Below are 57,671 nucleotides of genomic sequence, written 5' to 3'. Positions count from 1 at the left end.
AGATACGCCGCGGAGTCCAGTCGCGACTGGTCCGGAACCCGGCACAGTGACTCGATGGTCTTGTAGTTGCGTGACTGGATCGCGCTGGCGCCTTCGGTGTACATCCGGAATCGCTGGAACGAGGCGACCTGTGTGGTCGCCAGCAGCGAGAACAGCCGGGCTGCTTCGTCCAGTGCGGTCCTCGCCGACTGCAGGCAGCCGACCGCCGAAGCGGGATCGCCTGCCGAGATGGCGGCGACCGCGGAACGCAGGCAGACCGAGAGCAATGCGAACGTGGTCTCGAACGACTGCAATACCCGGATGAACATGTACTCGTCGTGCGAGACATAGACAGGAAGGTTGCTCAGTGTCAGCATCTGCTGCTCGGCCGCCGACCGGTCCGCTTCGACGAACGCGCACAACTGCCGTGCCGCCTCTTCCGGATCGTCGGCCGTGATGTGCTTGGCCGCCCCGAGCCGGTCGAGCAATGGCTGCACGGCGCGGATTCCCAGCCGGTAGCGCTTGGACACGGTTTTCGCGTCCGGCCGCTGCTCGGGAAACCTGTGGGTGTTGCCGTCGGCGACGTCCAGTTCGAACCGCAGTGTGTCCGCGATCAGCTGGACGACGAGCCGGTCACGTTGCCGGGCCGCGGTTTCGGTGTCGATATCGCGGCTGGCCCCGGGCAGCGGGAGAACCCCGAGGGAAAGATAGGTCTGGTAGTCGTAGCGTTCGTCCCATTTGTCGAGCGCGGTGTCCAGGAAGCTTTCCAGCACACGCACGGTGGTGCGTACACGGTCCAACGCCTCCATCAGATCGGCGGACACGAAGTGCTTGCCGACCCGGTGGAACTCCTCGACGATCGCCTCGTACGGGAATCCTGCGACCGTCAGCCCGGTGAGCCATTCATCCAGTTCCTGCATGGTCAAATCCCCCGGAGGTGTTCTGGTTCTCGCGGTATCTCTTGATCTCTTCGCAGACGGCGTGCACGTCGTCGCGGTTGTTGTAGTAGTGAAAGGAGATCCGGCCCACGTCGCCGCGCGGGCTGATCACGATCCGCCGGGCGGCCAGCCACCGCGCCAGCTCTGCCGGATCCCGGTCGAGGAGTGCGACGTGCGCGCCCCGGCCGGCCGGATCACGCGCGGCCCGCACCTGTTCGCCTTGTTCGGCAAGCAGTTCCAGCGTACGGCTGACCAGATCGGTCACGTGTGCGCGTACTTCATGTGGGTCGAGTTCACTGATCAGGCCCAGCCCCGCGTTCGCCGCGTACAGCGCGGGAACCGGTGGGGTGCCGGTCTCGAACCGGCGTGCGTGGGCTGGGAAGTCGAGCTTGCGTGGATCGAACAAGAACGGGTCTGCCCGGCCGAACCACCCGGTCAACTGCGGCGGAAGGTCATCCGCCTGTCCTGAACGGACATACAGGAACGCCACTCCCGGCAAGCCCAGCAAGTACTTGTTCGTGCCTGCCACCAGGAAGTCGCAGCCGATCTCGTCGACGTCGACCGGTTCCACACCGACGGCCTGGTAGGCGTCGACGAAGACCCGGGCGCCGACGGCGTGCGCGGCCGAGACCACGTCGGCCACCGGCATCCTGGTGCTGTCCAGATACGTTGTCATCGGGACTGAAACAAGCGCGGTGCGTTCGTCAATCACATCGGCATAGTCGCTGCCCTCGACATGTACGACCTGCGCTCCGCGCGGCCACTGCGCCAGCCAGACGTGCGAGATCGAAGGAAACTCGGTCAGTGTCGTGACGAACCGGCGGCGTTCCGAAAGATCCACTGTGGACGCTACTTGGTACGCGCCCACAGAGGCATTGGGAACCAATGCTATCTGATCGTAGCGGGCGCCGATCAGATCGGCGAACCGCTGCCGCACCAGGCCGGTCTGGATCTCGAAGTCGTGCCACGGCGCGCCTTGCTCTGCCATCGCGTCGAGCATGCCGGCCAGGGCGTCGTCCAGCGCCTCCGACCGCGCGCCAAGGCTGCACGTGGCCAGATGCGTGGTGTGCCCGAGCATCGGGAACCGGGCACGGAACTCCGCGGCGTTCACGAGTGAGCCATCGGTCCGGTCTCGGTGAGCTCGGTCCGTACCTGCCACAGCTCGGGGAAGAACTTGTGGGTGATGAGTTTGGCGAGCGTGTCGACCGGTGTGCCCTTGGTGCCGACGACCTGGTGGCCGATGATCCTGGTCGCCACCTTGTAGTGCACCGTGCGCCACACGCAGACCCGCTCGTCCCACTCCACCATCGCCTCTGCCAGCCGGTAGAGCGCGGTGTCCGGATCGCCGCGGTAGAGCTCCCCGAGTTCCACATCGTGCTTGAGCAGCAACGCGCCGAACTCGTCACCCAGATTCCGCGACACCCGGCGGACGGTCTGCCAGCCGGGTGATTCGAAGCCCGACCCGTGCCCCAGGACCGTGCGGATCAGCTGGAAGTCCCACGGTGAAAGATGACGCAGCATCTCCAGTTGCTCGGTGACGAGTCTCATGCCGAGCGAGGCACGCGCGAGCAACCGGCTGGCCGTGTCCAGTTCGTCCCGGCCGATCCGCGTGACCGCCTCCTGCACCTCCGAACCCGCCAGCTTGAGCCACAGTTCGGTGGACTGGTGGACGATCTGGAACAACAACTCGTCCCGGTGCACGACCTGTTCCGGTGTGCGCTGCAACGAGAGCAGCACGCCGGTACGCATGTAACGGGCGTAATCGTCGTCCCCGTCCCCCTCCAGGACAGGCGTCGAATAGTCCGTGGACACAGATCCTCCCCGTTGCTCGCCGTGTTCTGAGTCACTGTCCTGGGTCGAATGCGGCGAATCGCAGCTCACTGGTGAACGCCTGGCCGCCTGCCCTGGCCCACAACTCCTGCGGGCCAGGGACCATCTCGGAGAAGCCCACTGCCTGCGCGGGTGCCGCGAACCGTGACAACTGCCGGACGAGCAGCGGGCTGTCCAGGTCGACGTAGATCGGCTTGCCCTCCTGGGCGACCCGCACGAAGACGTGCCTCGGCAGGCCGAGCCGGTCGCGCAGCCGCTGGACCGCGAGAAACCCGTCCGCCGTGTCCTTGCCGCGCACCTCGTCCGCGTCCACCGACCAGGCCCTCCTGGACAGCAGTACGTCGCCGAAGCCGATCTCCGGCAGGTGTTCGCCGGGTTCGGCGCCGAACAGGCTTCCGGTCAGCCGCTTGGGAAAGCCGAACACGGTCATCGGGTTGTAACGGAACCGCTGCCAGGAAAAGGGAATCGCGATCAGCCGGACCGGACGGCCGGTGGTCCGTTCGATCAGCGCCGGCCCCTGCTCCCCAGCTTGCACCACGAGATCGGCCAAGTGCCGCCGCAGCGACACGGCAACCGGGGACCGGTCGCCCGACTCGATCTCCGGGCAGTCCAGCGCCCGCCTGGCAAAGGTCTTGTTGGCGTGCCGCACGGTGGCGTTCATGATGATCTCGTCGCCGCGCAGCAGACTGCGGTAACCCTCGAGCACCTGGTCGGTGAAACCCGGGTACCGCTCGGCTACGAACGGGGCGAACATGCCGTGGGACAACAGTTCCTCGTCGGAATGAACCTCGGTGACCACCAGCCGGGACGGCGAGACGAGCCCTTCGGCGCCAGGCGTGCCGGCCAACATCAGGTCGATGTCGCACACAGCAGGCATGTCGATCCCGTGCTCGGCGAGGAACGACATGAACCGCGTGCGGCCTCCGTCCGGCTGGGCAACCGCCTCCGCAGCGGCATCACGAAGCCTGCGATGCCAGCCGGCCACTTGGTCTTCGAACTCGGCGAAGGCAGGAGCGAGCCGTTGCCGGTCTTCGGCGAACGCCTTCGTGTAGTCGTTCACCGAGGCGGTGCCCGCCGGGAATCGCGATCCGAACCAGTCCGCGACAAGGGCGCGCTCGAGCTGAAGCCGTATGCGCGGCACGAAAAGGTACGTGCTGGTGATCAACGGAAGCGCCTGCCGGATCCGTTCGGTCACTTCCCGGCCGAGCACGAGCCCGTCGAACCGGCCGGTGGTCTCCTCATAGACCAGCGCACGATCCTCATAGAAGCCACCGGCATTGCGTGTCGATTGCTCGCCGACGGTCTCGGCGAACACCGAGTGCAATCGTCCGACCGCTTCCCGGCGCTGGGCAGATCCTTCTTCGGCCAGGGCCGTCATCGTGCTGGCGAAGACGTCCAGGAGTTGCTTGTACAGTCCCGATGGAACCTGCTCGGCGAGTTCCGCCAGTAGCGGCATCGGGTCTTCCACGCCGTAAGGGATTTCCGGCTCCCGGATGATGAGCCCACGGGCGGCGAGCCGATCCGCGCTCGGTCCGGCGTCCACGTCGAGCGCCGCGCTGATCTCGGCCAGAGTGTTTTCGCCGTTGCACAGTGCCAGGACATCGATGTCGGTCTCGGACAGGTCGGTGTACCGGACCTGGCGGCCGATCAGGTAGTCGATATGGCCGCGGCGGCTGTAGTCCAGCGGCAGGAAGTCGACTTCGCTTCCCTGGATGTGCACGCCCGGTGCCTGGCGTGGGGCGGTGTTCGCGGGCAGCCGCCGAAGTATCGTCTCCGCAGCCCACCGCGACATGAAGGCGTGATGGCGCAACGGGACCTCGGTCGTCTGAATGCCTTCGGCTTCGGTGTCGAAGCGGCCGATGGTGAACGGGCCCGCGTGCCCGGTCGAGTCGTTCTTGGCGCAGGCGCGCTGCAGGTACAGGGTGAGCGGGTCGAGTTTGACCCGATCCTTGGCCCGCCAGTCCGCGGGATCCAGGGAGATCTTGTCCAGCCACTGCCCGATCGCCCGGTACGAGCCCGGGTTCTGGCTGAACAGCATGTCGCGCAAGGACTCGTCCTTCACGAACCGTTCGCACACCCGAAGCCGTGCCTGGGTGATCCCCGCGTCGTAGCATTTGTCGAACTGGGCGCGCAGTGCGCGCAGTTCCTCCCAGCCGGCCGCGATCTCGGCGAAGAGTTCGCGTACCGCCGCGGATTCCACTCGATCCGGCGTGATCGTGCCGCGTCCGGTACGCGCCGCACGCAGCAAGGTTCGGTCTCCGCTCTCCCGGACCGCAGTCAGGACCAAGGGCGTGCTCGTCTGACGGATCCGGGCGTCCTGCTCGCGCTGTTTCGCCATGATCATGCCTGCGGCCTCGGCAGTCGCCGGGTCGGCCAGCTCAGTCAGCCAGGACATCGGGAACCCGGCCATCCTCAATGCGAACGGCTGCCCGTGCATCAGATCGCCTCCTGGTAGGTGGTGGCCGTCGCCTGCGCCAGGGCCCGCTCGAACTTGTCCGGATCACCGGCGAAAACGCCTGCCCGGCGGGGATAGCCGACGACCACATCGGTGAATCCCAGCTCCGCGCACTGGCCCGTGACGTCGGCGAACCGCCCGGCCGAGCTGTACGGATCGGCGACGACCCGGCTGACGTTCACGAGTTTGCGCAGATCCCCGAAGTCCCGCCCACGATCGTGACACGCCGCCTCGAGCTTGCTGAGCTGATCGCGCAACACTCGCAACGCCGTGGCCTCCGGCTGATCCCCTGGTGCGCCGGGATGTCCTATCGTGACCCAGGTTTCCGCGTACGCCGCCGCCAACCGCATGCCACGTTTGCCGAACGCCGCGATGGCGAACGGAATCCTTGGTCGCTGCACACATCCCGGCACCATCCGCACGTCCACCGCGTGGTAAAACCGGCCGTGCGCGGTCGTCTCCGGCTGGCGCAACAAGACGTCCAGCAGCGCCACGAACTCCTCGAACCGGTCGGCGCGGGCCGCCGGTGTGAGTTGCTGCCCGCCAAGCGCAGTGCTGTCCGCACCGGTCGCACCCGCTCCCAGGCCGAGAACGAACCGTCCGCCACTGAGGTGATCCAGTGTCATCGCCTGTTTGGCCGTGGTCACGGGATGCCGGAAGTTCGGTGTCGCGACAAGCGTTCCCAGTCGCAGCCGGTCGGTGCTCGCCGCGGCTGCAGCGAGCGTGGTGCTCGCGTCGAACCAGGGCTCGTCGCGCAGTGACCGCCAGGACAGGTGATCGTACGTCCACGCGTGATCGGCGCCGATTTCCTCGACATGGCGCCATATTCGCCTGGTCTCGGCCCCGGAGTGCTCCGGCAGCACGACGGCTCCCACCCTCATGCTTCGGCCAGCAGGCAGGTCAGCCGGGCCTGGGACAGCGCGCTGATGATGCCCGGCCGCTGGTCGGCCACGAAGCGGCCGAAGCATCCCACGGCGGTGCCGTCGATCACGAACGGGCTGATCACCGGGTTGGCCACGATCCGGTTGACCTCGCCCGACTCCTCCATCACGTCCACCGGCATCGGCTGGGCCGGCACCACTTCCTGGACGATGTGGTACCCGCCGCGTGCGGCCTCCTCCACGAGCGCTGCCCACTCCTGAGGCGTGCTCCGTCCGCCGAAGACCACTTCCGCGCCGGAACAACCGGTGGCGCCTTTGAGCACGAAGTTCTCCCGCTGGTCCAGCAGCAGTTCGGTCAGCTCGTAGTGGCCGTCCCGCCAGCGCACCTTCCGGTCGCCGACGATCCGGCTCCACGGCAGGTACCGTGCGGCCAGGTCGTGGTCCTGCGCGGTCATCCACGGTTGTCCTTCGGAGAGCAGCGCGAGGTGCTTTTTGGTGTGCAGCAGCCACGCCGACGCCGACGGGATCAGCCGGAAGCCCCGGGTCTGTGCGATCTGCGCCGGGCTGATGTCGTAGCCGAGGTCGTTGGCGTCACGCACCGTGAACTGCGCGACGCCCAACGGATACCGCAGGTCACCTGGTGCGCCGATGCCGTCGAGCAGTTCCTCGAAGTCCAGGTGCACGGCTTCGATGCCGTGCTGACGCAGCAGGTCCGCCTGGTGCAGGAAATGCCTGGGAGGCGTCCGCGGTCCCCATTCCCTCGGTGTGCCGACCAGCGCGATTGACGGCGGGACACCGAGTTCGGCACATGTGCGTTCGATCAATCCGGCGAAGCGGGCGAACGCACCCGCGCTGACGAAGGCCGGCTGCCCGGCGCGTTCGGCGACTCGTTGCCAGGCCCGCTGGTACAGCTGGAAATGCAGCATGCCGCCGAACGCACCGCTGACGTTGAACTCGACGAACTTCGGGCCGTCCACGCCGAGTACGACATCGGCACGGGCCAGATCGGCGCAGTGCCGGAGCTCCCACTCTTCGTCATCCGTCCAGATCGGACAGTCCGCCGGGTCGATGCCGAGTGCGGCGATCCGGCTTGCCCGGTCGGTCCCGCTGTGCAGCATGGATCTGCGGATCAGACCGAGCAGGTCACCCGCGGCCTGTAGCAATTCTCGATAGGACGTTCGCGGGATCACGAAGGGCTGCAGCGAGATCGGGTGCGGTGGCAGGGGCAGCTCACGCAGCTCGTCCCGCATGATCTCGGCGACCTCGTCGGGCCGGAGGCCCACCGTCACCGGCTCGATCCGCTCACCGAACCACGATCCGGTCGATGCTGGCATCGGGCAACGCTCCCTTCGGCAGGAATCCGTCCAGATGGACCATCCGGGACTGGTGGACGTTCGCACCGGAGAACGCCAGATCCGTCCGGGGTGGACGCTCGTCGTCGTAGAAGTACACGGCCCCAAGCCGTTGGTCACTGCCGACCTCGAAAACCGGGTTGGCGACGAGGAAGTCCCGTACGGCAGGCGTGTCACGGCTGGCGTGCCACCACACGCGCAACCGTCCGAGATGGTTGGGAGCCAGCACGATCCTGGGTGCCAGCCTGCGCTTCCAGCGGAAGATCCCCTTGCTGATCCACGCCTCCATACCGCCGAGGTCGACGTGCCGGATCCCGTTGTCCGCAGCCCATTGCAAGAGCATGTGGTAGAGAATCTTCAGCGCGCCGTCATCGTAGTGCTGCCGGACGCCGTCCAGCACCCCCACCAGGCGGAGAGTTATGGTTCTGCCGTCAGGAGAGCGGTGACACAACGCTCCGGCCACCCGTTCACCGTCAACGGTCGCGAATGTCAGTACGCCATCACGAAAGAGACACTCCAGCGCACTGTCCCTACTTTCACCGCGAGTACGCTCGCCGTGCCGGATCTGCATGGTCGGCGCGTGCATGCGGTCGTAGAAGTAGTGGAAAGAGGCCTCATCGGTCGCGCGTTCGATACACCATTCGCGTTCCCGTCGCCGTGCGGCGATCCACTTACGCTCCCATTTGGACACCGCGTTCAGCCAGCCGTCGGTCATGTCGACCACGAGGTGCAGCCGGTAGGGCAGGACGAGTGCGTTGCCCGCCGGAAGCCTCGCGGCCTGATCGGAGGTGCAGCCCACAGCGACCAGGTCGGCCGGGGGCACGTGCTGTCCTGAAAGCACCTGCGCCCGGCTGACTTTCTGCTGAGTGCGCGACAGCGTGGGCGCGCCCTTGCTTTCCCGGAACTCCTCCAGCACCTGCTGGATCCGGCCGATGCCATGCCAGACGCCCGCGTAACCGAAGGACGGCCCGCCGGGCCCGGCCGACGAGGTGGCCGTGACATACCGTCTGATCTTGGTGTCCACGACTCCGCGAGCCGTGATCAGCGCCGAATCCGGGCTCTGGTCCCAGTGGTACCGCGCGCGCAACCGCCACCTGTGCATGCTCACACCACCATCTCCTTGCGTGGACCGGTTCGCGTCGCCCATCGGCTGACCGGCACGACAGGGACCGAGGCGAGCAGGAACAGCACTCCGAGCGCGAACCAGCCCATCACTCCCCACTCGACGACAAGGGCGGTCAGCACAGCGGGCGCGAGCATGAGCGCCGCAGCCGGGCCGGTCGCGAACGTGGCCTGGTACTCCCCGTGCGCTTCCTGTGGGGTGAGCGCGACCGACAGCCCCCAACCGCTTGCCGAGAACAGCAGTTCGCCGACCACATGTGCGGCTGCCGCCGCCAGCAGCAGGCAGATCACCAGCAGACCGGAACCGTGGTACGTGGCAGCGAACAGCACGCACGACACGGCGAGCGCGGCGCCGCAGTACACGGCCTGCCTCGCCGCGCCCGGAATCGTGTCACTGCCTTTGCTGACCTTCTTCTGGAACAGCATGATGGCCACGGCGTTGAACGCGGTGACGACACCGACCATCCACAGTGGAGCATCGGTGTGCGCGGTGATCCACAACGGCAGGCCGGTACCGAGCATGCCCCAGTTCAGCGCGAGCACACCGTTGAGCAACGTGATCACCAGGAACGGACGGTCACGCAGCGCGAGCATGCGCCGTTTGTCCTTGCGGTCGGCCAACGACGACACGTGCGGGACGCGCAACGTCACCAACGCCGACGCCATGTTCGCAATGCCGTACAACACGATCAGCGAGACGTACGCAGCCCGGCTGTCGAGGTACAGCACCAGGGCGCCGATCCCCGAGCCCACGGCGATCCCGACGTGCAGCACCACCCGGTTGGTGGCGATGCTCCGCAGTCGGGCCTCGCCGGTGGTCAGCCCGGAGATCACCGCGACCCGGATCGCCGGGGCCAGCCGTTGGGCGGTCACCGCCACACAGGTCACCAGGAAGAACGACCAGAACTCGGCCACCAGCACGTAGGACAACGTGGCCAGCCCCTGGATGACGCCGAGCCAGACAAGCACCTCGCGCGTTCCGACCCGGTCGGCCAGATAGCCCAGCGGGCTGCCGATCACCAGGCCGATCAGCCCGGCGATGGTGACCCCGATGGCGAACTCCCCCGCTGACAAACCCATCGATCGGGTGAACAGGATCGCCCAGCAGGAGAACCACGCGCCCGCGCCGATGCTGAGCACCAGCGTGGCGAGGTGGATCCAGGTGATCGGCCCGTCAGCCAGTCCCGGCCGATTCATCGCGACGAAGCGAGTGCTCGGCCGCTCTCCGCCGCGCGCACCGCTGTCTCGGCGACTTCCGCCAGCTCGTCGACCCCGGTGACCGGTGTCAGGTACGGCGCGGGAATCGGCTCGAAATCCGCTGCCTGGTAACTGCCCGACCCGTGCACGAGAATGTCGTCCTCCTCGACCAGGCCACGATCAATGGCGTTGAGAATCCCGGTCAGGGCCATCACGAGTGACCATTCGCGCAGGTTTCGCGGGTCTTCCGGCAGCACCACACCGGCCGGCCCGAGCATCCCCCGTAGCTGGGGATAGCGGGTCAGGACCTCGTACAGGGACACGACCATGCCGCCGCCACCACGGTTGCGGATGATCGGGTTGATCTCCGCGGACGTCGGTGGCCTGCGGGTGTAGAACGTCGGGTCGAGGTTCTCGTCCGGGCCGAAGGTCACCAGCGGGAACCGCGGGTTCTCGTCCTGGCGGTACAGCCCGGTCGCCGCGTCCAGCCGGTAGGCCGGGATGTTGTCGCGCGACGGGGAGTCGAAGTAGAGGCTCAGCACCATGTCGGCGGTGGCCAGGTGCTGGACCAGGAAGTAGTGCGCGTCCGGCTCGGGACCACCGGCGGCGGCCAGCCGCTGGGCGCCGAGATTGTGCCCGATCAGGCCGAAGGCGCTGGACACGGCGTGCACGTGCAGCCTGCCGCCGGTCCGCGGCAGGAACTCCTGCTCGGCGCACGCCCGTACGACATCCGCCACCTTGTAGTTGTTGATGTCCAGCGTGTACCAGAGATTCACGCCGTGCTCGGCGCGCAGGCGGTACGAGTGACCATCGACAAGTGCGCGGGCCAGCGGTTTCACATCCGCGGGCTCCGCGCCGTCGAAAGTGACGACGGGATTGCACGATCGGAGCATTTCGTCCGAACTCAGCGGCGAGTCCCAGAGCTTGTGCTTCGACAGAGCGGGAACAACAACAATGACTCCCAATTGACCGGGACTCGCCAGTCCGGTCTCGTACGCGCGTAGTACCGCGTCCCGCAGAGCGGTGGCTTTGTTGCCCGACGACGGTGACAGGATTATCGCGCGTTCACCCGTTCGACGGATATGGTCCAGCGCACGGGCCACAATTACCAGCGAAGCACATGTCTTCGTGGTACGTGTCCGCGGATTGCGCATCAGGTCGAGCATGGTCAGTTTTTTGCCGCGATAGCTGCCGAGATCGGCGAATGCGAGCTCGGAGGCGGCAAAGAACCGGGTGAGATCGGCCGCGGGCGGCAGCTGGTAGCCGGGCCCGAATTCCAGCGCCGAGCCACCCGCCGTGCCAAGATCGGCAAGCGCCGCCCGTACCTGCTCGCCGTACCGGTCGAGCGCGTTCTCGATGACGATGGTGCCCGCGGGAGTGGACTGCATGGGGTACCGCCCTCCGATATGTGAGCCGTGTCAGCCGATTCGGACGCCTGCGACCACGTCGCCGCGGATCAGGTCCCCGCCCGGTGGTACCTCCGCCGGATCGGCGCCTGCCTGCAGGAACTGGTTACGCCCGTCCACGAAGACCACCTTGGGAACGAGATCCCGTGCCTCGGTGTCCGGTACCACTGCGTAACTGATGACGATGACGAGATCACCCGGACTGATGAGCCGGGCGGCCGCGCCGTTGATACCGATGACGCCCTCGCCAGGCTCACCGGGGATGACATAGGTGGTCAGACGCGCGCCATTGTTGATGTCGACCACATCGACCTGTTCGCCGGCCAGCAGGTCCGCCGCCTCCATCAGATCGGAACTGATGGTGAGGGAACCGACGTAATGCAGATCCGCCTGGGTGACGGTGGCGCGATGGATCTTCGACTTCAGCATGGTGCGAAACATGACAAAGCTCCCCCGGAAGGTTATGTGACACCCTGCGTATTTGTGGCATGCCAAACCCGGCACTCGCGTACCGGGCGTTGCTGATCGGAAAACGACGTCAAGCTCTATTGCCGTGAACTCTATTACGAATGACGACCCCCAGTAGCCGCCAAATAGTTGACACCACTATCTTCTAGACATGTCAAGTTGTCAACCCTGAACACCCGGATGCCACTGATCAACCAAGGATGTGCGATAGCGCAAGTCCGAACAGGACACCCAATTGTCCACAAGTCCGCACTCCTCGCCAGGACCAGGGGCAATTCGGCGCACGGCGCGCTGCAGGCGTCCCGGACGGTTCCGTCGCCAAGTTCGGTTAATGGCGAAAGGCCCGGGTGATCGCGGGGACGGTGGATTGTCGGTGGGCCCGGGTAACTTGTGCGCCATGGACACTGGGGAACGGATCCAGGAGCTCGCCGACCAGGTCACGGTGCTGCGTGACGCGTACTACCGGGGTTCGCCGTTGGTGGCGGACGCCGAGTACGACGCGATAGAGGACGAACTGCGGCGGCTGATCGAGGCCAGCCCGGAGCTCGCGCCGGACCCGAATCCGCTGGAGCAGGTCGGCGCGCCCGCGGTGCTGCACGCGCCGATCCGGCATTCACGCCCGATGCTGTCCTTGGAGAAGGCGACCCGGCCCGAGCAGGTCGCCGCGTTCTTCGACCGCTTCCCCGGCCAGCCGGTGGTGGTCATGCCGAAGCTGGACGGACTGTCGCTGGCACTGGTCTATGAAGACGGGCGGCTTGCGCGAGCGATCACCCGCGGGGACGGCACGACTGGCGACGACGTGACCGTCCTGGTGCGTGCACTGACCGACGGCATACCCGAGCGGATCACCGCGCCCGGCAGAGTGGAGGTGCGCGGCGAGGCGGTGATGCTGCGTTCCACCTTCACCGCGTACAACACAAAGCATCCGGACCGGCCGCTGATCAACCCGCGTGGCGCTGCCGCCGGCACTCTCCGCGCCAAGGATCCGGCCACGGTCGCGGAACGGCGCCTGCGGTTCTTCGCCTTCGACCTGGACACCTCCGAACCCGGCGGTGTAGCCGATCTGGAAGACGCCCTGCGCACACTCGGGTTCACCGGCGCCGACATGCGCCACTGCGCCGACGCGGACGCGGCCCTTGAGGTGATCGCGGCCATCGAGCAGCAGCGCAACGACCTGGACTACGACTTGGACGGCGCGGTCCTGCGCCTGGCCAACCGCGATGCCTACGCCGCCGCCGGAACCAGGTCGAGCTCGCCTCGCGGCGCGCTGGCGTACAAGTTCGCCGCCGAGGAGAAGACGACAGTCCTGGCCGACGTGGTCTGGGACGTGGGCAAGACCGGCAAGATCGCCCCTGTCGCGTGGCTGGAGCCGGTGTTCGTCGGCGGGACGACCGTCACCCGCGCGACACTGGCCAATCAGGAGGTCATCCGGGCGCGCGGCATCAAGATCGGTGACACCGTGCTGGTTCGCCGCGCGGGCGACGTGATCCCGTTCGTCGCGGGCGTGCTCGATGTTTCGAAACGCACTGGCGCCGAGCGTGACATCGTGCCGCCCAGCGCGTGCCCATCGTGTGCTCACCCGCTGACCGAGCAGGGCAACAGCCGCGAACTGTTCTGCACCAACGTCGCCTGCCCCGCCCAGACTGTGCGCCGCCTGATCCACTGGGCTTCCCGCGCGGCGGCGGACATCGAAGCCGTCGGTCCAGTGTGGATCGAGCGGCTCGCCGAGGCGGGCGTGCTGGAGCACCCGTCGGACTTCTACCGGCTCACCACCGAGAAGCTGCTGGAGTTCGACCGCATCGGCGAGGTCTCGGCGACCCGCATGATCGAGTCCATCGACGCCGGCCGCCAGGTGGGGCTGCGCCGGGCGCTGATCGGGCTCGCCATCCCGATGGCCTCCGAAGGCACGGCCACACGGCTGTGCCGCGCGGGATTCGGCTCCCTGGAAGAAGTCGCCGACGCAGGCGAGGAGCGGCTCGTGGCCGTGGAGGACATCGGCCCCAAGGTCGCCGCCTCCCTGACCGCACACCTCGCCCGGTTGCGCCCCGAGCTCGAACGGCTGCGCGAGGTTGGTGTCTCGCTGGATGTGCGCGACGAGGATCTCCCGCCCGTCGTCGCCTCCGACGCGCCGCTGGCCGGCAAGACAGTGGTGATCACCGGCGCGATCAGCGACCCCCGCTCCGGCGAGAAGGTCCCCCGCCCCACCTTCCAACGCCTCTGTGAGAAAGCCGGTGCCACCGCCGCGTCCTCAGTGTCCGCGAGCACAGACATGCTCATCACCGGCGCCGACGTCGGCGCGAGCAAACTCACCAAGGCCGAGAAACTCGGCGTGGCGGTCGTGGACCAGAGCGAGATCTGGCAACAGCTGATCGCCGCGGGCGTGACGTGACTACCGGGCGCCGTCGAGCACGGGCTTGACGTCGACGATGGGCGTCCCGTCCACCGCTTCAAGGTCTTGTACGAGCACGCGGAGCCCGTCGATCGCGGCGACATGGACCCGATGCAGCCCGATCGGGTTCGGCCGGTCCGCCGACCGGGTGCTGAATACTCCCGTCAGCGGGTTTCGCGGATCGTCACGCGGGTGCACGCTCAGCACGTCGCGCTGCGCTTGATGCAGCCAGGTCAGCACGAAGATGTCGGTGCCGGCCGCGAGGTCGTGGATCCCCGCCGCCATGTCCGGCTCGAACACCAGCCACGCGTCCGGCGCCCCTTCACTCCCCTGCCTCGGTGCGGCGGCAGGGTCGAGCAGAGCGGATTCGACATGTCCGATCGGAACGATTTGGTAGCCGGGTCTCATCACCACGTCACCTTAAAGGGACGACGCGTAGTTGGAGCATGGCCGCGAAGCGGGCCTCCGGGTCGGCGAGGTCGATGCCGCTGATCTCGGTGAGGCGGCGCAGGCGATATCGGAAGGTGTTGGGGTGGACGTAAACGGCGGCTGAGGCCGCGATGACGTCGCCGAAGGCGTCCAGCCAGGCTCGGAGGGTCTCGACCAGGTTGGTGTTGTGCTGGTCGTCATAGGCGACGAGGCGGGCCACCGGTCCGGTGATCTGTCCGCCGCGGGCGGCGACGAGGTCTCGTAGTTCCAGGACGAGAGCCTCGACGTAGACGTCAGCCAGGCGCGCTACGCGGCGACCGCCTGCGTTTCCGGCGCGCAGGACTTGGACGGCTCGGTCCGCGCTGGCGCGGGCGTCGGCCAGGCCGGCGATGTCGGAGGCGACGGGGCCGATACCGATCACGGCAGGGATACGGTCGCCAACACGGTCCAGGAAATCCGTCGCCACTCTGATGCCGAGCTGTTCGCCGTCGCGGGCAACAGGCACAAGTCCATACGCGACATCACCGATCAGTGCGACAGCACAGCGAGGGTGCACGGCGCTGAGGTGCATTGCCAGGCCGTCGGTCAGCCGCTGCCGTTCAGCGACAACTGTGGCGTCAGTTGAATATCCTGATTGGACTGTCGCCAGAGCCAATACGACAACGGGCAGTTCGGCCAAGCCAAGGCGGGACAACGCTTCCCGTGCACCTGCGCCACCTTCGAGAGCGGTGGCCAGCAAGTCTGTGCGCAGCCGCCGTTCGACGTCGGCGCCTGCCCGGACTCGCAGCATGTGCAACGCGACCAGTTTGGCGGCGTCGCCGAAGGCCTCTGTGCGATCCGCGCCGAGTGGTTCACGGACAGCCGCCCAGATCGACCCGAGGAACTCGTCGCCCGCGCGCACGGCCACAGCTACACGCGGCACGAAAAAGTCCTCCTGTTCGGCGGCCGTCGGCGCGATGAACACCGGTTGGTCGCTGCTGTAGAGGTCACGGAACACGCCGCGTTCGGTCATCAGCCGGGTGTACCGTTCCGGCACCTGACGGCCGAGGATCGTCTCCACCCTGGAGGGATCAGCCTCGTCCTGACGGCCGGAGAAGGCAAGCACGCGTGAGCTTCGGTCCTCAATGGTCACTGGCGCGTCGATCAGCGCCGCGACCGCGTTGGCGACCGCGAACAGATCGCCGGACGGCACCCCGCCCAGCGTCTCTGCCCCAGCGGCGCCGACGTCCCCTTCCGCGAGCGATGAGCGCAGCATTGCCGCGAGCTGCGCCCACGAAGCGCCGCGAGCCAGCGCGAGCACGGCGACGCCCGATGACTCTGCCGCCGCAGCCAGCTCGTCGGACATCGCGACAGGCGTCCTGAGCACGAGACCAGCCGCACCGCGCCTTCCGAGCGAACGCAGAAGCTCGGCGCTGGCTGATGGTTCGCTCAGCCCGACGCCCAGCACGAGGGCGTGGCTGGGCAGGACCGATTCCTCGATCGGGTCGTGGATAGCGATCCCGCCGATGTCGCCTGGCCGGTTCGCGTCACCGTGTACCAGCTCCAGCAGCGTGTTGCCCAGGTCGTCGAGGACACGGCCGAGGCTGGCGCGCGGCCGGAGACTGTCGTGCGCGCTCACAGCGGTAGCCAGTCCACCTTGGTCGTCACTTTCTCGAGTTCACCGGGAATGGGCGTGACACCGATGCCTGGCCCTGACGGCACACCGAGGTGACCGTCTTCGAGCACGAACGGCTCAGTGATGTCCGTGCGGTAGTACCGGTCCGAAGCGGACGTGTCGCCCGGCACGGTACATCCGGGCAACGCCGCCAAAGCGACGTTCGCGGCCCGCCCGATTCCGGTCTCGAGCATGCCGCCGGCCCACACCGGCACGCCGTGCGCGACGCACACGTCATGGATACGCCGCGCCTCCAGGTAGCCGCCGACGCGACCAGGCTTGATGTTCACGATCTGGCACGCGCCCAGGCGGATGGCGTCCGCGGCGGCCCGGGCCGAGGTGATCGACTCGTCCAGGCACACCGGGGTGCTGATCACCTTGGCCAGCTCGGCGTGCCCGAGCACGTCCTCCTCGTCGAACGGCTGCTCGATCAGCAGCAGGCCGAACGGGTCGAGCCGGGCCAGGTGCCGCGCGTCGGCCAGCGTGTACGCGGTGTTGGCGTCGACCTGCAGCAGCACGTCGTCGCCGAAGCGTTCCCGCACCGCGCGGACCGGCTCGACATCCCAGCCCGGTTCGATCTTCAGCTTGATCCGCAGGTAGCCGGCGTCGAGGTAGCCTCCGACCGCGTCGAGCAGCTCGCCGATCGATCCCATGATCCCGACCGACACTCCACACGGGACCCGGTCACGCAGGGCACCGAGCTCGCGGGCCATCGACCGGCCCTCGGCCCGCAGTTCGGCGTCCAGCACGGCCATTTCCAGGGCCGCCTTGGCCATCCGATGACCCTTGAACCTCGCCAGCGCCGGCGCCACCGCGGTGCCCAGGACCGGCGTCCCGGCCAGCGCCGGGATGAAGAACCTGGTCAGCACATCCGCCGCCGCGGCCGCGTATTCCGACGAATACAGCGGGTCGGACATCGCCACGCACTCGCCCCACCCCTCGGCATCATCCGTGACGGCACGCAGCAGCAGGATCTCCCGCGTGGTCTCGACGCCGAAGGACGTCCGGAACGGCGCCACCAGCGGCATCTCGATCAGCCGCAGTTCCACTCCCGCCAGCTTCATCAGCTGTCCTTTCTGGACACGAGGTACCAGCCCGACCGGTCGTACCCGGTGACACGGGCGCCTTCGGCGAGCAACGTGCCGAGCACGTCACGCATCGCCACACGCCATAGCTTGGCGGCACTGGGATCGGCCGCACGCAACGACTCGATGTCGCGTGGCGCGGCCACAAGCAAGGTCTGCCCGTCCAGTGCGCCGGCAACAGGCAGACCCGTGTCCGACCGGTCGAGCGCGATCACGGCCTCACTACGCGACTGGACAACCGGCGCCCCGACTTTGCCGAGGTCCCAGTGCACGAGCAGCCGGTCGCTTTCATCGTTGCCGTTGATCCCGTCGTGCATGCCGCCGTAGAAGTTCGGCAGGTACTCCGTTGGCGTGGCGCCGAGCTTCATCAGGTTGAAGTAGGCGTTCCGGCTGACCAACGGGTCGAAGGTCCATGTGATCGACGTCAGCCCATGGCCGGCCGCCCAGGCTCGTTGGTGCAGCTTGAGCGCGAAGCCCACGCTGCGGCCCATCGCGGACGCCGAGACACCGGCGACATGGCTGTGCAACGTCGTTTCCGAGGGTGTCCCGAAGAAGCCGACACATGCCCCGACGAGCCGCCGTCCGTCGTACGCACCGCTGACGTAGTTGCCTGCCTTGGTCAATGCCCGCAACAGTTCCGTGGTGACCGGCGGGTTGGTCGGGTCTGGCCGCCAGATCTCGTTGTACAACTCGTAGACCGCGTTGAGTTCTTCGAGTTCGGTCAGCTCACGGATCACGACGCGGGCCGCGGCGGCTGCGTGGGCAGCGTCATCCTCGATCAGTTTCATACTCCCGGCCCATCAAGCAAGTCGGCCATAAGCGCGACGACCAATGCCGTGCGGCCTGGTATCTCGGCCACGAGCACGTGTTCGTTGTCCGCGTGGGCTCCCCCGCCGACCGCGCCAAGCCCGTCCAGCGTCGGAATCCCCATTCCCGCGGTGAAATTGCCGTCCGAACCGCCACCGACAGCGGCAGATGTCAACGCCGCCAAGCCCAAATCGGCGGCAAGCTTGGCGGCCCGGGCAAAGAGTGCGGCCGACGACTCCGCGGCCAGCGGCGGCCGGTTGGGCCCGCCGAGAATATCCAGCCGGGCGCCGCTCAGCACCGGCACGAGTGACCGCATCGCGACGTCGACCCGCTCCTGCTCGGCAGCTGATCGAACCCGGACATCGACGGCGAATTCTCCCAACGCGGGAACGGTATTGACTGCCGTTCCCGCAGACATGAGCGTCGGTGTAACGGTCGTTCCCACAGCAGCATCAGCAATCCCGTTCACCGCAAGGACTTGCAGTGCCAGCTCGACGGTCGCGTTGATGCCGCGTTCAGGTTCCAGCCCGGCATGCGCGGCCAGGCCGTGCACCCGTACCCGGTAGTTCGAGACACCCTTGCGTTCGGTCTTCAACGCACCGCCGGACGCGGACGCCTCAAGCACCAGTGCCGCAACGCAACCCTCAGCCTCGGCCTCGATCAGCGCGCGTGAGCTCGGTGATCCGATTTCTTCATCCCCGGTCACCAGCAGGGTGACGCCGGAACGATCCGTCAGTCGCGCGATGGCCTGAAACGCCATCACCACACCGGTTTTCATGTCGAAACAGCCAGGCCCGCGCATGACACCGTCAGTCACGTCGAATGGATGCGTGGCCAATGATCCCAGCGGCCAGACGGTGTCATGATGGCCGAGCACGAGCACCCGCGCCGGGCCGTCGCCGAACCGCCAGCGCAGGTGCGTCCGTCCGTCGAGCACGACCCGGTCCGGCTCCGCGCCCAGGTGGCGGGCCCCGACCCGCGCCACGACATCCGCGCTGGCCGCGACCGCAGCCAGGTCTGCCGACGGGGACTCGCACGTCACGAGCTCCTCGATGTCGGCGAGCGTGTCCGAGAGTGACACCTCAGCCCACCTTCGGTGTCGCGCGTACGCCGTAGTGCAGGTAGCGCTCGCCTGTGGCCAGTTCGTAGAACGTCACCGGAAGCCAGGTCTGCATGGTGGGCTCCATGATCAGGAACAGGTTGTCGTCGACCGGGACCATTGTGTACTCCTGCGTCTTCTCCGACATCATCTCCGCGAGCGGCCCTGTCACGGTAGTCCGCAGGTGGAGGCCGTCGTCGGCCTTGTACACGTCCATCAGCACGCTCGCCCGCTCGTATGTGCCCACGTGCCGGTCGAGATCCGCGTCGACCGGCTCGGCCGGGGGCTTGAGCGGCTCGGGCATCGCGACTCCGGCCAGTTCGGCGAAGATCTCCCGGTACAGGTCCTCGTACAGGCCGTGGGCGTTGCCTCCGTTGGTGAGCAACGTGACGGCCAGGCCCTCGGACGGCAGCACACGCAGGTACGCGGACTGGCCGATGGTGTTACCGTCGTGGCCGAACAGCCGCTGCGAGTCCCAGCCGCACCGGAACCAGCCCAGGCCCCACGAATCACCGAGCATGTGCTTGTCCGGCAGGTCCACCTGCCAGGCGGTCATCGCCGCGGCGCTCTCCTCGCTGAGCACCCTGGTCCCGTCCGGCGCCAGCCCGCCGGTCAGGTGCATCCGGGCGAAGCCGAGCACATCCGCGACCGTCGAGGTGATCAGACCCGCAGGCCCGGCCGAACGCTTCAACACCCAGACGGGTGCTTTCACCGGGTCGCCCGCACCCTCGGCGACGTGCCCGACCGCGGTGCGATACAGCAGGGCCTCTTCGGGCAGCGTGACTGTGTGGTCGAGGCCGAGCCTGGTGAACAGCCGCTCCTTCATCGCCGCGTCCCAGGTGGTCCCGGTGAGTTTCTCGATGACGTGCCCGGCCAGCGAGAAGCCCGAGTTGCAGTACGACCAGGTGGCGCCCAGCGGGTGGTTCTGGGCCACCTCGGCCAGCTGGGCGACGTATTTCTCCAGGCAGTCGTCGCCACGGCCGGTGTCGGTGAAGACGTCGCCGTCGATGCCGCTCGTGTGCGTGAGCAGGTGCCGCATGGTCATCTTCTTGGTGGCATCCGGGTCGGCCAGCCGCAGTCCGGGCAGGATCTCGATGATCGGGGCATCCAGATCCAGCAGGCCCTCGTCGATCAGCTGCATCACCACGGTCGTCGTCCAGACCTTCGAGATGGACCCGACCTGGAACAGCGAGTCGGTGGTCGTCCTGACACCGGTCTCGTTGTTCAGCACGCCGTAAGCCGCTTCGGTCAGTTCGTCCTCGCGGCCCGGCCGCAGGCGGAGAATACCCAGCGTCGCGCCGGGAACCCGGTGCCGCTTGGCCAGGACGTCGAGCCTGCGCTGCCAGTGGGCGGCGTCGATCCGTGGCCGTCCCGTCCCAGTGTGCTGCTCCAGCCAGTCCACGATACGACGGTTGTAGTCGATCCGGTGAGACGGCCGTCCATTGAGGATGAACAGGTGCGACGCATCCGGGTAGAGCACGAACTGCGTCGGCACGCCTAGTTCCCGCAACGCCGTGTGCCATTGCTGCGCCTGACCGATCGGGCAGGCGATGTCGGCCGTGCCGTGCAGGATCAACGTAGGCGTACGCACCCTGTCTACTTGCGACAGTGGCGACATGCCGTCGTAACGACGTCCGGTCCATGGCTGGCCACCGAGCTCGAACTCACTGAGGTAGTGCCCGGCCTCGCATGTTCCGACCATGCTCACGAGGTCGCTGACCACACCGCCTGCCACTGCGGCGGCGAACCGGTTGTCCCGGCTGGTGAGGTAACAGGTCATGTACCCGCCATAGCTGTACCCGGCGACCACGAGCCGTTCGGCGTCCGCGATCCCTCCCGCGACGAGTTCGTCGATCGGTTCTAGGAAGTCCTTCGCGTCGGCCTCACCCCAGCCGCCCAGGCCCGCTTTGAAGAACTGTTCGCCGTAACCGTCACTGGCCCGTGGGTTGAGCAGCAGGATCGTCCAGCCGCGGGCGACGAGTTCCTGGTGGTACACATGGACTTCGTCAGCAGAGCCGTTCCATGCGTTGTGCGGTCCACCGTGGACATCCAGCAACAGGGGCTGCGGGCCGGTCGCGGCGGGATCACGCATCAGCCAGCCGTGCACGACTGTGCCGTCGGAGATCGTGAACTCCCGTTCCTCGCGCGGGAACAGCTCGAAATCATGCGCCCCGTGACCGGTGCGGACGTTCTCGGCACCTGTCTTGAGATCGACCGTGACGATCTCACCCAGAGAGTCCGGTGTGGACACCAGAACCGCAGCGGTGTCACCCGCGACCGACAAGCCGCCCACAACGCGGCCAGCGCCCGTGACGACCGCGCTCGGTGTCCTGCCTTCGACCGGCACTGAGTACAGGTGAGTACAGCCGCGATCACGGACGCAGAAATACACCGTGCTGCCGTCGGCCGACAACTGCGGCGCGGCACCTGGATAGCCTGGGCCGCCTGGCATTACGTTGCGGTCCAAGGATTTTGCCAGGTTGACGATCGCGCCGCCGTCGAGCGGAACGCGCCACAGACCGGCGTGACCGACCGGGCCGTCCTCGATGCCGGCGACCAGCAAAGCCGATCCATCCGCGGTCCAGATCGCCGGGCCGGCCATTCCCTCTCGCAGGCCGACAGGTTCGGGAGTGGCGTGGTCTTTGCTCACGTCCAGGACATGCACCGGTGCACGGAAATTCAGGTCCGCGTCCGGCGCGGTCATCGCGCTGAAGGCCAGCGTGGCAGAGTCCGGTGACCAGAACGGATCGCCCGCATGCCAGTCGCCACTCGTCACCTGGCGGCATTGCTTGCTCGCCACATCGAGAACATGCAGGTGCTTGCGGACAGTCCGCAGCAGCCCAGCGCCGTCAGCCTGATAGTCGAGGCGTTCGGTGACGATCGGTGCGTTGGCGTCCGCGATCTCATCGGTGGCGGCTGAAAACGCGATCTTCGTGCCGTCCGGGCTCCAGGCCGCGGCGCCTGCGCCGAGCGCAAGCGTGGTCAACTGCTCGGGTTCGCCGCCGTCGATCGGCAGCAGCCACAGTTGTTCGGAGCGCAGGAAAACCACTTTCGTGCCGTCAGGCGACCATGACGGTGAGGTATCCGCTTTGCCACGGGTCAGTTGCCGCGGCTGCCCGGTGCGGGTGCCGACAAGCCAGATGGCATAGTCGTTCTGGTCGGCCTCGGCATCCGTGGTTCGCAGGACGTAGAGGCATTGGCCGCCGTCCGGGGAGATCGCGGGCTGTCCCGGAACAGCGAAGGTGGTCAGGTCGTCGATACGCTGGCGTCGGGTCACCGGTTTCTCCTCGGTCGAGTGGCGATGGCGGCGAATAGTTCGCGCGTGTAAGGGTGTTGCGGGTCGGCCAAGACGTCATCGGCAGGTCCCTGCTCGACGATCCGGCCGCGGTACATCACGGCGATGATGTCGCTGACGTAGCGAACAACGGCGAGGTTGTGCGAGATGAACAGCATCGAGAGCCGCATCCGCCTTTGCAGGTCCCGCACCAGGTTGAGCACCGTGCCCTGGATGGACACGTCCAGCGCCGAGGTGATCTCATCGGCGATGATCACCTCCGGCTGCCCGGCCAGCGCCCTGGCCAGCCCGACCCGTTGGCGTTGACCGCCGGACAGCTGCGCGGGGTACAACCGCGCACAGTCGCCAGGCAAGTCGACCAGACCGAGCAGGCGGACGCTTTCGGCTTGGCGATCGGACACGGATTTCGGCATGGCCTCGGCGATCGATCCGCCGATCGTCATCCGCGGGTCCAAAGCGGAGTAAGGGTCCTGGAACACCATCTGCACGGCCCGTGACCGGGGCAGCGACTGTCCATCCAGGACGATCCGACCGGCGGAAAGCGGAACAAGTCCGACCGCCGCTCTTGCCAGCGTCGATTTGCCTGATCCGGACTCGCCGACCAGACCGACGACCTTGCCGTCCGGGACCATGAGATCAACACTGTCAACGGCCGTCGTCCCGCGCCTGCGGCTACCGAACCGTACTGTCACGTCTTGGAAGCTGAGTTCACTCACCGCGATCACCCACCTTGACGGGCATGTCCGCGTGCCAGCACGCGACTTGGCGGCCGTGTTCGTCGGCCAGCAGCACCGGATCGGTTTGCGTGCACTTCTCGTCGGCCAGTGGACACCTTGGCGCGTAAGCACAACCCGGAGGAACCTGAGCCGGATCGACTGGACGGCCTGGGATCACTGCCAGCGGAAGGTCTCGATCCGTTGTCATGTCCGGTACCGCAGCAATGAGGGCACGCGTGTACGGGTGGCGAGCGTGGGTGTGCAACTCGGCTGCGGGCAGGTCTTCCACGACGCGTCCGGCGTACATCACCAGGACGCGATCGCAGACCTGCGCCACCACGGTGACGTCGTGACTGATCAGCAGGATGGCGACGTTGTCGGCGGCGCGAACGTCTGCCAGGAGCTCAAGAACCTGCCGCTGCACAGTCACATCCAGCGCGGTCGTCGGTTCGTCGGCGATGATCAGTGCCGGTGTCCCCATCAGGCCCATGCCGATCATCGCGCGCTGCCGCATCCCGCCGGAGAACTCGTGCGGGAACTGCCTGGCCCGCTTGCCCGGGTCGGGCACCCGGACCGCACGCAACCGATCCACCGCACGCTGCCAGGCCTTGCCGCGCTTCATGTTTTGGTGCTGCTCGGCCACTTCGGCGAGCTGTCGGCCGATCCGCATCGCCGGGTTGAACGACGTCATCGGGTCCTGGAACACCATCGCCAGGGACGTACCGAGCAAGTGCCGGTGCTTCCGGCCGCTCAGCAGGTCCTCGCCCTGGAACGTCAACTGCTCGGCCTCGACCTCGCCGGGATGCTCGATCAACTGCGCGACCGCGAGCGCGGTGAGACTCTTGCCCGATCCCGACTCGCCCACAATCCCCACAGTTTCCCCCTGCCCCACCGAGAAACTCACCCCACGAACCGGCGTCACTCCAGGGAAACCGACGCGCAGGCCGTCCACAACGAGTACCGGCTGATCATCGAAGACCGGTGGAGCCGTACGCTCGGCGCGGCGCTGGGTCTTGATCTTGGGCGTGCGTACCCCGAACGTCTTCGCGATCGCCTCGCCGAAGAGGTTGAACGCCAGCCCTGCCACCACAACCGCCGCACCAGGCGCCAACGCGGCGGCCGGATGGATGTAGATGCGTTGCAGCCCTTCACCCAGCAATCGGCCCCAGTCGTAACTCGGGGACTGCACACCCAGACCGAGAAACGACAGACCGGCGAATCCCAGCAAGGCACTCCCGGCCGCGATGGTCGCGTTGACCACCAGGGGTTCGGCGACATTCGGCAGGATGTGCCGCAGGAGCAGCCTGGTCCGGCCGACACCCGCGATCCGGGCCGCGGCGACGTAGTCCAGGCCCGCGATCTTGGCCACCAGGGTCTGGGTCAGCCGCGCGAAGCCAGGCGCGATCGCGAACCCGATCGCCAGCAACGCGCCTGTCGTCCCCACGCCGAAGATCACCGCGAAGAACAGTGCCAGCAGCAAGCCTGGAAACGCCACCGCGATGTTGACCACCGCGCCGACGACCCGGCCCACTCGTCTGCCGAGCACCACCGGCGCGGCACCCAGCAGCAATCCGGTCACCACACCGATCGCGGTCGCCAGCAGCGCCAGCCGTACCGAAAGCCCGGTCGCCACCAGCACGCGGTACAACACGTCCCGGCCCAGGTTGTCGGTCCCCACCCAGTGCTCCGCCGAAGGCCCTTGCATGATCTGGCTCGTGTCGATCGCGTTCGCCTTGTTCGTGAACAGGATCGGCGCGAGCACTGCCATGATCAGGACCGCCAGTAGCAGCGCGGCGGCGCTCGCGCCCACCGGCGTCCGCACGATCCCAGTCCATTTCGATCGCACGGCTCAGCTCTCCCTGATCGTCGAACGGGGATCCAGCAACGCGAGCACGACGTCGACCGCAAGGTTGACCACCAGCACGCCGAGTCCGTAGACCAGCACGACACCCTGCACGACCGGATAGTCCTTGGCCAGAATCGACTGGACGATCGTGCTGCCCAGGCCGGGCCACGCGAACACGTTCTCCGCCAGCACAGTCCCGGCGACCAGCCCGCTGAGCAGCAGGCCACCCAGGGTGATCGTCGCGGTGAGGGCGTTCGGCAGGGCGTGGCGCAGGTAGACCAGCCGTTCAGGCAGCCGTTTGGCTCTGGCGGTCCGGACGAAGTCGGCCTGCAGCACCGTAAGCATCTCCACACGCACGATCCGCGCCAGCACAGCCGCCGGGCCGACCGCGAGCGACAGGACCGGCAGGACATAGGAATCCAGTCCGTCCCGGCCCGCGACCGGAACCAGGCCGAGCTGCACGCCGAACACGTAAACCAGTCCCACCGCCAGGAGAAACTCCGGGATGACGGCCAGCACGGCACTCGTGGAGGTGAACGCGAGCTCCACTGGACGGCGCCGCCCACCACGAGTCAGCACAGCCATGCCCGCACCCAGCGGAATCGCGACGACCACGGCCAGCGCGAACGCGTACACGGCCAGTTCCAGAGTGGCCGGCAACCGGTCGCCGATCACCTGGGACACCGGCAACCCGGAGATCATCGAGGTGCGCATGTCCCCGGTGAGCAGGTCGCCCAGATAGTGCAGATACTGCAGCCACAACGGATCGTTGAGCCCCAACGCCGCGCGCCGGGCGTTCACCAGATCCACCGAGGCCGTCGGCCCGAGCGCCGCCCGCACCGGGTCGCCAGGGATCAGGTGGATCATCAGGAACGCGGCCGTGACCAGCACCCACACCGAGACCAGCAGCCGGCCCGCGCGGCGAACAGCGAACCGCAGCCAAGGACTGTCCTGGGTTTCGACGACCGCTGTCACGCGCCGAGCATCCGGATCGAGGAGGGTGCGACGCTGCCGTCGGTGAGCTCGAACGTCGCGCCCTTGCCGAAGGCAGGACGGTTGGAGTTGGCGAACGGCACGACATCCACGTTCTCGGCCAGTGCCTGTTCGGCTTCCGCCCACTTGCCACAGCCGGCGGTCCCCGCGATCGCGGACGCAGCCGCGACAGCGTCGGTGTACTTCGTGTTGCGCAGGCTGGCGAAGTTGGTGCCGTTCGGCGGGGTCGGCCCGGAGAGGAACCCGACAAGCTCGCTGGGCAGCGAGACATTCAGCGGGATGATGCCGGCATCCCACGACCCCTGACCGCCGACGACGACCTGCCCGAGCTCAGCCTGGGTGGCACCCTTGGCAGTGACCTCCACGCCGGCCGCCGACCAGAACTTCTGGGTCAGTTCTGCGGTCGCCTGCATCGTCGTACCCAGCTCGGTCGTGTAGAAGAGCGTCATCGACAGCTTCTTGCCATCCTTGGCACGAATCCCGTCGGCCCCGGCCCGCCAGCCCGCCGCGTCAAGTGTCGTCTTCGCAGCATCCGGGTTGAACGCGGGCAGCTTGCCGCTGATCGTGTCCTGATCGCACGGGGTCAGGCCGGGGGCGACCAGCCCGGTGGCCGGCTTGCCGGTTCCGCTCGTCAGCACCTGGGTGAGCTGGCCCAGGTCAAGCGCCTGGATGAGTGCCTTGCGAACCTCGATGTCAGCGCCGGGCAGACCGGCCTTCTGGTTGAACCAGAGCTCCCCGAGCACAGCCATCACGTCCCGCTGGAGCAGCTTCTGCGCCTGCAACCGCTGCTGGTCCAGACCGATCACCGTGGTCGCGTTGACCTCCCCGGAGACAAGCAGGTTCACTGCGGTGCTTTCGTTGCTGACGACTCGCAACACCACTTTGTCCGGCAGCCCTTGCTGATCAGTCCGCCAGTCACCAGGCCCCCACGCGTAGTCCTTGCGACGCTCCAATGTGTAATGATCACCCGGCACAGCCTCCGTGACGGTGAACATCCCGGTGCCGGACGCACTCTGTCTGAGCAGACCGCGATCCTTCATTCCCTTGTCACACACAATATGCAGCGCCCCCACTGTGCGATCCAGGAACGAATGCGGAGTCGGTGACGTCACCGTCACAGTCCCCGCCGCGTCATCACCAGTCGCCGTGGCCCCCGGCGGCACATACACACCCATGCGACTCGATGTGTTCTTCGGGTCCCCGACAAAACTGATGTTGGCGGCGACCGTGGCAGCAGTCAGCGGGCTCCCGTCCGAGCACGTGGCTCCTTTGCGCAGCGTGAAAGTCGCGCCGGTGGTGGTCGCCTCCCACTTCTCGGCCAGCCCGGCCATAAGCTTGCCGTCCTTGTCGGTATTGACCAGCGAGTCATAAAGAAACCGGTCAACCTGATGAGTGACCGACAGCGACGTGAAATGCGGATCGAGATTGCCGGGATCAGCCCCCAGCACCATGGTGAACGTCCTGCCGTCGAGAAGACTCTGACTTCCCTGACCGCCGCCACACCCCGCAAGGCTCAGCGCCACCGTACCGGCCACCACGATCCTCAGAACCGATTCCATCAGGCCTCCAACGCCACATCCCCTTGTCCGGCGAGCCTGCCGGGACGGCCCGCGGCTGTCTTCGTACGCGCGAACCAGGTATCGGCGCCGGTCTCGTCTCACCGTCCGAATCGCGTGAGAGTGAATAACGCAATGATGGTCGAGGCAGCCCTGATCAAAATCGGAACCGATGAATAGCCCTCAGCTGAAAGAGATCGATCGCCACGCGGCCAAGGCTCACCCGCCGCCGGCGCACCGGCCAGGACCAGGAGACAACTGATCCCAGCCGGCAACCACGTTGCTCGCTTGTTCATCGCATTCCTTTCACCCAACGATGATTGACGCGGTACCGCATCTCTTGTTCGATCCGAAAATCAGCCCGGATGGGCCTGGTCAAGGAATTTGATCGTCCTATTCAGCGACCTTCTGGCCGGTGACTGGACCGAGCGCGTGTCGATATAGTTCACGCACTGCCGACGAGGAAGCCTGTCCTCGGCCGGTCCCGCTTCCTGGCACCGGCCGCTTGGGACGTTGACCAGCCCTGATGAGGGCACCTGAGGGTCACCGGTAGGATTCCGGGAATGACTCGGCACCTCATAACCAGTGCGCTTCCGTATATCAACGGCATCAAGCACCTGGGCAACATGGTCGGGTCCATGCTCCCCGCTGATGTCTATGCACGGTACCTGCGGCAGCGCGGGCACGAGGTTCTGTTCATCTGCGCAACCGACGAGCACGGGACCCCCGCTGAACTGGCTGCTCAGGAGGCCGGCCTGCCGGTCGCGGAGTTCTGTGCGCAGCAGCACGAGGTGCAGGCCGGCATCTACCGGGGCTTCGAACTGTCTTTCGACTACTTCGGGCGTAGCTCGTCGCCGCAGAACCGTGAGATCACGCAGCACATGGCGCGGCAGCTCAATGAGCATGGCTTCATCGAGGAGCGGGCGGTCCGGCAGGTTTACTCGCCGGCCGACGGGCGGTTCCTGCCTGACCGGTACATCGTGGGGACGTGCCCGCACTGTGGGTATGACCGGGCGCGGGGCGACCAGTGTGAGAACTGCACGCGGGTGCTGGACCCGACGGACCTGATCGAGCCGCGGTCGGCGATCAGCGGGAGCACGGACCTCGAGGTCCGCGAGACCAAGCATCTGTTCCTGCTTCAGTCGAAGATGGCCGGCGAGGTCGAGAAGTGGCTTGACGAGAAGAGCGGGCCGTGGCCGACGCTCGCCTCTTCGATCGCCCGCAAGTGGCTCAGTGAGGGGCTGCACGACCGGGCGATCACGCGTGACCTCGAATGGGGTGTGCCGGTCCCGGCCGACACGTGGCCTGACCTGGCCGCCGAGGGCAAAGTCTTCTATGTCTGGTTCGATGCCCCGATCGAGTACATCGGCGCGACCAAGGAGTGGGCGGACGCCGCGCCTGATGAGAACCGGGATTGGCGTTCGTGGTGGTACGAGGCTGAGGACACCGTCCGCTACACGGAGTTCATGGCCAAGGACAACGTCCCCTTCCACACCGTGATGTTCCCGGCCACTCAGCTTGGGACGCGGGAGCCGTGGAAGACGGTCGACTTCGTCAAGGCGTTCAGCTGGCTGACCTACTACGGCGGCAAGTTCTCCACCAGCCAGAAGCGCGGCATCTTCACCGACGCCGCCCTTGAGCTGCTGCCCGCCGACTACTGGCGGTACTTCCTGATCGCCAACGCGCCGGAGTCCGACGACTCGTCGTTCTCGTGGGAGCTGTTCGCGGGCACGGTCAACAAGGATCTGGCCGACACCCTCGGCAACCTGGTCAACCGGGTGCTTTCCTTCAGCCGCAAGCGGTTCGGCGACGACGTGCCGGCCGGTGGCGAGCCTGGTGAGGCCGAGCAGCGCCTCGGCGAGGAGATCGCCGGCCTGCTGGAGGACTACCAGAACGCCATGGAATCGCTGCAGTACCGCAAGGCCGCGCAGGCGTTGCGGTCGCTGTGGAGCGCGGGCAACCAGTACCTCGAGGCCAAGGCGCCCTGGATCGAGATCCGCACGGACCAGGACGCGGCCGCGTTGACGTTGCGTACCGCGATGAACCTCATCTACCTGTACGCAGTGGTCTCCGAGCCGTTCATCCCCGGTTCCGCCAAGGCGATGCGCGCGGCCTTCGCGGCCGACGACGTGTCACGGCAGTGGGTCACGGCCGACGAGGCGAAGGCGCTGTCCTTCATCCCCGTCGGCACCGCGTTCACCACTCCCCCGGTCCTGTTCGCCAAGGTCACCGAGGAAGACCTCGAGGCGTACCGGACGCAGTTCGGCGGCGAGGACTAAGCAGTGCGGCAGATGCGGGGCGAGATCACTCGCCCCGCATCTGCCTGCGGATCTCCTCCAGTTTGTCCCGGCCGGCCTTGTCGCGCTCGGCCATCTGCTCGTCGATCGACTTGCCCTGCGGCGACCCGGTCGCCAACTCCTCGGCGCCGATCGACGTCGCGACCTTGTTCTCTATGCGGTCGCGGACGTAGTCGAACGTCGGCACGCCGCCTTCGGTGTAGTCGAACTGCGGCGTGACCGGCGGGGCCGGCTGCAGAGCCGTGCTCTCCTCGACGATCTCGGCGTCTATCGGTTCCTGCGACTTCGACTCGTCCATGACCCCATTGTGCCCGGTCTCAGGCCCGGACCGCGTCAAGTGCCTTCTTCAGCGCGCTGGGCTGTGACGGCTTGCGCGGCGCCTTCTGTTTCATCTCGATCATCCGGGCACCGATCTCCTGCAGCTGTTTGCGGCCGAGTCCGGCACGCACCTTGGGGAACCAGTCGGACTCCTCTTCCTCCATATGGTGCGTGACGTTCTCGATCAGCACTGTGGTCTTGGCGTCGAACCGCTCGTCGTCGGGGTTCATCATGGACAGCTCGATGCACAGCACGTCCGCCACATGATGCTCCTCATAGGACTCCAGGACGTCGTCCTCCAGGTCCGGCAGCAGCTTGCGGACCTCGGGATACATACATTCGTTCTCGATGTACGTGTGGACGGTGAGCAGCTCGATGATCTTTCCCACCAGTCTGCCCTTGGTGGCTGTCGCGTTCTCGCCGGCGTTGCCGAATCCGCCGAACAGCCTCCGGATCTCCTTGTGGTCCTCTTTCAGCAGGACAATGGCATCGGTGGACATCGTTTCCTCCATCGGAGAAGTCTCGTTGCCGACCGAATACCCGGGCCCGGGGCACCGAAACGCACTCAGTGCACGCGGCGGTCGAAACCAGTTCCCCGGTAACGAATCGTCCACAGACTGCGGCGGATGTACGTCCGCTGCAGCCAGCGATCCTGACCGTCGTGCTGGGCGAAGAACTGGGAACGCGCGTGCAGGCCCTTCCGGTTGTTGATCAGCAACGCGGTGCCGGGCTCGAGCTTCACCTGGTGCGCCACGGCACGGCACGCCGCCTGCAGTTGGGCCAGCGCCTCGGTGGCCACGTCGTCCAGACCACGCACACCGTTGGCGGAGATCGCGATCTCCGGACAGTCCACCGGGCCTGAGATGACCGCGACCGGATCCGAGAGGACCTCACCGCCGCCTGCCACGTCCCGGATGTAGCTGCCCGGCGCGTTCAGCCGGAACAACGGCGACCGCAGCGTCTCCACCACACTGGGGTCGAGCTCACGCGTGATGTCGCGGGCGTCGGCGTAGTGTGTGACGGCCTCTTTGTTACGGTCCTGACGGACGCAGTTGAGCACCAGGAAGTCCGGATTGGACACATCGTACCGGCCGACCGAGTCGTGCACGATGTCGTTGTGGAAGTTGAGGAACACGTGCGAGCTCTGGTTGGTCTGGCTGGTCGCGCCTGCCGAGACCGGAACCACGTCGTGGATGAGCCTGCCGCTCTTCTCGGTGGTGAATCCGACCGGTTCGCCGAGCATCTGGCTCAGTCCAAGCAGGACTGTCTCGGCGACGAAGGTCTTCTTGGTCCTGCTGGGCTCGCCGTCGACCGGGGTGTCCGGCAGCGAGGGGTCGACTGGCAGGTTACGCACCAGCGCGACGCCGGGTGTGTCCACGTGCCTGCCGAAGTCGAGGATCGTCTGGGCCTGGTCGACGGGCAGTTGCGCGAAGATCATCCGTAGGCAGGCAAGCGACCGGTCGATGTCGTCGACAGGATCGGGAAACTCGCGCAGCGCGGCCGAGATCGAGTCGCGGACGATGTCGTCGACGACGATCTCCGCGAAGGTCTGCGCCGGCGCGGCAACATCGCTGATCATGGTTACCTTTCCTAACGGTTGACGAGAAACTCTTGGTCCGCGGCCGCGCGCCGGTTGATCACCGTGAGCGCAGGCGAAGTGATCACTGTGGACACCAGCGTCATGACCACCAGCATGGCGAACACGGTCGGGGTGATCACCTTCAACTGCAGGCCTACGTTGAGCACGACCAGTTCGGTCAGCCCGCGGCAGTTCATCAGCGCGCCGAGCGACAGCGACTCACGCCAGCCGACGCCGGTCAGCCGCGCGGCCACAGTGCTGCCGCCCCATTTGCCGATCATCGCGACACCCGTGATCAGCGCGCACCACCCCCACAGCGACGCCTCCGCGCCGAGCAGACCGAACTCGGTGCGTAATCCCGTGTAGGCGAAGAAAAGCGGCAGCAGCAACGTCACCGTGACGCTCTCCAGCTTGCCTTCCGCCCGCTTGGACATCGCCAGGCCGCGCGGTGAGATCACGCCGAAGAGGAACGCGCCGAAGATCGGGTGGATGCCGATCTCGTTGGTGGCCAGTGCCGACAGCATGATCCCGCCGAGCATGATCGGCAGCACCGCCGCCTCCGGCACCCGCGGCAGCCACTTCGCCAGCAACGGCCGGATCACGAACACCATCAGAGCGACGAAGACGATCGTCAGTCCGATGGTCAGCAACACACCGTCGGCCGTGCCGCCCTGATGGATCGCGATCACGACCGCGAGCAGGCACCACGCGACGATGTCGTCGACCGCCGCACACGTCAGGGCCAACGCGCCCAACGGCGTCCTGGAGATCCCCCGATCGGTCAGAATCCTTGCCAGTACCGGGAATGCCGTGATGCTCATGGACACCGCGATGAACAGCGCGAAACCCAGGAATCCGACATCGTTGCCGTGCGACGGATACAGCCCGAAAGCCAGGCCCAGGCCGGAGAGCATCGGCAGGGCGATGCTCACCTGGCTCACCGTGACCGCCGTGAAGCCGCGTTGGCGCAGGGCGTCGAGATTGATCTCGCTGCCCACCAGGTACATGAAGAAGATCAGGCCGAGCTGGGACAGCGTGTTGATCGTGCCGATCACACCGCTCGGGAACAGCCACTGCATGGCGCCCGGCCAGATCAGGCCGAGCAACGACGGGCCCATGATGATGCCGGCGAAGATCTCCCCGATGACCGGCGGTTGCCCTATCCGCCGGAACAACGCGCCCATCAGGTAACACACCGCCAGAATGACCGGCAACGCGATCAGCAGCCGGGAGTACGGGTCCGGCGAGCCCGACGCGGCCTGGGCGGGTGCTCCGGAACCATGGTGGTAGGCGGCGCCCAGGTCGAGCACGATCACGATCAGCGCCACCGGCACCGCGATCAACGCGAGGCTGATCAGGCTCCGACGCACCCTCATGGACACTCTCCTTTACGCACGCAGTTCGAGCGTGCAGCACTTGACGCTGCCGCCGGCCTTCAACAGTTCGGACAGATCCACGCCGATCGGGTCGAAGCCGTGTTCCCGCAGCTGAGCCATCAGGCCGGTCGCGGCCTGTGGCAGGACGACGTGTTCGCCGTCGGACACCGCGTTCAGCCCGAATGCCTCGGCATCCCCGTCGCAGGCCAGGATCGCGTCCGGGTAGAGCTCTTCGAGCAGTTCCCGGCTCTCGGCGGTGAACGCCTCCGGGTAGTACATGATCGACTCGTCGCCGAGCACGGCCAAGGCCGTGTCCAGGTGGTAGTAGCGCGGGTCGATCAGGGTCAGCCCGATCACCGGCACCCCGAAGTACTCCTCGAACTCGTCGTGCGCCCGGACGTTGGTGCGGAACCCGGAGCCGGCCAGCACGTGCCGCCCGGCCACCAGGTAGTCGCCTTCCCCTTCGTTGATCCACTGTGCCTGGCGGACGTCGCGGTACCCGTTCTGGCGGAACCACTCCAGGTAGGCGTCGGACTCCTGGCTGCGGTGGGTGTGCCGAAACCGGGCGACCAGAACCTTTCCATTCAGGACAGTCGCGCCGTTGGCGGAGAACACCATGTCGGGCAGTCCGGCCCTGGGCTCGACCGACTCGACGGTGTGGCCGAGTTCGCCGAACAGGTCCCGCAGCCACTCCCACTGGGCCACGGCCAGCTCGGTGAACGTGGGTTTCTGGGGGTCCATCCACGGATTGATCGAGTACTCGACGTCGAAGTACGTCGGTCGCACCATCAGGTAGTGCCGCGCGGTGGCTGCACGTCGCACGCTGTCCTCCTGGGGAAATGCCGGCCTTGTGGGCCTGGGGTGACTCGGGGTGGAGAGTCAGACGAGTTTGACTTCGATCTTGCTGGCCAGGTCGTTGGCAAAGGTCATGGCGTCGTCCAGCGAGGTGCCGATGACGCCGAATCCACCGAGGATGTCGTTGCCGTCGGGCGGGCGGCGGATCACGTCGCCCGGCTGTGCCATGATCTTGATGTGGGTCAGCCGGTCGGACTCGGCGACCTCGGGCGGGATCGTGATCGACTCGATCGTGCCGCCGTCGCTGATCAGGCACATCGCCGCGGTGTGCACCTCGGTGGGGGTGAAGTGCCGCACGTCCGGCCTGCGCCCCTCGGCGACCGCCATCATGGCTCTGATCGGGTCGTATCCCGCGGACTTGCGGGCCATGTGGTCCAGACCGCCGCCGCCGGGCCGGACCGCGATCTCCAGCAGGTGCGGTTTGCCTTCGTGGAAACGGATCTCGGCATGCAGGGCGCTGCGCTTCAAGCCCTGGGCACGAACGCCCGCGGCGACGACCGCGTGAACCTCCGCGACCTGCTCGGGCGTCAGGGCCGTTGGAGCGTGGTGTACATCGTCGTCGAACGTGCCACCTTCCATGGTGACTCGGTCCACAATAGAACCCAGGTAGACCTCGTCATCCCAGACCAGCGCCTCGATCAGGTGCTCGTGACCGTCCAGGAAGGACTCGACCAGCAGCCCGTGCGGGCCGAGATCGAGACCGTCGGCTTCCATGGTGTACCAGGACATCCGGTTGATGCCCTGCTGCGCCTGCTCATACAGCTCTGCCATCTGTTCGGCGTTGTCCACTCGGAACACGAAGTTGCTCGCAGCGCCGAGCGTCGGCTTGAGGATCACCGGGTAGCCGAACTCCTCGGCCGTGCGAAGCGCCGAGTCCAGGAACGGCACGAAGCGGAACTGAGGGATCGGCACACCACCGCGCCGGTGCGCCTGTCGCATGATCAGCTTGTTGCGGCTCGTGCGGGCCGCCTCCACGCCGATACTGGGCAGGCCGAGAGCGTCGGCCACCGCGGCGACCGCGATCACACCGGACTCGGAGAACGTCAGCACGCCGTCGAAGTTCTGCTCGGCGTGCCAGTCCTTGGCGTACCGGATCAGGTCGCTGATGTGTGTGCTTCTGGCCCGCCGGTATCGGTCGGCGGGCCAGAAGTCGTCCGTGCCGATCCCGTTGAGCACGAACAACTCCGCGCCGAACTCGGCGATCTGCTGATAGCGGGACAGGTAGTAGAAGGAGTTCTGTTTCGCTTCGACAGCGAGCAGTTTCACGAGACACCTCGCATGAATTGCATCGGCCGGTCGAGGTGGCCGATACCCGTGGGCGTTGGCACGTTCCCGGTGAGCCGGGCGGCCAGGGACTCCGCGATGAGCGGGGCGAACTTGAACGACGATCCACCGCAGGCGGCATAGGAGAAGACCCGCTCGCCCAGCGCCGCGAGCATCGGCCCCTGGGTGGAGGAACGGGCAAGGTAGTAACAGTCACGCGTGTCGGTCAGCCAGTCGGTGCGAAACCCAGGGATCACCGTCGAGAATGCGTCAAGCAGGTGGTCCCGCCAACGGGCCGGCGTGCTGTTGTCCGTCACCTCGTCCACCTGGCGGCACGCGCTGGCCGCGCTGAGTTTCAGCGGCGTGCCGGCCACCGGTGGGACGAGCCACGCGCCGCCGTCCTTGCCCAGCGACAGCATGGGCGGTGTTTCCGCCCACGCCGCCCGGTCAGGGACCTCGCAGTACAGCATGCTTTGCCGGTACAGCACCAGTTCGGCGGCCAGTTCCGCCGGCAACAACGATCGCGACCATGGTCCGGCTGCCAGCAGCACGCCGTCCGCCCGGAGGGTCTCACCGTCGGCCAGACGTACTGCGGCACCGTCCACATCGATCTCGACAGCTCTGCGGTGGGGATGCAGGTCGGCGTGCGCGTGCCACCTCAGCCAGCCCGCGCACGCCGCCAGAATCCGGTCGGCGAGCAGCACACCGGCATGCGATTCGAATACCGCGCTCTCCCCTGCCGGGAATTCGACCTGGGGAAAGGCGGCCGCGAGATCATCGGGATCCAGCACCCGGGCCTGTGACCCGCACTCGGCCAGCATTGTTTCCGCCGGCGACAGTTTTTCCCGCGGGAGCACGGACAACGCACCGACCTGCTCGTAGATGCGGGTGGACAGCATGTCCTGCAGCACGATCCATCGGTAATGCGCGTCCACGGCGGCCCGGGTGACTGCTGGATCGTTCAGGTGCAGCGCCCGGGTGACCCGGTGCCGGTCGAACGAAGTGGCACCGGAGAAGGGAATGCCGGCCTGGTCGACCAGGACGACGGCGTGCCCCGCCGAGATGCAGTTAACAGCGGTTAACAGTGCGATGACTCCGCCACCGACTATCACAAACCGCACGGAAACACCCCCGTACGTGGATTTTCCGGGTCCCTGATCACCGATCATTCAAGCCGCGCGGGACATTGACCGGAAGCGCCGCACCGCTCGAACAATCAACTCACGAAGAGCGCGGTGTCACGAACGTGTCGTTGATGACGTAGCCGTCCAAACCATACGTCTCGCCGTACTGGATGAGGTCGCTCGTCCGGTTGATGAAGCCGCGGCCGTTGTTGTTCAGCGAGGTGTTGCACAGCACGCTGAAGCCGGTCAGGTCGCGGAAGGCCACCAGCAGCTCGGCCACGCCGGGGTTGCGTTCCGGCGACACGGTTTGCGTCCGCGCGGTGCCGTCGACGTGCGTGATCGCCTTCAACTCGTCGGAGGTGACGTGGTTGAAGTACAGCATGTACGGGTCCTGAACCGATCCGACGAACCACTTGTGCGCGTCGGATTCCAGCGCGATCGGCGCGATCGGGCGGTAGTCCTCCCGCCGCTTGATCTTGTTCAGCCGCACCGTGGTGTCCACAGTGAACGGTGCGGCCAGGATCGAGCGGTTGCCCAGCGCACGCGGCCCCATCTCGTAGCGGCCACGGGCCCAGCCGATGATGTTGCCCTGCTCGATGTACTTGGCCACCTCGCCGGCCACCAGCGGCCTGACCTCGTACTTGGCCGGATCGGGCGCGACGTCCTCGACGAAGTTCTCACCGGCGTAGACATCCCATTCGATCGTGGCTTGACCGGTGTAGAACCATTGTGCGTCAATGCCCGTACCGAGCGCGGAGCCGCTGTCGTTGGGGCACGGCGGAACGAAGACCGACTCGAACAGGCCGCTCTCCCGCCACAACCGGTTCCAGTCGCAGTTCAGCCCGCAGCCGCCGGATATGAGCAACGGCAGGCCTTCTTTCATGTTCTTGGCGGCGTAGTCGTGGAACATCCCGAAGATCGCCTGGGAGTGCCGGGCCGCGGCGTTGCGGTAGGCCTGCGACCAGACGCCGGTGTTGTGCAGGTGCGACCAGGACATCTCGTCCTTGTCGAGGTTCAGGATGATCCCGTCCTGCGCCAGGATGAAGTCGATGGTCTCACGCTCGGCCGGGGTGATCGGGACGTCCTCGGCGAATCCCGTCAACGCCATCTGCTTGCCGGCGTCGTTGAACCGGAAGTTGCCCTTGCCCGCCGGGAACTTCGGATCGGCCAGCGCGAACAGGAACGCGTACTTGGCTCCGGGGTCGGTCAGCACGTGCTGCAGGTGAGTGGCCTCGCCGCGCTCGTCGATCCGGTAGAAGTCGCCGATGTTGCCTTCCCACACCAGGGAGTAGTACGCCTGTCCCAGGGCCGCGGGCGCCATGCCAAGGGACGTATAGATATGCGAGCGCTCATGGGTGGAGGAGAAGTAGCGGACGTCCTTGCCGAAGAACTTACCCGGTTCATCGGTGGCCGACCCCGCGCCGACGCCGAAGTATCCGGTCCGGGTCTGCGGCTCCACGGAGAACTCACCCTTGACCCAGCCACCCAGTGCCACCACGTCCGGCTGCCGGTCCAGCATGCCCGCGGCACGGGCCATGGTCTCGGCAGTCAGCGGGTAGTAGCGAGGGTAGTTGTCCTTCTCGGCTTCCAGTGCGAACAGCAGCCTGCCGTCGTCGATCGCCACGATCCCGCCGTCGTGCCCCTCTTTCATGGCCAGAATCAGCATGTATGTCACCCGCGTTTCGTTGTAGCGCCTGGGATTTCGCCCAGTCATTCAAACCGCGGGTGACATTGACCGGAAGCGGCGGTGCGGGGAGAACAATCAATGAATGTCGGACGTGGTGCCGGGCACGCGCCGGACAGGCTCCAGCACTGTGCGTCTGGCCCGGCGGTCGACCAGCGTAACCGGTGCCGGACCGGCGTCGCGATGTGCGTCGGCCACGAACGCGCCGAGCAGAGTCGATACGCTGTAACGTCCCGCGACCGTCGCTCGCTGCAGGATTCCGGCGTCCACAAGGGACTCAAGCAGCTCGTCGGCCGCCTCGATCGGGATGCCCATAGTGGACGCGATGCCGATCGCGGTGGTCCACCCCGACCCGGTCAGCCCGAGCTGCTGCACAGCCTGCCGGCCCGCGGTGGGAAGTTGTTGGTACGCCGCGGCGAACCGGTCGCGGACGTTCACGTCGCCGACGCAGAGCGCGTCCATCAGACGATCGTGGTCGGCCAGTTGTCCTGCGGTGTAAGCGATCGACCACTCGGCGCGGGCGGCGATCCGGCGGCCGGCGATGTTGACCGCCAGCGGCAGGTCGCCGCAGATCTCGGCGATGGCCTCGCACGCCTCGTACTCCGACTGGACCCGGGCGGCACCGGCCAATCGGCCGATCAGCGCGATGGATTCCGCACGGGTGAACACATCCAGGTCGATGCGGCGGGTATCGTCCAGGCCGAGCAGCCGCGCCCGGCTGGTCACCACCACCTGGCTGTGCGCGGTGTGCGCGAGCAGCGGCCGGACCTGCGACTCGTCACGGACATTTGCCAACAGCACAAAGAGTTTCCGCTGGGCCAGCAGGGACCGATACAGACCAATCCGCTGCATCGGGTCGTCCGGGACAAGGTGTGTCGGCACGCCGAGGGCCCGCAGGAACCCCCGGACAATACTGTTGGCCGACTGACTCTCCCGGCCGCACTCGCCGAGATCGGCGTACAGCTGACCGTGCGGGAAGGCGGGGCCGACCTCGGCGGCCAACCGCAGCGCGAACGCCGTCTTGCCGACCCCGATCGGACCGCTGATCAACAACGGCGTCTTCACCGGGCTCGCCGTTTCGATCAGCCCGGCGGCCTCGCCCAACGCCTGCTCGCGCCCGACGAACGTGCTCGACCCCATCGGTAGCTGGGCCGGCCGCGTCATGTGGATCATCGAATGCGTCACCTGGGCGGGATCGAACGCCACGTGCGCCGGCGACAGTGACGGCACCCGTTCCTCCCTTGTCTCACCTGTGATCGCGGCCTGTCCGGCGATCTCCCGCCATCTGCGCTCCCAGACCGTGCGGTCTCCCCCGCACGCGGACACGAACGCCAGCGTCACCGCGAGCGTGGGCAGCCGGTGCCCGCTGGCGGCGCTCGACAGCACGGAAGGGGCGAACAATGCCGTACGCGCGAGCTCCCGGTAACTCGGATTGCCCGCACGACTACGTAACGCACGCAGATCATGGGCAAATGCGGCAATCGGACCGTTGGACGCGTCCAACGGACGTTCGGGTCGACCCATGCACCTCTCCCCTGGACGGGGCACCGCGATTATCGCGCTGCGTGACCGGCCCATCCCGTCACCGGCCTGGCCACACTCTAAAAGACCAATGCAGGCTCTAGCAGATACAAATGGGTGACCGACCGTGGGAAAGTACCTGTTTTGATCGGCCGGATTCCGGACAAGTCACGCACTGTATAGCCATGGTGGCAAAAAACAGTGTTTGCGTGCTGTATAAAAAGGCGGGCCTTGTCGCCGGGGATGTCGGTGGCAGCCGATAAGGTTCCGCCCGTGCCACACGCTCAGCCACAACTGGCAGACCTGCGTCGAACCGCCGAGGTGTTCAACGGCTTCACGGGAGTGGACAAGTCGTGGTTGCGACTGCTGGCCGACACCGCCCCCGCCGTCGACCTGTCGTTCGCCGAGCACCGAACTCTGTTGCTGCGCTGGCTGAACTCCTGGGGCTGCCGGATCAGCTACCCCTCGCCCGACGATCCGTTCGACAGCGCGCTTCTGTTGTGGTGGCAGACATACGGTTCGGCACTGCCGCAGGTCAGCCTCGCCGGGCTGAGCGATGCCGAGATCACCACCATCGCACGGGCATACGAGTCGCTGGCGGCGGTAACGGTGTCGTCCCGGCGCACCCTGAGCGCGACCGCCGCCGCCAAAGCCTTGTACGCCTTGCGCCCGGATACCGTTATGCCCTGGGATGCCGCAATCGCCAAGGCGCTGCACGGATCCCGTACTGGTGCGGCTTTCGAAGCGCACCTACGGCTGGGCCGATCGTGGGCGCAGGCCGTGCTGGCCGCCTGCCCGGGACAGTCCGTCCCGGACCGGGTAGGCCGTCCGGCCGTCTCGCTCGCGAAAATCCTTGACGAATATCTCTACGTCACGATAACCATGCCAGGAGGTCAGACCAATGGTCACCGGGGATGAAGTCCGGCAGTTCGCCGCGACCCTGCCACGCGCCTACGAGGCATTCGTCCGCGACCGGATCAAGTTCCGAGTGGGGCGAATCGTGTTCCTATCGCTGTCCCCCGACGAGACCATGATGGGATTCGGCTATCCCCGGGAGGAACGCGAAGCCTTGGTCGCGGGCGAACCGGAAAAGTTCCTGATGCCGATTCCCTCGGATATGCGTTACCAGTGGGTACGTTGCTGGCTGTCAGCAATCGACCACGATGAGATGAAGGAACTTGTGGTGGATTCCTGGCGCATGTGCGTGCCCAAGAAGGTATGGACCGAGTACCTGGAAACGCACCCCATGTGAACGTGCCCGGTCACCGCCCCCGGGCGCGTGCGGCACCCACCACACGCCTGGGCCGTTTGACCGAAATGTGTCCGGGGTATGCCATGGGCAGCAACCAGACCGTCGAGCTCCCGCAGGGGGTGCAAGAGCTGATGTCGCAGACGCACAACGGTTCCCGCGTTTCTCGCCTGTGGGCGTTGCCGTTGCCCATGACAGCCGGGGATGCCGACCTCGACCGGCCGCACCTGCATTTCAAGGTGCCCGCGACCGCGGCTCAGCTGACGATTCTGCGGCCCTGTGTTCGCACATGGACCAAAGACATAGGCATGAGCCGCGACATGGCCGGCGACGTCGTGCTTGCCGTGGACGAAGCGTTGGCCAACGCGGTCGAACACGCCTATGCCGAAACGACTTCAGGCGCGGTTGTGCTGTTCGCCGCGTGCGACCGGTATTCCGGCAGCGCGCGGGTGATCATCTCGGACTCCGGCCGATGGCGTCCGCCACCGGCCGATCCAGGCACCCGCGGCCGTGGCCTGCCGATCATGCGGCAGCTGAGCAGTGCGTTCAGCCTGCGTCACGACGAGGCAGGGACGACTGTCGTACTTGAGTGGCCCGTCAGTCCCTGACCTCGACGATGCTTGAGGTGCCGCGTTCGGCGTGGGCGCCGTAGCGTTCCCACACCTCGTTGAGCTGGATGCGGCCGTCGGGCAGGAACTCCGGCGTGTTCACACTGTGGCCGGAGATGACGGCGCCGTTGTGCAGCACCATCGTGTAGGCCATGTCGATCGTGCCGTCGGGGCCGCACTTGCCGGTCAGTGAGCCCAGCCGCACCGAACCGCCGGTGAGCTCGGCCCAGATGATGTCGTCCTTCTGGTTGTAGAGGGTGACGGGCGCGTCCGGGTCGGACGAGACCTTGCGGAACCGCCTGCCGTCATAGTTGATCATCTTCGCGCTCCGGGGAGTTCGGGAACCAGAGATCGTCGGGGGACAGTGAAGCCAGGTCGTACTTGCCGAGCGCACTCAGCAGCAGTTGCAGCTCGAGCTCCATGCACTGCGCCAGCCGGACCAGGCCGGCTGTCGGGTCCTCGCTGACCGCGAGCAACGCGGCCCGGCCGAGACCTACCGCCGAGGCACCGAGCGCCAGGCATTTCAGGGCCCGGCTGCCTTCCCACATCCGGCCGGACACGAGCAGGCCGGCGTCGTGTTTGCCGATCCGCCGCAGGCACTCGGCCAAGGGCAGCCCCACGTTGTCCAGGAACACCGAAGGCGCCCAGCCGGTCCCGCCCTCGGCACCGTCCACAGTGACCGCGTCGGCCCCGGCGGACCAGGCGACCTCGGCCGCGTGCCGCACGTCCCGGCCGGGGTGCAGCTTCACCCAGACCCTGGCCCGCGGATAGTTGTTGCGCATCAGGTGGACCTGCTGGCGCAGGATCTCCTCGGTGAAGGTCCCCGGGCTGCTCGACCGCAGCACCATCGAACCGCCGAACGCGGCGTCGATCGCGTACTGGTCGGCGACGGCCGAAGCAGCCTCCTGGGACAACACGGTCATCCCGCCGAGACCAGGTTTGGCTCCCTGTCCTACTTTCAGCTCGAAGGCCAACCGTCCACTTTCGAGCAACCGGGTGGCGTACGGGTCGCTGTAGACGAGGTTCCACACCTCCGCGTCGGCGTCCTCGGTGCTCTGCTGGACAACGACACCGCCGAACCCGTCCGGCACCGAGGACGCGTACGCCTTGATCCTGTCGATCAGGCCGCCAGAAGGCTCCAGCCGGCCGTAGCCGTGCATCGGGACGACGTTCTCGCCGATGACCATCGGGATGCCGAGCTGACCGGCCTGCGAACTCAGTGCGACACCCAGACCGTCGGCGATCTGCGTCGAGCCGAAGGCGCACACGAACAACGGCAGCCGGGACGAGAACCCGCCGACGTCACCGGAAAGCACGACATCGCTGTACACCGGCTCCCGGCCGAGATCGAACATCTTCTCCAGCCGTTGCGGGACAAAGACCGGCGGCACGACACGGGCCTCGTCCAGATCGTCCGCCAACGCCGCCGCGGCAGCCCCGAAGAGGCTCTGGCCGTAGCCCTCGACCGGCGGGAACACGGCCGAGGTACCCAGCCGGGCACGCGCCCGGACCTGGGCCTCGGGAAAACCGGGAGCGGTGATCATGGCGAGGCGATCCCGGGCAGCTTGGGGTACGCACTGGCCTGCCACACCGCGTCCAGCCCGGCGATGTACCTGGTCACGCGCTCGAGCCCGAGGCCGAAACCGGCGCTGGCCGGCAGGCCGTCCCGGGCGATGTCGAGATACCAGGCGTACTTGGCCGGGTTCTCCCCCGTCTCCCGCATGCGCTCGATCAGCCGCCGGTACTCGTGGGTCCGTTCGCCGCCGCTGCACATCTCGCCGAAGCCACCGGGCGCGATCATGTCGAAGTTGCGGAGCACACCAGGCTCGGTGTCCGACTCGCCGTCGGTGAAGCCCCGGGAACCCTTGGGGTAGTCCACGATGAAGAACGGCGTGTCGGTCTGCTCGGAGAGCAGCTTCTCCCCCTCCCAGTTGATCTCCGCGTCGATACTCTGCTCCTGGGACAAAGACCGGACCTTCGCCACCGCCTCGGTGTGCGTCATCCGGCCGAAGTCCTTGCGCAGCATGGCTTCGAACGACTCCGGGTCGCGGCCGAGCGCGGTGAGGTCCGCTTTGGACTCCCGCAGGACGCGCGAGACGATGTGCCGCATCAGCCCTTGCAGCAAGTCGAGCACGTCGTCGCGTTTGGCGTCCCTGACCTCGACGTCGATCTGGGTGAACTCGGCCAGGTGACGGCCGGTCTGCGCGGTCTCCAGCGGTTCGAGCCGGACGTTCGGGGCGACGTAGAAGATCTTGTCGAAGGCGAGCAGCGACGCCTGCTTGTACAGGATCACGCTCGTCATCATCTTGTATTTGTGCCCGTAGTAGTCCACGTCCACCTGTTTGGCGCCCCGGCAGCCCGGGTCGGTCACGGGCCCGATGAGCGGCGGCGTCAGCTCCTGGAACCCGTTCGTGCCAAGGTGTTCGCGCGTCGCGATGGTGATCTGGTTCTGGATGCGCAACGCCGCCTGCGTCACCGGCGACAGCAGGTGTTCCCGCGTGCTCGGTGGTAGCACCGATGTCATGTCAAGCTCCCCTGTTCGAGATGCAAAGAACCTCGGTCGAACTTCTGCTCGACGAACCGCAAGGCGGTCAGCAGATCGGCGGACGTCATCCGCTCGGCCGACGGCGGCGACACAAGATCACCGATGGGCATCGCACCGACCCGGGACCATTCCAGGCGTCCGTCCACGTCCAGGAATCCCCGCGTGCGCCCGGCGTTGTCCGGATGCAGGCAGAACGGCACATCAAGGTGGCCATGGGCGAATGCGGTGACCAGCGCGCGGCCCAGGTCGTCGTCGAGCGACAGGACATTGTCGATCAACGCCCGTGCCTGCGCGTAGATCCCGGTGTCCTCGACCTCGGTCAAGGGCAACACATCCCGCGCTGCCCGCGCCGCGTGTTCCAGCGCAGTCACGTTCTCCTCGACGGCCGGTATCCGGTGCGCCTCGGCCGTGGTCTTCACGATCAACCGGCTCGCGCCCGTCCGGGCCGCCAGCCGTGCTGATTCGGCGAGCAAGTCCAACGCGCCACTCGGAGTACGCGGATACACGCCCATGTACGTGTAGATCACCACGTGCGTCCGGGCATCCGGGATGTACTGGTCGACCAGGTCCTGCAGGGCGGAGACGGCTTCCTCGTCCTGACCGGCGTGCGTCTGTTGCGCGTAGCTGAGCGAAATACACCTGATGCCGTTCTGCCGGAAGAACATTCCCTCCAGCACGCTCAGCGCCACGAGCAGCGCGGGTGGGCAGAGCTGGCCCATCATGCAGCCGGCGAACGTCTCCAGGTGGGCGTCCGGCCCCGAGGCGGCGAGTATCTCGCAACACTGCCGCCAGTTGTCCACGGCCGTTGCCAGCGGCATCCGGCTGTACGGCAGGCAGTACGACACTGGGCCGCCCTCGGTGGCGTGCAGCCCACAGGCCAGCAAGGTCTGCACAATCCGCCGGGGATCGGCCGAACCGTGCCGGACCTGCACCGGAAAACCCGGCCGCAGCACACCGGACAGCATCGCCAAGGTCGTCGCCGGGTCGAGATCGACGATCGGGTAGCCGTTCAGCAATGCCCCAGAGGCCAAGGCAGTCCGTACCGACGAGTGGTCACCGACCCTCGTGTAGCTGTCGAGCGTGACCGTGCCGACAGTCGCGGCTTTGGCCGAGCGGGTCGCGAGCAGGCCTTGTCGCATGTGGACTGGATCGGCGAACCCCATCCGCGGCTGGACGACCAGCTCGCCACGAGCCCGGTACCCGGCGACCACCTCGCCGAAGGATGGTGACCGCAGTGGTGCGAGAAAACTCATCGGACGCCAATCGGCGCGGCTGCCCGGACCGCGAGCGCGTGTACGAAACAACGAAAGGGAGACAGCCCGCCGTCGTCCTCGAAGACGGCGTTGAAACCGGCTGTGAGCAGGCGGCCGGCGCTGCTGCCGGCCACCACGTCCAGCTTGCCGCCGATCACGAAAGGGGTGGCCGCCAGGGCGGGGCTGGCCCTGACGGCCTCGATCAACCGCAGCCCGTCCTGGCACCCGTGCCCGTTCAGGCTGCTGATGACGACCAGGTCCGGCCGCCGGGCCAGGCACTCCCGCACGATCGTCTCGTCCGGGACGCACCCGCCGAGGTTGGTCACCCGGCAGCCGAGCTCCTCCAGCAGCAGTTGCAGGTACACCAGATTCCAGGTGTGCGCGTCGGAGGACAAACCGGTGACGATCACGTCGAGTGTCCAGTCCTCGATCTGGTCGCCACCGACGACTTCGATGCTCATGAGGTCGTGGCCGCCAGCTCGGCCGGCACGACGTCGACCTGGATCCTGGCCACGGCGGCCTCGGCCAGCCGCAACGCGTCGGCCGGGCTGTCGCCGGTGACCATCAGATCGCCGACCCGGTCCCATGAGCTGCGCAGTCCCTGGAAGTTGTCCCCTTTGGCGATGCTGACGTCGCACATGAACACGCCTTCGGAGTTCGCGGCCTCCTCGACACCACGGACGTCTTCGACCACGCCTTGCGGGATCGACAGGAACCGCACCGCAGCACCGCCCTTGGCCTCACATGGCAGATCCTTCGGCGGCAGGCCCTGCAGTACCAGGTAATAGCTGAGTTCCAGCTCGACCGGGTAAGCACGCTGGATCAGCTCGATGATGCCGTCCCCAGCGAACCGGCCCGCGCACTCGACCACATACGGCACGCCGTCGGCGACGATCCATTCGCAGTGCACGATCCCGTCCCGGAAACCGGCCGCGTCGATCACCCGTCTGGTCTGCTCGCCGAGCAGTTCGGTCAGCTCACCCGGAATGTCGGCGGGCACGATGTGAGCCAGCTCCACCGGGCGCGAGCCGGGGAACAGCTGCTTGCCCGTGACGTTGAAGAACAGCGGTTCACCTTGGCGGACAAGCATTTCCACGCTGTACTCGTGGCCGTCGACGAACTGTTCGGCCAGCATGCGCAGTTCCATCGCCCGGTCCGGCACGAACACGCCTTCGTCCTGCGCCACGCAGTTGGCCCAGGCCTGCTCGACCTCGTCCAGGCCCCGGATCACCTGGGTACCGACCGAGGCCTGCCGGTTGGCGGGCTTGAGCACGATCGGGCCGGGGTGCGCCAGCATGAACGCGACCACGTCAGCCGGGCTCCTGACCTGGACCGACTCCGGGTTCGCGATTCCCGCCGCCCGCGTGACCTGCCGTAACAGCTGCTTGTCACGCAGGATCATCGCGGCGCCATACCCGGCGCCGGGCAGGCCCCAGCGCTCGGCAAGCCGCGCTGCGAAGGGTGTCGCGTACTCGGTCAGGGGGATGATCGCGGCCGGGTCGAGATCCCGGTGCGTGTGGAAGAACTCGTCTGCCTTGCCCGGCAGGTGGAACTCCCATTCGATGAGGTCACAGCCGGGCTTGGCGTCGATTTTCGCGCGGGCCTCGCGTTTGCGCACGACGTCCGGTTCCTCGACGAAGATCACCGGCTGGCCGGGCTGGAACAGCGCGGGCGAGCCCAGTGCGGCGCCGACGTACCCGACGATCAGCAACGGCCGGGTCATGAGGTTTCCTCGACGTAGTACCAGTTCTCCGGATTGACCATGCCGTACGGGTTGATCGGCGTGAACCCGCGCAGGTTCGACGCGACCTCGAACAACCGCCACGGCGTGTTCGGCAGGAACAGCACCGGGACCTGCTCGCTGATGTACTCCTGGTACTCGTACAGCGCGTTGATGTCGTCGCTGGTGACGCTCTTGTCGATCAGTGCGTCGGCGTGGGCGTCCGGGTAGTTGCTGCAGTTGAAGGCGGCTCCACTTTGGAACAGCGCCTCGCCGGTCGGGTAGTCGTAGACCCAGCCGCCGTTCCAGGTGGAGATCTCCCACAGCTTGGGGTTGTCCGGGGTGGGCGGGCCGGGGCAGTCCTCGGCCACCAGAACCGATCCGTACACTTCGGACAGCCTCAGCTCGATTCCGGCTTTGGCCGCGTCCACCTTGAACTGTTCCATGAACCGGGTCAGCGCCGCTCTGCCCTCGACGTAACGCAGCAGGAAGCTGAGCTTCGTCCCGGCCGGAACGCCTGCTTTTCCTTCATCCACACAGACGGCCGGCATCACGCTCGTGTCCCAGCCGTTGTCGGCCAGCAGTTCGCGGGCACGGTCCACATCGAACGGCCAGAAGCTCTTGCCGTCGCGCAGTTTCGGCGACACCAGATCGCTGGCCGGCAGGACGGGCACCGGGCCGGTCTGCGCCCAGCCGTAGCCCTGGTAGATCTCCCGGGACGCGAAGTCCTGGTCGAGGCAGCTCTGCAGGGCCTGGCGGACGTACGCCTGCCGAATCAGTGTGCCGGCGATCGTCGAGTTGGTGAAGTTCATCTGCATGTACCGCACGTTGAACAGGATCTGCGGCACGAGATTGAACCTGTCACCCAACGGGTTGGGCCCGCCGACGGTCGGGTCGTTGTCCGGCTGCACGCCCAGTGCCGGTGGCAGGAACCCGACCTGGATCGCGTCACCCGACTTGAGCAGCTCGTACTCCTCCTCGTCTGAAGAGGTCGGGATCTGGCGGAACTCGTCGAGCTGGGCCGGGTTCGGGCCGCTGTAGTGCTCGTTGGGCACGAACGTGACGATGCCCTCCTCGGTGTAGCTCTTCAGGCGCCAGGGCCCGTTCACCACACTCCAAACAGGACTGCCTGCCCACTTGGTCCGGTGTGCGTTGGTTTCGGCCACCATCGGGCCGTTCTCGGCCAGCAGGTACTCGTACACCGCTTCGGCCTGCTCGGCGTCGTGGGTCGCATCCACCGGGCCGTCGGCGGTCCGGTCCCAGGCCTTGGGCATCGGGATGATCATCGTCAACTGGTTCATCACGACCCAGTTCTTGGCGTACACCCGGTCGAACGTGAAGCTGACCCGGTCCTCGGCGACCTTCTCGTAGGACACCAGGTTGTCCGGGAAGTACCCCTCGGTGTACGCGCCGAACCTGGGTCCCTTGCGGGACAGCATGTTCATCCAGAACATCACGTTGTCCGCGCACACTGTCTCGCCGTTGGACCACTTCCACGGCTTGATCCGGACGGTGACCGTGCGGCCGTCGTCGTCCCACTCGGGTTCGTCGGCCAGGCTCAGCGAGTAGTCGATCTCCGGCTTGCCGTCCCGGCCCATCCAGAACAGCGGACGGTACATCAGGAACTGGAACTCGTAGCGGTTGCGGGTGCCGAACCGTTCGGCCGGCGTGAAGGGAAAGATCACCGCGGGCGGGAAGCCTGGCGCGCAGGCCCAGGTGGCCACGCCGCCCGGCAACTTCTGCTCCATCGAACTCTCCTAGGCAGCGGTGGCTTCGAGGATCTCGGCCGGTTTACGCTCGGGCGAGGCCAAGGGCTTGACGAGGCTGATGTAGGTCCCGATCGCGATGGCGCCCTGGAGAATCGCGCAGCCCCAGAACGCATACGGGACAGTCGTGGCGTCGGCGAGCGCGGACAGGCCCACAGTCGCGCCGATCCCCAGCGCCAGACCAAGCGCTTGCGCGCTGCCGAAGATGCGGCCGGTCTTCTCCTCGGGACTTGCCCGCATGAGCAGTGTCCGGGCAGCGATCCGGCCCTGCGCGAAACAGAAGCCGGCGAACGGGATGCACACCATCAGCACGATGTAGTGCGTCGGTTGCAGGGCGAACATCACCAGGTTGCCCAGCATGCCGAGCACCGCGAGGTTCAGGCCTTTGATCCGTTTGCTGACCCAGCCGTAGGACGCCGCGCCGATCAGGAATCCCGCGCCCGCGAGCGCGTCGACCACACCGATCAGCCAGGCGCCCTGGTTGAAGGTGTGCAACACCAACGCCGTCAAGATCACGTTGGCGACCATCAACCCGATATTGCCGTTGCTGTACAACAGGACCAGTCGCTTGATCGGCTGGCTCACCGGCGCGGGCCTGTCCACCTCGACGGCCTCGGTCTCCGTCTCGGCCGCCACAGCCGCGACGGGTTGCTTGGGCTTGCGGCCGATGGCGTAGGTCAGGATCGCCGAGGCGACGAACGTCAGCGAGTTGAACACGAACAACGGCGTCGGCCCGAACCAGATCACCAGGAACCCGGCCAGCGCGGACGCGGCCAGCATGCCGGTGTTGGTGGCCATCTCGAAGTACGCGTTGAACTTGCCCAGCCGTTCGTCCAGGACGCGTTCCTTGACCAGGGCGTTGCTGGCCGGCATGAACAACGCCGTGGTCGCCGCCAGCAGGAAGTTGGCGATGTACGACCCGATGTCGGTCGGGCCGCCGATCCACAGCCAGACCGGCAGGGCGAACGCGCTCACCGCACTGATCAGGTCGGCTGTCACGCACAGCATCCGTCGGTCGACCCGGTCGGCGAGCTTGCCGAACATCACCGCGAGCGCGACCTGCGGGATGGACACCGCGATGAACAGCCAGCCCACCGACAGTGTCGTCTTCTCGGCGGTGAACACCAGGATGGCGGCCGCGGTGATCTGGAAGGCGTTGCCCGCGGTGGTGATGAATCCCGCGGGCACCAGCAGCCGTTCGGCGATCTTGGACCGCCGGACCGCCTCGGCGGAAGAGTTGGACATGGTTTCCTCAGCGGGAGTCGGTGGATGGCATGCTCAGGTCCAGGACCGGCACGGGGAACGCCTCGGTGGTGCTGACCTCGAAATCGCCGGGAGTCAGCCGCACCTCGGTGCCTGCCCGCGCGGCCAGGTCGATCAGGATCGGCGCCGAGCAGCTGATCAACGCGCGAAGCTGCAGGAACACCTCGCCGAGCCGGGCGCTCAACGTCTCCCGGTCCAGGTTCTGCGTCCGGACCCGTTCGGCGTGCTGGCGAAGCCGGTCGGTGTACTGGACGATCAGGTCCGCGGCCCGGCTGAGGCTGAAGGTCTCCAGCTCGTAGCACGGGGTGAACCGGGCGATCATCGCCGCGATACGCGAAGGCGTCTGCGGCGACACCGGCAACGGCTGGCTGTCGCCGACTTCGGCGGTCAGTTTGGCCAGGGTCGCGGCGAGCTCGTTCCACGGCCCGATCAGCCGCTCCCCTGCCACCTTCGTCAGCGTCGCGCGGCTGAAGTTGGTCCGGGCGTGCTCGGGCGCGGACAGGCACATGTAGAACCGGACGATGTCCCGGGGCACCTCGGCCACCAGGTCACGTGCCCACACGACATGTCCCTTGCTGGTGGAGAACTTCTCACTCTCCAGCTCGTAGAACTCGTTGACCAGCAAGGTGTCGGTCAACGCGTACCGGCCTTCGTGCGCCATCAGCTCGGCGACGTGCACCAAGCCCCAGACGTACAACGGGTCGAAACCCATGAACACCACCGGCCGGGCGGCATTCTCCGCGCGCCAGGCCGTGTCGTTCTCCGGGGAGCCGGCACCGGTGTTACGCTGGGCCCAGGCCGTGCAGTAGATCGACGCCGGCATGCCCTCCACCCACGCGTTGAGCGTCTGGCCGGGCGTCTCCGGGAACGGCGAGGGCAGGCCCCACGAGACCGGGTACGTGATCGGGTAGTCCGGCAGCGGCTTGGCCAGGACCTCCTTCATCAAGGCCAGCGCGTGCGGCCGCCAGTTCGAGGATTTGGCCTCGTAGAAGGCGATCAGCCGCTCGCGGTACTCCTCCATCGGGAAGACCAGGATCTCGGCCTCGCGGTAGCTGATCTCCTCGCCACGGTCCAGAATGGAGTACGGCTCGATCAGGCCGTCGAAGTCGATCGGATGGCCACACCCCTCGCAGAAGCCACCACGGCTGTCAGCCAGGCACGTCGGGCAGTCGCCGCCGATGAATCCCTCGACGAGAAACTGCTGCGACCGTTCGCCGTAGGGCAGCCGGACCTTCCGGAGCTTGAACTTCCCCTTGTCGTACAACCTGGTCACGTAGTCGTACACAGTGGACCGGTAGCCGTCGTCGGTCGGAGAGAAACCGTCGAGCTCGATTCCCATCGCCGCGAAGGTCTCCGGGATCAGCGCGGACGACTCGGCGACAAGCTCGGGCGGAGTCGTGCCCAGCCGGGCCGCGGCCGTGACGACATAGGTCTGGCTGTCATCCGTACAGGAGGCGAACACCGCCTCCCGGCCGACCGCACGCAGGTAGCGCACATGCACGTCAGCACCGACGTAAGGGCCGGCGACGTGGCCGACATGCAGGTCCCCGTTCGAGGTCGGCGGCCCACAGATTACCAGCGTCGCAGTCACGCTTGCTCCTCGTGGCGGGTGAGAAACTTCGAGGACATGTCGGTGTCCCACCAGATCGCGTAGAACTCGAAGTCGGTGTCGCTTTCGTTGATCACGCGGTGCAGCTTGTGCGGTGCGTGGAACTCCAGGTCGCCCGCCTTGAACGGCTTGCGCTCGCCGTCAGTCTCGATCTCGGCGTTGCCGCTGATCGCGATGAACAGCTCGTACTCGTGGTGCTCGTGCGCACCGGTGGCGCCGTGCGCCGGGACCGTTACCCATGCGCCTTCGAATGGCGCGTTCAACGCCTGCCACGGCAACAGGCGTTGGCCGTAGGCGCCGTTCTCGAAGGGCATTTCCTCGCGCACCAACGGTCGGATCTCCATTGTGCACAGTCCTTTCTAGCGAGCTGCCGCGATGTGCGCGGGGCCGGTGTTCTCCGGATGGGCGGCGCGATGGGTGAGGATGTCCTGCAGGATGTCGTTGGAGCGGATGGCCAGGATGCTCAGCAGCGAGTCCGCGATGCCGTGGGTGGCCTCGTTCACGCCCTGCAGGTAGCAGGCGGCCGTGCTGGGCCGGTCGATCACCATCCGGTAGTCCCGGGTCACCGAGACCTCTTCCAGCCCAATGGATTCGGCGATGTCCCGCACCATCCTGGGCATCTCCTGGGAGAAGCCGGTGCCCAGCAGAACCAGGTCGGTACGCAGCTGCCGGACCGCGCCGGTGCGCCAGTCGGTCAGCTCCAGCACGATCTCGTCGCCCTCGTCCCGGGCGGACGTGATGTCGTGGGTGGTGATCATCTCCAGCCGGCCGCGGCCGTTGAGCCGGTCGAGGTACACCGACCGGTAGAGCGAGTCCATCATTCCGGGTGCCAGGCCGGAGTAGTTGGTGTGGTGCAGTTCCTTGAGCATCTGCTTGCGGGCCTCGGGCCGGGAGACGAAGAACTCGTCGACGAACGACGGATAGAACAGCTCGTTGTTGAACTTGCTCGTCTCGTAGTAGTTCAGGCCGATCGAGCGCATCACCATGGTGGGCTTGCACTCCGGCAGGTCGTTCTGCACGGCGCAGAACAGCTCGGCCGCGCTCTGCCCGCCGCCAATCACCGCCACCCGGTACGGGAAGTCCTTACGCAGCTTGGTGATCCGCTGCAGGTACTCGGTACTGTGAATCACGCGCTCCGGCGCCAGGCCCTGCACCGGCTCCGGGATTCGCGCGTCACGGCCGGCGCCGACCACCAGATAGCGACTGCGGATCGTGTCGCCGTCGGTCATCTCCGCCGACCATCCGGTGAGCGTGTCGTTCGTCCATACCGGACTGATTCGCGCACACTCCCGGCCCATCTGGACATCGACCTGCGACAGCTGTTCGGCCGTCCACTTGAGATAGCCGGCCAGCTCGATCCGGTAGGGCACGAAGCAGCCCATGTTGACGAACTGGTCGAGCCGGCCGATCGCGTGCATGTAGTTCAGGAACGAGAACTTGCTGCGCGGGTTGCGCAGTGTGACCAGGTCCTTGAGGAACGAGACCTGCGAGAGCGCCTCCGGCAGCAGCATTCCCTTCTGCCAGGAGACTTCCTGGTCCCGCTCGATGACGAGCGAATCGCGCGCCAGGCCGGGGGCCAGTTCCTCCAGTGCCACCGCGAGAGCGAGATTGGACGGTCCTGCGCCGACTGCCAGCAACTCGACTTCACGATTCGCCATAGTTCGCACCACCATTTTGTCTGTGTGAGTTCCCGAAATCTGATCCGCTGGTCAAACGCTGGGCGCCGGGACCGGCACTGAGGGCAGCAGCGGGTGAGAGGTCAGCCGGACCTCGGCCAGCGCCTGATCCAGCCGGACCGCGCAGTCGTCCGGATCGGTGCCCGTGCAGATCACATAGGCGTGCCGGGAGATGAACTCCGCCGGCGGCAGTTTCATCTTCGCTCCGGGTTCGACCAGCGCGACGGCTCGCAGCACCCCGTTGCCCGGCCGGGCCTCCGGCAGCGACACGGATTCCACGATGCAGTTGCGCCGTGGATAGGCGAACCGCACACCGACACACCCGTCCGGCAGGCGATCCGGAATCTCCGGGCGTACCCCCAGAGCGGCCTCGACGACCACGGCACCCGGGTCGATCCCGGTCGCGAGCAGGCCGAGCAGCGGGATCAGATCCCCGCCGAACCGGCCGTTGATCTCCACGATCACCGGGCCCTGCTCGGTCAGTTTCACCTCGGTGTGCGTGACCCCGTTACGGAAGTCGATGGCGTTGTGCGCCATGGCCAGGGTGCCCAGCAGGTGCCGGTCGGTGAGCAGCTCGTCGGCCGTGTCGACGATGTGCCCGAGCTCCTCGAAGTACGGATACATCCCGACTTTCTTGCGGGCGACGAACAGCGGGATGTACTCACCGTCCACAATGGCGCCGTCGATGCTGATCTCGGGCCCGGACAGGTACTCCTCGATCAACGCGCCGCCTCGGTAGGCCGCTGCGCCGTGCAGGCTGGCCTCGTCGGCGACCCGGAACGCGTCCCGTACCGCGACTTCGTCCTCGGCCAGTGACACGCCGATGCTCGCACCACCCGCACGCGGCTTGACCACGACCGGGTAGCCGATTCGCTGTGCGGCCATGACCGCGTCCGACTCGGTGCGCACGAACTCGAACATCGGCTGCGCCACACCGACCGCCGTCAGCGCCTCGCGGCTGCGCGGCTTGTCCCGGCAGCCCTCGATGGCGTTGATTCCGGCGCCCGGCAGACCGAGCTCGTCGGCGACGTGCGCCGTGGTGACGATCAACGCCTCGTCCCAGGACAACACCCCGTGCACCGGCATGGTCGCGGCGAGCTCACGGGCGGCCGCGATCACGGCGTCCCGGTCGTGCAGATCCATCACCGTGCCGCCGACAACGTGCTGTTGCTGCCAGGTGAGCTCGGAGGAGTTGAACAGCCACAGCGGATGCCGGGCCGCGGCCGACGACAACAGGTACTCCCGGTAAGGACGCATCCCGCATCCGATCACCAGGACAACGCCGTCAGAGGTCATCGAAATCCCTCTCCCCTTGGTTTTTCCCGGGGCAACTACAACGCGCGACCGGATTGACCGGAAGCCTTGATTCGCGCAGAACAATCAACGCGATCTGTCACTCTCGGTAACCGGGAACTTTTCCGTTCCGGGGCACGACCACTGACTCGACGCCCTGCGACCCCCTGAGGACTCCCCCGATGACCAACCTCGCTGAGCCGGCCACCGAGGCGCCGGACAAACCGACCCGGCGCGGCTCGTTACGGCCGCTGCTCCTGCGGATGCACTTCTACCTGGGCGTATTCGTCGGCCCGTTCCTGTTCGTCGCGGCACTGACCGGTCTGCTCTACATCTTCACGCCGCAGCTCGAACGCGTCATCTACGCCGACGAACTGACTGTCCCGATAGGCGAGACGAAACAGCCCCTCGCGGACCAGATCGCCGCAGCTCAGCGAGCCCTACCGGACGCCACACTGGTACGGATCCGGCCCGGAGCCACCGACGACGCCAGCACCCAGGTGATCTTCAGCAGGCCAGACCTGGCATCCAGCCACTGGCTCACCGCCTATGTGGACCCATACACGTCGTCAGTCCGCGGCACCCTGGAGACCTACGGCTCAAGCCAGGCCGGTCCACTCAGGACCTGGCTGGACGAACTGCACCGAAGCCTGCACCTAGGCGACATCGGCCGGTTGTACAGTGAACTGGCGGCCAGCTGGCTCTGGATAGTCGTACTGGGCGGCCTGATCCTCTGGTGGGGAAGGCGCCGCGGCAAAAAACAGGCAACCGGCCGACGCCGTCTCCTGGGCTGGCACGCCACAACCGGAACCTGGGTCGCCGCAGTCCTGATCTTCCTCTCCGCCACCGGCCTGACCTGGTCCCAGTACGGCGGAGAAACAGTCGCCGACCTCCGCGAGGCACTCTCCTGGGAAACCCCCACCCTCCCCTCCACCGCATCCGAACACTCAGGCCACAGCTCCGGATCCAGTGGCAGCGGCTCCAGCGTCGGAGCAGACCAGGTCCTCAACGTAGCCCGCTCAGCAGGCCTCGACGGCCCAATAGAGCTGACAGTCCCCTCAGCCCCAGGCAAAGCCTATGTGGTCAAACAGATCCAGAACGCCTGGCCCTCCAAACAGGACTCAATGTCCATAGACCCAGACACAGGCCAAATCCTGGCAACCCTGAAGTTCGACGACTACCCCCTGGCAGCCAAACTGACAAGATGGGGCATCGACGCCCACATGGGAATACTGTTCGGCCTGCCCAACCAAATAGTCCTGGCCCTGGTCTGCCTCTCTCTGATGGCCATGATCATCTGGGGCTACCGAATGTGGTGGCACCGAAGGCCAACAAGAACGGAATCAGGCTTCGGCAGACCATTCCCCCGAGGAGCCTGGCGCACAGTCCCCCGCCCACTCCTAGCAGGCCTCATAACGGCAGGAGCCCTACTAGCCTGGTACCTCCCAGTCCTAGGCGTCTCCCTAGCAGGATTCCTCCTCATAGACCTCCTATTAGGACGTCGAGCCCAGGCCAAAGCATAGAGAGAACCCCAAGGCCGGCTCAGGCACACCGCCCGAGCCGGTCTCAACACAAGGCAACCAGCGCTGGTACCGCAACGTTCGGCTGGAAGCCGAACCCCAACGTAACCAACGGCGCTAACGTGCCCAGCAATGACCCCCTTAAAACCACAACCGCAACACTACGTTGACCGGGAACACGCAGCAAGCAAGAACAAGCACCCGGCCACCGACGTACTTGGGCGATGGTCAGAAGGGTGCGGGTTCGTAGAGTTCGGGTGTGGTGGTGTGGACGCGGTTGGCGGGTGTGCGGAACACCAGCGTGCCCGGCAAAGGCTGGGTCATGCCCCAATCACTACGCTCACGCATCAGATTGTGCTTACGGCACAAGGCGTTGGTATTGTCCACTGAGGTCACACCGCCATCGGCATAGCGCACGGTGTGGTCGATCTCCGAGCGATCCGCTGTCCTGCCGCAACCAGGCTGCCGACAGGTCCGATCCCGCAACCGAATGTGCCGCGCCAAAGCGGCCGAGGCATACCGCCGCCGGCTGACCTCCAACACCTGGCCGTGCTCGTCGGTGATGACGCGCCGCCACATCGCATCCTGCGCGAGCTCGCTGGCATACTCAGCCGTGATCGGCCCATAACCGCTGATCTCACCCGGAAGCCGGGTCAACCCCAGCAACGTCGACATCGGCACGGTCACGTTCAAGTTCACCCGCACCCGCTCGTTGTTCTTACCCAGCACCAAGTCGAGAAAAACATCAGCCCGGCACTGAGCCAAGGTCCTGTCCGGTGTTTTGACCTTGTTGGCCAACATGTTGATCTGGTCATAAGCAGCCTGCGCTTCATGCGGCTCCAACGTGATGGCCAGCTGGCCCATGCCGTCGGACAGATCCCGGCCAGTCACATCACGGTCGGCCTTCGCGGTACGACGCAAACGCTCCGCAGCAGAAGGATCGACAGCGATCACGTGGTAACGCACACTGTGCCGGAACCGGCTCGGATTAGCACGTTTACCGAAAGCCAGAACCTTCGACTCCACCCGCCGAGCCTGCTCCTCGGTCAATACTGAGGTGAGGTCATTCATCGCTTTGGCACGCACATAATCGATCTCACCCGCCTCCAACGCATCAGTGGTCGCAGGCAACCGAGTAACGAGATCCCGGGCTCGGGAGATATGGACGGCCGCGGTGTGCGGGTTCATGGCCAGCTCGAGGGCCACTTCCTCGGGAGCACCGTCGGCGAGGTCGGTTCCAGCACGCTCAGGTTCACGCAATTCGGCGAACCGGGCCAGGAGCCGGGCTTTACGTGCGTCGCAGAAAGCCCGCGCCTTGTCAATGTCGATCAGGCTGTCGAGGACCTGGTTGGCGTTCATGGAATTGATCGGAATGTTTACCGGCGGGTTGATGTCCCGGAGGGCAAACAGCGTATTCTCGCCCATATGTTCACCATACCGGAACAACCCGACAATGACGTCACTCTATTGGGTGTTCTTGTTGGAGCTTGCTGCCTGTTCACGGTCATAGCGGTGTTCCGGTAGTGGTTTTGAAGGGGGCATTGCTGGGCACGTCAGCGCTGTTGGTTACGTTGGAGTTCGACTTCCAGCCAAAGTTACGAAACCAGCGCTGGTTGCCTTGTGTTGGTTACGTTCCAGCGCTTAGCGTCGTGGGA

At 66.5% G+C, this 57,671-nt stretch carries 47 protein-coding genes and 1 pseudogene (1 of these 48 cut by a window edge); 6 read left to right on the top strand and 42 right to left on the bottom strand.

Annotated elements, in window-relative coordinates; translation table 11 throughout:
• The 10 genes in view from JOF56_RS33700 to panD are tightly spaced (at most 31 nt apart) and all read right to left on the bottom strand, a layout consistent with a single transcriptional unit that may run on beyond the window.
• Positions 1 to 899 carry the 5' portion of a tryptophan 2,3-dioxygenase gene (locus JOF56_RS33700; protein ID WP_209643484.1) on the bottom strand. The gene continues 304 nt to the left of window position 1, outside the view, so 899 of the gene's 1,203 nt are visible here — the first part of the coding sequence; its start codon is at positions 897 to 899; its stop codon lies beyond the left edge, outside the window.
• Entirely contained in the window at positions 883 to 2,028 is a 1,146-nt protein-coding gene (locus tag JOF56_RS33695; protein WP_307855375.1) for an aminotransferase class V-fold PLP-dependent enzyme, read from the bottom strand. The genes JOF56_RS33700 and JOF56_RS33695 overlap by 17 nt, the downstream gene beginning before the upstream one ends.
• Entirely contained in the window at positions 2,025 to 2,729 is a 705-nt protein-coding gene (locus JOF56_RS33690) for a tryptophan 2,3-dioxygenase family protein (protein WP_209643483.1), read from the bottom strand. The genes JOF56_RS33695 and JOF56_RS33690 overlap by 4 nt, the downstream gene beginning before the upstream one ends.
• Before the next feature lie 31 nt (positions 2,730 to 2,760).
• A complete protein-coding gene (locus JOF56_RS33685) occupies positions 2,761 to 5,184 on the bottom strand; it encodes a lantibiotic dehydratase (RefSeq protein WP_209643482.1) in 2,424 nt (807 codons plus the stop codon).
• The gene (locus JOF56_RS33680; RefSeq protein WP_307855374.1) at positions 5,184 to 6,065 is read right to left on the bottom strand and encodes an LLM class flavin-dependent oxidoreductase; all 882 of its coding nucleotides are present in this window, start codon (positions 6,063 to 6,065) and stop codon (positions 5,184 to 5,186) included. Before JOF56_RS33680 ends, JOF56_RS33685 begins: the two co-directional genes overlap by 1 nt.
• A 14-nt stretch (positions 6,066 to 6,079) precedes the next feature.
• Entirely contained in the window at positions 6,080 to 7,417 is a 1,338-nt protein-coding gene (locus JOF56_RS33675; protein ID WP_209643480.1) for an ATP-grasp domain-containing protein, read from the bottom strand.
• Entirely contained in the window at positions 7,386 to 8,537 is a 1,152-nt protein-coding gene (locus JOF56_RS33670; protein ID WP_245380383.1) for a GNAT family N-acetyltransferase, read from the bottom strand. Before JOF56_RS33670 ends, JOF56_RS33675 begins: the two co-directional genes overlap by 32 nt.
• Before the next feature lie 2 nt (positions 8,538 to 8,539).
• Positions 8,540 to 9,754 (bottom strand): MFS transporter, encoded by a 1,215-nt coding sequence (locus tag JOF56_RS33665; protein ID WP_209643478.1) that lies wholly within the window; start codon positions 9,752 to 9,754, stop codon positions 8,540 to 8,542.
• A complete protein-coding gene (locus tag JOF56_RS33660; protein WP_209643477.1) occupies positions 9,751 to 11,142 on the bottom strand; it encodes a DUF6002 family protein in 1,392 nt (463 codons plus the stop codon). The genes JOF56_RS33665 and JOF56_RS33660 overlap by 4 nt, the downstream gene beginning before the upstream one ends.
• 30 nt (positions 11,143 to 11,172) lie before the next feature.
• Positions 11,173 to 11,601, bottom strand: coding sequence for an aspartate 1-decarboxylase (gene panD, locus JOF56_RS33655; RefSeq protein ID WP_209643476.1), 429 nt, complete (start codon positions 11,599 to 11,601; stop codon positions 11,173 to 11,175).
• Positions 11,602 to 12,025: 424 nt separating this feature from the next.
• Between panD and ligA the strand changes: the two genes are divergently transcribed.
• Positions 12,026 to 14,017, top strand: a complete 1,992-nt coding sequence (ligA, locus tag JOF56_RS33650) for an NAD-dependent DNA ligase LigA (protein WP_209643475.1) — start codon at positions 12,026 to 12,028, stop codon at positions 14,015 to 14,017.
• Here the strand turns inward: ligA and tsaA are convergent, their stop codons facing one another.
• The 10 genes and pseudogenes from tsaA to JOF56_RS33600 all read right to left on the bottom strand — a co-directional run bounded on the left by tsaA (position 14,018) and on the right by JOF56_RS33600 (position 27,500).
• Entirely contained in the window at positions 14,018 to 14,425 is a 408-nt protein-coding gene (gene tsaA, locus JOF56_RS33645) for a tRNA (N6-threonylcarbamoyladenosine(37)-N6)-methyltransferase TrmO (protein WP_209643474.1), read from the bottom strand.
• 7 nt (positions 14,426 to 14,432) lie between these two features.
• Positions 14,433 to 16,064 (bottom strand): PucR family transcriptional regulator, encoded by a 1,632-nt coding sequence (locus JOF56_RS33640; protein WP_209643473.1) that lies wholly within the window; start codon positions 16,062 to 16,064, stop codon positions 14,433 to 14,435.
• The gene (gene menC / locus JOF56_RS33635) at positions 16,061 to 17,164 is read right to left on the bottom strand and encodes an o-succinylbenzoate synthase (protein ID WP_209643472.1); all 1,104 of its coding nucleotides are present in this window, start codon (positions 17,162 to 17,164) and stop codon (positions 16,061 to 16,063) included. Before menC ends, JOF56_RS33640 begins: the two co-directional genes overlap by 4 nt.
• A complete protein-coding gene (locus JOF56_RS33630; protein ID WP_209643471.1) occupies positions 17,164 to 17,973 on the bottom strand; it encodes a GNAT family N-acetyltransferase in 810 nt (269 codons plus the stop codon). The genes menC and JOF56_RS33630 overlap by 1 nt, the downstream gene beginning before the upstream one ends.
• On the bottom strand, positions 17,970 to 19,073 hold the full coding sequence (locus JOF56_RS33625) for a M20/M25/M40 family metallo-hydrolase (protein WP_209643470.1): 1,104 nt from the start codon (positions 19,071 to 19,073) through the stop codon (positions 17,970 to 17,972). The genes JOF56_RS33630 and JOF56_RS33625 overlap by 4 nt, the downstream gene beginning before the upstream one ends.
• A 1-nt stretch (position 19,074) precedes the next feature.
• A complete protein-coding gene (locus JOF56_RS33620) occupies positions 19,075 to 22,368 on the bottom strand; it encodes a serine hydrolase (RefSeq protein ID WP_209643469.1) in 3,294 nt (1,097 codons plus the stop codon).
• A gap of 20 nt (positions 22,369 to 22,388) precedes the next feature.
• Positions 22,389 to 23,102, bottom strand: a pseudogene (locus JOF56_RS33615) (ABC transporter ATP-binding protein); the annotation flags it as partial.
• Positions 23,095 to 24,870 (bottom strand): dipeptide/oligopeptide/nickel ABC transporter permease/ATP-binding protein, encoded by a 1,776-nt coding sequence (locus tag JOF56_RS33610; protein ID WP_209648640.1) that lies wholly within the window; start codon positions 24,868 to 24,870, stop codon positions 23,095 to 23,097. The pseudogene JOF56_RS33615 and the gene JOF56_RS33610, both read right to left, overlap by 8 nt.
• 81 nt (positions 24,871 to 24,951) lie before the next feature.
• Positions 24,952 to 25,923: an ABC transporter permease gene (locus JOF56_RS33605; RefSeq protein ID WP_307855373.1), complete on the bottom strand. Its 972-nt coding sequence runs from the start codon at positions 25,921 to 25,923 to the stop codon at positions 24,952 to 24,954.
• On the bottom strand, positions 25,920 to 27,500 hold the full coding sequence (locus JOF56_RS33600) for an ABC transporter substrate-binding protein (protein ID WP_209643467.1): 1,581 nt from the start codon (positions 27,498 to 27,500) through the stop codon (positions 25,920 to 25,922). Before JOF56_RS33600 ends, JOF56_RS33605 begins: the two co-directional genes overlap by 4 nt.
• A 560-nt stretch (positions 27,501 to 28,060) precedes the next feature.
• On the opposite strand from JOF56_RS33600, the gene metG reads away from it, so the two are divergent.
• The gene (gene metG / locus JOF56_RS33595; protein WP_209643466.1) at positions 28,061 to 29,776 is read left to right on the top strand and encodes a methionine--tRNA ligase; all 1,716 of its coding nucleotides are present in this window, start codon (positions 28,061 to 28,063) and stop codon (positions 29,774 to 29,776) included.
• Between the two features lie 25 nt (positions 29,777 to 29,801).
• On the opposite strand, the gene JOF56_RS33590 is transcribed toward metG, so the two are convergent.
• The 9 genes from JOF56_RS33590 to JOF56_RS33550 all read right to left on the bottom strand — a co-directional run bounded on the left by JOF56_RS33590 (position 29,802) and on the right by JOF56_RS33550 (position 39,517).
• The gene (locus tag JOF56_RS33590) at positions 29,802 to 30,092 is read right to left on the bottom strand and encodes a hypothetical protein (RefSeq protein ID WP_209643465.1); all 291 of its coding nucleotides are present in this window, start codon (positions 30,090 to 30,092) and stop codon (positions 29,802 to 29,804) included.
• A 19-nt stretch (positions 30,093 to 30,111) separates the two neighbouring features.
• Positions 30,112 to 30,612, bottom strand: coding sequence for a hemerythrin domain-containing protein (locus tag JOF56_RS33585; RefSeq protein WP_209643464.1), 501 nt, complete (start codon positions 30,610 to 30,612; stop codon positions 30,112 to 30,114).
• A 65-nt stretch (positions 30,613 to 30,677) separates the two neighbouring features.
• Positions 30,678 to 31,691 carry a TauD/TfdA family dioxygenase gene (locus tag JOF56_RS33580; RefSeq protein WP_209643463.1) on the bottom strand — a complete coding sequence of 338 codons (1,014 nt, stop codon included), beginning with the start codon at positions 31,689 to 31,691 and terminating at the stop codon, positions 30,678 to 30,680.
• A gap of 11 nt (positions 31,692 to 31,702) precedes the next feature.
• Positions 31,703 to 33,067, bottom strand: a complete 1,365-nt coding sequence (locus tag JOF56_RS33575; RefSeq protein ID WP_209643462.1) for a cation:proton antiporter domain-containing protein — start codon at positions 33,065 to 33,067, stop codon at positions 31,703 to 31,705.
• Positions 33,068 to 33,079: 12 nt separating this feature from the next.
• The gene (ddaH, locus tag JOF56_RS33570) at positions 33,080 to 33,889 is read right to left on the bottom strand and encodes a dimethylargininase (RefSeq protein ID WP_209643461.1); all 810 of its coding nucleotides are present in this window, start codon (positions 33,887 to 33,889) and stop codon (positions 33,080 to 33,082) included.
• Between the two features lie 57 nt (positions 33,890 to 33,946).
• Entirely contained in the window at positions 33,947 to 35,188 is a 1,242-nt protein-coding gene (locus JOF56_RS33565) for an ATP-grasp domain-containing protein (RefSeq protein WP_209643460.1), read from the bottom strand.
• Positions 35,185 to 36,306: an NAD(P)/FAD-dependent oxidoreductase gene (locus JOF56_RS33560; protein ID WP_209643459.1), complete on the bottom strand. Its 1,122-nt coding sequence runs from the start codon at positions 36,304 to 36,306 to the stop codon at positions 35,185 to 35,187. Before JOF56_RS33560 ends, JOF56_RS33565 begins: the two co-directional genes overlap by 4 nt.
• 100 nt (positions 36,307 to 36,406) lie before the next feature.
• On the bottom strand, positions 36,407 to 37,975 hold the full coding sequence (locus JOF56_RS33555; protein ID WP_209643458.1) for a carbamoyltransferase C-terminal domain-containing protein: 1,569 nt from the start codon (positions 37,973 to 37,975) through the stop codon (positions 36,407 to 36,409).
• Positions 37,976 to 38,071: 96 nt separating this feature from the next.
• Positions 38,072 to 39,517 carry an NB-ARC domain-containing protein gene (locus JOF56_RS33550; RefSeq protein WP_209643457.1) on the bottom strand — a complete coding sequence of 482 codons (1,446 nt, stop codon included), beginning with the start codon at positions 39,515 to 39,517 and terminating at the stop codon, positions 38,072 to 38,074.
• A gap of 270 nt (positions 39,518 to 39,787) precedes the next feature.
• Here JOF56_RS33550 and JOF56_RS33545 point away from each other — a divergent pair, with 270 nt between their 5' ends.
• The 3 genes from JOF56_RS33545 to JOF56_RS33535 all read left to right on the top strand — a co-directional run bounded on the left by JOF56_RS33545 (position 39,788) and on the right by JOF56_RS33535 (position 41,371).
• Positions 39,788 to 40,432, top strand: a complete 645-nt coding sequence (locus JOF56_RS33545) for a hypothetical protein (protein ID WP_307855372.1) — start codon at positions 39,788 to 39,790, stop codon at positions 40,430 to 40,432.
• Positions 40,416 to 40,766 carry an MmcQ/YjbR family DNA-binding protein gene (locus JOF56_RS33540; protein ID WP_209643455.1) on the top strand — a complete coding sequence of 117 codons (351 nt, stop codon included), beginning with the start codon at positions 40,416 to 40,418 and terminating at the stop codon, positions 40,764 to 40,766. The genes JOF56_RS33545 and JOF56_RS33540 overlap by 17 nt, the downstream gene beginning before the upstream one ends.
• An 83-nt stretch (positions 40,767 to 40,849) precedes the next feature.
• Positions 40,850 to 41,371 carry an ATP-binding protein gene (locus JOF56_RS33535; RefSeq protein ID WP_209643454.1) on the top strand — a complete coding sequence of 174 codons (522 nt, stop codon included), beginning with the start codon at positions 40,850 to 40,852 and terminating at the stop codon, positions 41,369 to 41,371.
• Here the strand turns inward: JOF56_RS33535 and JOF56_RS33530 are convergent.
• Genes JOF56_RS33530 through JOF56_RS33475 form a run of 12 tightly spaced genes read right to left on the bottom strand, consistent with a single transcriptional unit; the run spans position 41,361 to position 54,499 of the window.
• Positions 41,361 to 41,690, bottom strand: coding sequence for an avidin-fold protein (locus tag JOF56_RS33530; protein WP_209643453.1), 330 nt, complete (start codon positions 41,688 to 41,690; stop codon positions 41,361 to 41,363). The two genes, JOF56_RS33535 and JOF56_RS33530, sit on opposite strands and share 11 nt — an antisense overlap.
• On the bottom strand, positions 41,677 to 42,915 hold the full coding sequence (locus tag JOF56_RS33525) for a glutamate synthase-related protein (protein WP_209643452.1): 1,239 nt from the start codon (positions 42,913 to 42,915) through the stop codon (positions 41,677 to 41,679). Before JOF56_RS33525 ends, JOF56_RS33530 begins: the two co-directional genes overlap by 14 nt.
• Positions 42,912 to 43,895, bottom strand: coding sequence for an asparagine synthetase A (locus JOF56_RS33520; RefSeq protein ID WP_209643451.1), 984 nt, complete (start codon positions 43,893 to 43,895; stop codon positions 42,912 to 42,914). The genes JOF56_RS33525 and JOF56_RS33520 overlap by 4 nt, the downstream gene beginning before the upstream one ends.
• Complete coding sequence (locus JOF56_RS33515) at positions 43,892 to 45,169, bottom strand: methylaspartate mutase (protein ID WP_209643450.1); 1,278 nt, start codon at positions 45,167 to 45,169, stop codon at positions 43,892 to 43,894. The genes JOF56_RS33520 and JOF56_RS33515 overlap by 4 nt, the downstream gene beginning before the upstream one ends.
• A complete protein-coding gene (locus JOF56_RS33510) occupies positions 45,166 to 45,630 on the bottom strand; it encodes a cobalamin B12-binding domain-containing protein (RefSeq protein ID WP_209643449.1) in 465 nt (154 codons plus the stop codon). Before JOF56_RS33510 ends, JOF56_RS33515 begins: the two co-directional genes overlap by 4 nt.
• Entirely contained in the window at positions 45,627 to 46,892 is a 1,266-nt protein-coding gene (locus JOF56_RS33505; RefSeq protein WP_209643448.1) for an ATP-grasp domain-containing protein, read from the bottom strand. The genes JOF56_RS33510 and JOF56_RS33505 overlap by 4 nt, the downstream gene beginning before the upstream one ends.
• A complete protein-coding gene (locus tag JOF56_RS33500; protein WP_209643447.1) occupies positions 46,889 to 48,637 on the bottom strand; it encodes an ABC transporter substrate-binding protein in 1,749 nt (582 codons plus the stop codon). Before JOF56_RS33500 ends, JOF56_RS33505 begins: the two co-directional genes overlap by 4 nt.
• Positions 48,638 to 48,646: 9 nt before the next feature.
• A complete protein-coding gene (locus JOF56_RS33495) occupies positions 48,647 to 49,900 on the bottom strand; it encodes an MFS transporter (protein WP_209643446.1) in 1,254 nt (417 codons plus the stop codon).
• Between the two features lie 7 nt (positions 49,901 to 49,907).
• Entirely contained in the window at positions 49,908 to 51,509 is a 1,602-nt protein-coding gene (locus JOF56_RS33490; protein WP_209643445.1) for a class I tRNA ligase family protein, read from the bottom strand.
• On the bottom strand, positions 51,506 to 51,871 hold the full coding sequence (locus JOF56_RS33485; RefSeq protein ID WP_209643444.1) for a cupin domain-containing protein: 366 nt from the start codon (positions 51,869 to 51,871) through the stop codon (positions 51,506 to 51,508). The genes JOF56_RS33490 and JOF56_RS33485 overlap by 4 nt, the downstream gene beginning before the upstream one ends.
• Before the next feature lie 15 nt (positions 51,872 to 51,886).
• On the bottom strand, positions 51,887 to 53,185 hold the full coding sequence (locus tag JOF56_RS33480; RefSeq protein ID WP_209643443.1) for a SidA/IucD/PvdA family monooxygenase: 1,299 nt from the start codon (positions 53,183 to 53,185) through the stop codon (positions 51,887 to 51,889).
• 51 nt (positions 53,186 to 53,236) lie between these two features.
• Positions 53,237 to 54,499, bottom strand: a complete 1,263-nt coding sequence (locus tag JOF56_RS33475) for an ATP-grasp domain-containing protein (protein ID WP_209643442.1) — start codon at positions 54,497 to 54,499, stop codon at positions 53,237 to 53,239.
• Positions 54,500 to 54,678: 179 nt separating this feature from the next.
• Between JOF56_RS33475 and JOF56_RS33470 the strand changes: the two genes are divergently transcribed.
• Positions 54,679 to 56,019: a PepSY-associated TM helix domain-containing protein gene (locus JOF56_RS33470; RefSeq protein ID WP_209643441.1), complete on the top strand. Its 1,341-nt coding sequence runs from the start codon at positions 54,679 to 54,681 to the stop codon at positions 56,017 to 56,019.
• A 225-nt stretch (positions 56,020 to 56,244) separates the two neighbouring features.
• Here the strand turns inward: JOF56_RS33470 and JOF56_RS33465 are convergent, their stop codons facing one another.
• Entirely contained in the window at positions 56,245 to 57,441 is a 1,197-nt protein-coding gene (locus JOF56_RS33465; RefSeq protein WP_209643440.1) for an HNH endonuclease signature motif containing protein, read from the bottom strand.
• Between the last annotated feature and the right edge of the window lie 230 nt (positions 57,442 to 57,671).

This window comes from Kibdelosporangium banguiense, assembly GCF_017876405.1.
In the GTDB taxonomy this organism is placed as follows: Bacteria; Actinomycetota; Actinomycetes; order Mycobacteriales; family Pseudonocardiaceae; genus Kibdelosporangium; species Kibdelosporangium banguiense.
This window is presented reverse-complemented; position numbering and strand designations above follow the sequence as displayed.

Coding starts and splice junctions, on each gene's coding strand:
- JOF56_RS33550 (WP_209643457.1), bottom strand. CDS start 39,517: ATGGGTCGACCCGAACGTCCGTTGGACGCGTCCAACGGTCCGATTGCC.
- JOF56_RS33630 (WP_209643471.1), bottom strand. CDS start 17,973: ATGAAACTGATCGAGGATGACGCTGCCCACGCAGCCGCCGCGGCCCGC.
- JOF56_RS33665 (WP_209643478.1), bottom strand. CDS start 9,754: ATGAATCGGCCGGGACTGGCTGACGGGCCGATCACCTGGATCCACCTC.
- ligA (WP_209643475.1), top strand. CDS start 12,026: ATGGACACTGGGGAACGGATCCAGGAGCTCGCCGACCAGGTCACGGTG.
- JOF56_RS33600 (WP_209643467.1), bottom strand. CDS start 27,500: ATGGAATCGGTTCTGAGGATCGTGGTGGCCGGTACGGTGGCGCTGAGC.
- JOF56_RS33685 (WP_209643482.1), bottom strand. CDS start 5,184: ATGCACGGGCAGCCGTTCGCATTGAGGATGGCCGGGTTCCCGATGTCC.
- JOF56_RS33525 (WP_209643452.1), bottom strand. CDS start 42,915: ATGATCACCGCTCCCGGTTTTCCCGAGGCCCAGGTCCGGGCGCGTGCC.
- JOF56_RS33555 (WP_209643458.1), bottom strand. CDS start 37,975: ATGCTGATTCTGGCCATGAAAGAGGGGCACGACGGCGGGATCGTGGCG.
- JOF56_RS33480 (WP_209643443.1), bottom strand. CDS start 53,185: ATGGCGAATCGTGAAGTCGAGTTGCTGGCAGTCGGCGCAGGACCGTCC.
- JOF56_RS33515 (WP_209643450.1), bottom strand. CDS start 45,169: ATGAGTTTTCTCGCACCACTGCGGTCACCATCCTTCGGCGAGGTGGTC.
- JOF56_RS33585 (WP_209643464.1), bottom strand. CDS start 30,612: ATGTCCACCGATGCCATTGTCCTGCTGAAAGAGGACCACAAGGAGATC.
- JOF56_RS33505 (WP_209643448.1), bottom strand. CDS start 46,892: ATGACCCGGCCGTTGCTGATCGTCGGGTACGTCGGCGCCGCACTGGGC.
- JOF56_RS33485 (WP_209643444.1), bottom strand. CDS start 51,871: ATGGAGATCCGACCGTTGGTGCGCGAGGAAATGCCCTTCGAGAACGGC.
- JOF56_RS33500 (WP_209643447.1), bottom strand. CDS start 48,637: ATGGAGCAGAAGTTGCCGGGCGGCGTGGCCACCTGGGCCTGCGCGCCA.
- JOF56_RS33495 (WP_209643446.1), bottom strand. CDS start 49,900: ATGTCCAACTCTTCCGCCGAGGCGGTCCGGCGGTCCAAGATCGCCGAA.
- JOF56_RS33510 (WP_209643449.1), bottom strand. CDS start 45,630: ATGAGCATCGAAGTCGTCGGTGGCGACCAGATCGAGGACTGGACACTC.
- JOF56_RS33670 (WP_245380383.1), bottom strand. CDS start 8,537: ATGCACAGGTGGCGGTTGCGCGCGCGGTACCACTGGGACCAGAGCCCG.
- JOF56_RS33475 (WP_209643442.1), bottom strand. CDS start 54,499: ATGACCTCTGACGGCGTTGTCCTGGTGATCGGATGCGGGATGCGTCCT.
- JOF56_RS33580 (WP_209643463.1), bottom strand. CDS start 31,691: ATGATCAGCGATGTTGCCGCGCCGGCGCAGACCTTCGCGGAGATCGTC.
- JOF56_RS33520 (WP_209643451.1), bottom strand. CDS start 43,895: ATGACATCGGTGCTACCACCGAGCACGCGGGAACACCTGCTGTCGCCG.
- JOF56_RS33590 (WP_209643465.1), bottom strand. CDS start 30,092: ATGGACGAGTCGAAGTCGCAGGAACCGATAGACGCCGAGATCGTCGAG.
- tsaA (WP_209643474.1), bottom strand. CDS start 14,425: ATGAGACCCGGCTACCAAATCGTTCCGATCGGACATGTCGAATCCGCT.
- JOF56_RS33575 (WP_209643462.1), bottom strand. CDS start 33,067: ATGAGGGTGCGTCGGAGCCTGATCAGCCTCGCGTTGATCGCGGTGCCG.
- JOF56_RS33530 (WP_209643453.1), bottom strand. CDS start 41,690: ATGATCAACTATGACGGCAGGCGGTTCCGCAAGGTCTCGTCCGACCCG.
- panD (WP_209643476.1), bottom strand. CDS start 11,601: ATGTTTCGCACCATGCTGAAGTCGAAGATCCATCGCGCCACCGTCACC.
- JOF56_RS33465 (WP_209643440.1), bottom strand. CDS start 57,441: ATGGGCGAGAATACGCTGTTTGCCCTCCGGGACATCAACCCGCCGGTA.
- JOF56_RS33540 (WP_209643455.1), top strand. CDS start 40,416: ATGGTCACCGGGGATGAAGTCCGGCAGTTCGCCGCGACCCTGCCACGC.
- metG (WP_209643466.1), top strand. CDS start 28,061: ATGACTCGGCACCTCATAACCAGTGCGCTTCCGTATATCAACGGCATC.
- JOF56_RS33470 (WP_209643441.1), top strand. CDS start 54,679: ATGACCAACCTCGCTGAGCCGGCCACCGAGGCGCCGGACAAACCGACC.
- JOF56_RS33675 (WP_209643480.1), bottom strand. CDS start 7,417: ATGCCAGCATCGACCGGATCGTGGTTCGGTGAGCGGATCGAGCCGGTG.
- menC (WP_209643472.1), bottom strand. CDS start 17,164: ATGAAGCTGGCGGGAGTGGAACTGCGGCTGATCGAGATGCCGCTGGTG.
- JOF56_RS33660 (WP_209643477.1), bottom strand. CDS start 11,142: ATGCAGTCCACTCCCGCGGGCACCATCGTCATCGAGAACGCGCTCGAC.
- JOF56_RS33610 (WP_209648640.1), bottom strand. CDS start 24,870: ATGGCAGTGCTCGCGCCGATCCTGTTCACGAACAAGGCGAACGCGATC.
- JOF56_RS33535 (WP_209643454.1), top strand. CDS start 40,850: ATGGGCAGCAACCAGACCGTCGAGCTCCCGCAGGGGGTGCAAGAGCTG.